General features: G+C 68.6%; 44 protein-coding genes, 7 tRNA genes and 1 pseudogene (2 of these 52 cut by a window edge). 26 read left to right on the top strand and 26 right to left on the bottom strand.

Annotated features, from left to right (window positions below):
- From Aco04nite_RS26725 to Aco04nite_RS26695, 7 genes are all read left to right on the top strand, one after another.
- A protein-coding gene (locus Aco04nite_RS26725; RefSeq protein WP_213000006.1) for a DUF3320 domain-containing protein crosses the window boundary here: on the top strand, window positions 1-1,744 show its 3' end. 3,758 nt of this gene lie to the left of the window's left edge; the window shows 1,744 of its 5,502 coding nt (coding positions 3,759-5,502); its start codon lies beyond the left edge, outside the window; it ends in the stop codon at window positions 1,742-1,744.
- A gap of 101 nt (window positions 1,745-1,845) precedes the next feature.
- On the top strand, window positions 1,846-2,562 hold the full coding sequence (locus Aco04nite_RS26720) for a hypothetical protein (RefSeq protein ID WP_213000005.1): 717 nt from the start codon (window positions 1,846-1,848) through the stop codon (window positions 2,560-2,562).
- A 581-nt stretch (window positions 2,563-3,143) separates the two neighbouring features.
- Entirely contained in the window at window positions 3,144-5,558 is a 2,415-nt protein-coding gene (locus Aco04nite_RS26715; protein ID WP_213000004.1) for an AAA family ATPase, read from the top strand.
- Between the two features lie 110 nt (window positions 5,559-5,668).
- Entirely contained in the window at window positions 5,669-5,923 is a 255-nt protein-coding gene (locus tag Aco04nite_RS26710) for a hypothetical protein (protein ID WP_244876312.1), read from the top strand.
- The gene (locus Aco04nite_RS26705; RefSeq protein ID WP_213000002.1) at window positions 5,917-6,432 is read left to right on the top strand and encodes a hypothetical protein; all 516 of its coding nucleotides are present in this window, start codon (window positions 5,917-5,919) and stop codon (window positions 6,430-6,432) included. The genes Aco04nite_RS26710 and Aco04nite_RS26705 overlap by 7 nt, the downstream gene beginning before the upstream one ends.
- 229 nt (window positions 6,433-6,661) lie before the next feature.
- Window positions 6,662-7,687, top strand: a complete 1,026-nt coding sequence (locus Aco04nite_RS26700) for a ComEC/Rec2 family competence protein (protein WP_213000001.1) — start codon at window positions 6,662-6,664, stop codon at window positions 7,685-7,687.
- A 30-nt stretch (window positions 7,688-7,717) separates the two neighbouring features.
- Entirely contained in the window at window positions 7,718-8,470 is a 753-nt protein-coding gene (locus tag Aco04nite_RS26695; RefSeq protein WP_213000000.1) for a hypothetical protein, read from the top strand.
- A gap of 429 nt (window positions 8,471-8,899) precedes the next feature.
- Here Aco04nite_RS26695 and Aco04nite_RS26690 read toward each other — a convergent pair whose 3' ends face one another.
- The gene (locus Aco04nite_RS26690) at window positions 8,900-9,982 is read right to left on the bottom strand and encodes a hypothetical protein (RefSeq protein ID WP_212999999.1); all 1,083 of its coding nucleotides are present in this window, start codon (window positions 9,980-9,982) and stop codon (window positions 8,900-8,902) included.
- 531 nt (window positions 9,983-10,513) lie between these two features.
- Window positions 10,514-11,200: a DUF8548 family protein gene (locus tag Aco04nite_RS26685; RefSeq protein ID WP_212999998.1), complete on the bottom strand. Its 687-nt coding sequence runs from the start codon at window positions 11,198-11,200 to the stop codon at window positions 10,514-10,516.
- A gap of 1,658 nt (window positions 11,201-12,858) precedes the next feature.
- Here Aco04nite_RS26685 and Aco04nite_RS26680 point away from each other — a divergent pair.
- On the top strand, window positions 12,859-13,641 hold the full coding sequence (locus Aco04nite_RS26680; RefSeq protein ID WP_212999997.1) for a hypothetical protein: 783 nt from the start codon (window positions 12,859-12,861) through the stop codon (window positions 13,639-13,641).
- Window positions 13,642-13,820: 179 nt separating this feature from the next.
- Here the strand turns inward: Aco04nite_RS26680 and Aco04nite_RS26675 are convergent, their stop codons facing one another.
- A complete protein-coding gene (locus Aco04nite_RS26675; RefSeq protein WP_212999996.1) occupies window positions 13,821-14,972 on the bottom strand; it encodes an acyl-CoA dehydrogenase family protein in 1,152 nt (383 codons plus the stop codon).
- Window positions 14,973-15,123: 151 nt separating this feature from the next.
- On the opposite strand from Aco04nite_RS26675, the gene Aco04nite_RS26670 reads away from it, so the two are divergent.
- The 3 genes from Aco04nite_RS26670 (at window position 15,124) to Aco04nite_RS26660 (ending at window position 22,391) form a co-directional block, all read left to right on the top strand.
- On the top strand, window positions 15,124-16,563 hold the full coding sequence (locus tag Aco04nite_RS26670) for a UDP-glucose dehydrogenase family protein (RefSeq protein WP_212999995.1): 1,440 nt from the start codon (window positions 15,124-15,126) through the stop codon (window positions 16,561-16,563).
- Between the two features lie 125 nt (window positions 16,564-16,688).
- A complete protein-coding gene (locus tag Aco04nite_RS26665) occupies window positions 16,689-21,779 on the top strand; it encodes an SCO7613 C-terminal domain-containing membrane protein (RefSeq protein WP_212999994.1) in 5,091 nt (1,696 codons plus the stop codon).
- Window positions 21,780-21,797: 18 nt separating this feature from the next.
- Entirely contained in the window at window positions 21,798-22,391 is a 594-nt protein-coding gene (locus Aco04nite_RS26660) for a GrpB family protein (RefSeq protein ID WP_212999993.1), read from the top strand.
- Window positions 22,392-22,807: 416 nt separating this feature from the next.
- Here the strand turns inward: Aco04nite_RS26660 and Aco04nite_RS26655 are convergent, their stop codons facing one another.
- The 14 genes from Aco04nite_RS26655 to mca form a co-directional block, all read right to left on the bottom strand.
- Window positions 22,808-23,206, bottom strand: a complete 399-nt coding sequence (locus Aco04nite_RS26655; RefSeq protein WP_212999992.1) for a nuclear transport factor 2 family protein — start codon at window positions 23,204-23,206, stop codon at window positions 22,808-22,810.
- A gap of 285 nt (window positions 23,207-23,491) precedes the next feature.
- Entirely contained in the window at window positions 23,492-23,989 is a 498-nt protein-coding gene (gene purE / locus Aco04nite_RS26650; RefSeq protein WP_212999991.1) for a 5-(carboxyamino)imidazole ribonucleotide mutase, read from the bottom strand.
- Window positions 23,989-25,155: a 5-(carboxyamino)imidazole ribonucleotide synthase gene (locus tag Aco04nite_RS26645; RefSeq protein ID WP_212999990.1), complete on the bottom strand. Its 1,167-nt coding sequence runs from the start codon at window positions 25,153-25,155 to the stop codon at window positions 23,989-23,991. Before Aco04nite_RS26645 ends, purE begins: the two co-directional genes overlap by 1 nt.
- Window positions 25,156-25,346: 191 nt before the next feature.
- Window positions 25,347-25,417 (bottom strand) — tRNA-Cys (locus tag Aco04nite_RS26640).
- Between the two features lie 131 nt (window positions 25,418-25,548).
- A tRNA-Val gene (locus tag Aco04nite_RS26635) sits at window positions 25,549-25,620 on the bottom strand.
- A gap of 13 nt (window positions 25,621-25,633) precedes the next feature.
- Window positions 25,634-25,706, bottom strand: a tRNA-Asn gene (locus Aco04nite_RS26630).
- A 12-nt stretch (window positions 25,707-25,718) separates the two neighbouring features.
- Window positions 25,719-25,792: transfer RNA gene (locus tag Aco04nite_RS26625), tRNA-Ile, on the bottom strand.
- Between the two features lie 16 nt (window positions 25,793-25,808).
- A tRNA-Ser gene (locus Aco04nite_RS26620) sits at window positions 25,809-25,903 on the bottom strand.
- A 121-nt stretch (window positions 25,904-26,024) separates the two neighbouring features.
- Window positions 26,025-26,097: transfer RNA gene (locus Aco04nite_RS26615), tRNA-Leu, on the bottom strand.
- 28 nt (window positions 26,098-26,125) lie between these two features.
- A tRNA-Ala gene (locus Aco04nite_RS26610) sits at window positions 26,126-26,197 on the bottom strand.
- A gap of 445 nt (window positions 26,198-26,642) precedes the next feature.
- Window positions 26,643-28,637: a thioredoxin domain-containing protein gene (locus Aco04nite_RS26605; protein ID WP_212999989.1), complete on the bottom strand. Its 1,995-nt coding sequence runs from the start codon at window positions 28,635-28,637 to the stop codon at window positions 26,643-26,645.
- A 106-nt stretch (window positions 28,638-28,743) separates the two neighbouring features.
- Complete coding sequence (locus tag Aco04nite_RS26600) at window positions 28,744-31,290, bottom strand: EAL domain-containing protein (protein WP_438874943.1); 2,547 nt, start codon at window positions 31,288-31,290, stop codon at window positions 28,744-28,746.
- A 775-nt stretch (window positions 31,291-32,065) separates the two neighbouring features.
- Window positions 32,066-32,419, bottom strand: coding sequence for a hypothetical protein (locus Aco04nite_RS26595; RefSeq protein ID WP_212999987.1), 354 nt, complete (start codon window positions 32,417-32,419; stop codon window positions 32,066-32,068).
- A 1,187-nt stretch (window positions 32,420-33,606) separates the two neighbouring features.
- Window positions 33,607-34,485, bottom strand: coding sequence for a mycothiol conjugate amidase Mca (gene mca / locus Aco04nite_RS26590; protein WP_212999986.1), 879 nt, complete (start codon window positions 34,483-34,485; stop codon window positions 33,607-33,609).
- 111 nt (window positions 34,486-34,596) lie between these two features.
- Between mca and Aco04nite_RS26585 the strand changes: the two genes are divergently transcribed.
- A complete protein-coding gene (locus Aco04nite_RS26585; RefSeq protein ID WP_203842724.1) occupies window positions 34,597-35,016 on the top strand; it encodes a DUF4307 domain-containing protein in 420 nt (139 codons plus the stop codon).
- Between the two features lie 240 nt (window positions 35,017-35,256).
- Entirely contained in the window at window positions 35,257-35,751 is a 495-nt protein-coding gene (gene greA, locus Aco04nite_RS26580; RefSeq protein WP_212999985.1) for a transcription elongation factor GreA, read from the top strand.
- Window positions 35,752-36,217: 466 nt separating this feature from the next.
- Here the strand turns inward: greA and Aco04nite_RS26575 are convergent, their stop codons facing one another.
- The 4 genes from Aco04nite_RS26575 to Aco04nite_RS26560 all read right to left on the bottom strand — a co-directional run bounded on the left by Aco04nite_RS26575 (window position 36,218) and on the right by Aco04nite_RS26560 (window position 40,543).
- Window positions 36,218-36,559, bottom strand: a complete 342-nt coding sequence (locus tag Aco04nite_RS26575; protein ID WP_212999984.1) for a DUF7660 family protein — start codon at window positions 36,557-36,559, stop codon at window positions 36,218-36,220.
- 173 nt (window positions 36,560-36,732) lie between these two features.
- Entirely contained in the window at window positions 36,733-37,956 is a 1,224-nt protein-coding gene (gene ilvA / locus Aco04nite_RS26570; protein ID WP_212999983.1) for a threonine ammonia-lyase, read from the bottom strand.
- A gap of 42 nt (window positions 37,957-37,998) precedes the next feature.
- Window positions 37,999-39,360 carry an amidase gene (locus Aco04nite_RS26565; protein WP_212999982.1) on the bottom strand — a complete coding sequence of 454 codons (1,362 nt, stop codon included), beginning with the start codon at window positions 39,358-39,360 and terminating at the stop codon, window positions 37,999-38,001.
- Window positions 39,361-39,391: 31 nt separating this feature from the next.
- Window positions 39,392-40,543, bottom strand: a complete 1,152-nt coding sequence (locus Aco04nite_RS26560; RefSeq protein WP_212999981.1) for a cystathionine gamma-synthase — start codon at window positions 40,541-40,543, stop codon at window positions 39,392-39,394.
- A gap of 24 nt (window positions 40,544-40,567) precedes the next feature.
- Between Aco04nite_RS26560 and Aco04nite_RS26555 the strand changes: the two genes are divergently transcribed.
- The 5 genes and pseudogenes from Aco04nite_RS26555 to Aco04nite_RS26535 all read left to right on the top strand — a co-directional run bounded on the left by Aco04nite_RS26555 (window position 40,568) and on the right by Aco04nite_RS26535 (window position 43,265).
- Entirely contained in the window at window positions 40,568-41,017 is a 450-nt protein-coding gene (locus Aco04nite_RS26555; RefSeq protein ID WP_212999980.1) for an HIT family protein, read from the top strand.
- Window positions 41,018-41,028: 11 nt separating this feature from the next.
- Window positions 41,029-41,682: a peptide-methionine (S)-S-oxide reductase MsrA gene (msrA, locus tag Aco04nite_RS26550; RefSeq protein ID WP_213000020.1), complete on the top strand. Its 654-nt coding sequence runs from the start codon at window positions 41,029-41,031 to the stop codon at window positions 41,680-41,682.
- A gap of 189 nt (window positions 41,683-41,871) precedes the next feature.
- Window positions 41,872-42,174 carry a hypothetical protein gene (locus Aco04nite_RS26545; protein WP_244876310.1) on the top strand — a complete coding sequence of 101 codons (303 nt, stop codon included), beginning with the start codon at window positions 41,872-41,874 and terminating at the stop codon, window positions 42,172-42,174.
- Window positions 42,175-42,184: 10 nt separating this feature from the next.
- Window positions 42,185-42,844 (top strand): annotated as a pseudogene (locus tag Aco04nite_RS49955) (nucleotidyl transferase AbiEii/AbiGii toxin family protein).
- Between the two features lie 97 nt (window positions 42,845-42,941).
- Complete coding sequence (locus tag Aco04nite_RS26535; protein WP_212999978.1) at window positions 42,942-43,265, top strand: hypothetical protein; 324 nt, start codon at window positions 42,942-42,944, stop codon at window positions 43,263-43,265.
- 161 nt (window positions 43,266-43,426) lie between these two features.
- On the opposite strand, the gene Aco04nite_RS26530 is transcribed toward Aco04nite_RS26535, so the two are convergent.
- On the bottom strand, window positions 43,427-43,609 hold the full coding sequence (locus tag Aco04nite_RS26530; RefSeq protein ID WP_212999977.1) for a hypothetical protein: 183 nt from the start codon (window positions 43,607-43,609) through the stop codon (window positions 43,427-43,429).
- 80 nt (window positions 43,610-43,689) lie between these two features.
- Here Aco04nite_RS26530 and Aco04nite_RS26525 point away from each other — a divergent pair, with 80 nt between their 5' ends.
- The 5 genes from Aco04nite_RS26525 (at window position 43,690) to Aco04nite_RS26505 (ending at window position 50,772) form a co-directional block, all read left to right on the top strand.
- On the top strand, window positions 43,690-45,111 hold the full coding sequence (locus Aco04nite_RS26525) for a CYTH and CHAD domain-containing protein (protein WP_212999976.1): 1,422 nt from the start codon (window positions 43,690-43,692) through the stop codon (window positions 45,109-45,111).
- 76 nt (window positions 45,112-45,187) lie between these two features.
- Window positions 45,188-46,141 carry a polyphosphate kinase 2 gene (gene ppk2, locus Aco04nite_RS26520; protein ID WP_212999975.1) on the top strand — a complete coding sequence of 318 codons (954 nt, stop codon included), beginning with the start codon at window positions 45,188-45,190 and terminating at the stop codon, window positions 46,139-46,141.
- Between the two features lie 289 nt (window positions 46,142-46,430).
- A complete protein-coding gene (locus tag Aco04nite_RS26515; RefSeq protein ID WP_212999974.1) occupies window positions 46,431-47,360 on the top strand; it encodes a ribonuclease Z in 930 nt (309 codons plus the stop codon).
- A complete protein-coding gene (locus Aco04nite_RS26510) occupies window positions 47,332-47,853 on the top strand; it encodes a GNAT family N-acetyltransferase (protein WP_212999973.1) in 522 nt (173 codons plus the stop codon). Before Aco04nite_RS26515 ends, Aco04nite_RS26510 begins: the two co-directional genes overlap by 29 nt.
- A 177-nt stretch (window positions 47,854-48,030) precedes the next feature.
- A complete protein-coding gene (locus tag Aco04nite_RS26505; protein ID WP_212999972.1) occupies window positions 48,031-50,772 on the top strand; it encodes an AfsR/SARP family transcriptional regulator in 2,742 nt (913 codons plus the stop codon).
- Window positions 50,773-51,031: 259 nt separating this feature from the next.
- Here the strand turns inward: Aco04nite_RS26505 and Aco04nite_RS26500 are convergent, their stop codons facing one another.
- From Aco04nite_RS26500 to Aco04nite_RS26490, 3 genes are all read right to left on the bottom strand, one after another.
- The gene (locus Aco04nite_RS26500; protein WP_203836233.1) at window positions 51,032-51,307 is read right to left on the bottom strand and encodes a hypothetical protein; all 276 of its coding nucleotides are present in this window, start codon (window positions 51,305-51,307) and stop codon (window positions 51,032-51,034) included.
- A gap of 156 nt (window positions 51,308-51,463) precedes the next feature.
- Complete coding sequence (locus Aco04nite_RS26495; RefSeq protein ID WP_212999971.1) at window positions 51,464-52,822, bottom strand: cystathionine beta-synthase; 1,359 nt, start codon at window positions 52,820-52,822, stop codon at window positions 51,464-51,466.
- Between the two features lie 49 nt (window positions 52,823-52,871).
- Window positions 52,872-53,228, bottom strand: a complete 357-nt coding sequence (locus Aco04nite_RS26490; RefSeq protein ID WP_203836235.1) for a YkvA family protein — start codon at window positions 53,226-53,228, stop codon at window positions 52,872-52,874.
- A gap of 160 nt (window positions 53,229-53,388) precedes the next feature.
- Between Aco04nite_RS26490 and Aco04nite_RS26485 the strand changes: the two genes are divergently transcribed.
- From Aco04nite_RS26485 to Aco04nite_RS26475, 3 genes are all read left to right on the top strand, one after another.
- Window positions 53,389-54,573, top strand: coding sequence for an SGNH/GDSL hydrolase family protein (locus Aco04nite_RS26485; protein ID WP_212999970.1), 1,185 nt, complete (start codon window positions 53,389-53,391; stop codon window positions 54,571-54,573).
- 359 nt (window positions 54,574-54,932) lie between these two features.
- Window positions 54,933-55,739, top strand: coding sequence for an SGNH/GDSL hydrolase family protein (locus tag Aco04nite_RS26480; protein ID WP_212999969.1), 807 nt, complete (start codon window positions 54,933-54,935; stop codon window positions 55,737-55,739).
- Window positions 55,740-55,843: 104 nt separating this feature from the next.
- Window positions 55,844-57,088 carry an acetyl-CoA C-acetyltransferase gene (locus Aco04nite_RS26475; protein WP_212999968.1) on the top strand — a complete coding sequence of 415 codons (1,245 nt, stop codon included), beginning with the start codon at window positions 55,844-55,846 and terminating at the stop codon, window positions 57,086-57,088.
- Window positions 57,089-57,231: 143 nt separating this feature from the next.
- On the opposite strand, the gene Aco04nite_RS26470 is transcribed toward Aco04nite_RS26475, so the two are convergent.
- On the bottom strand, window positions 57,232-57,671 hold the 3' portion of the coding sequence (locus Aco04nite_RS26470) for an HAD-IA family hydrolase (RefSeq protein ID WP_212999967.1). Its footprint extends 160 nt past the window's final position; only the last 440 of its 600 coding nucleotides appear in the window; its start codon lies beyond the right edge, outside the window — the gene reads right to left on this strand; it ends in the stop codon at window positions 57,232-57,234.

Here is a 57,671-nt window from a genome sequence, read left to right as displayed (position 1 = left end):
TGTTGCCGACGATGGCGACGAGTGGGACGAGGAGGCTGAGGACGGCGTCGACTTCGAGTCTGTCCTCGACCTCATGAAGGGCTCCGCCGAGTTCCGGGCGCTCACGCTGCGCTGGCACTACCGATCTCGGCACGAGGCGCTCATCGCCTTCTCGAACTCGTCGTTCTACAAGGGCAAGCTGATCACGTTCCCCGGCGCCGAGGATGTCGGGCCCGATGTCGGCGTGGACCTTTTCTATGCCGCGGGTGTCTACCGGCGAGGTTCGTCGCGCGACAACCCGGTCGAGGCGGCCAAGGTTGCCGAGCGGGTCATCCACCACTTCACCACCCGCCCACACCTCACCCTCGGCGTTGTCAGCTTCTCCGAGGCGCAGGCCGCAGCGATCGAACATGCAGTGGAACAGGCTCGCCAGGACCGGCCGGAACTGGACAGATTCTTCACCGACGACCGACTCGACGGCTTCTTCGTCAAGAACCTGGAGTCGGTGCAGGGCGACGAGCGCGACGTGATGATCTTCTCAATCGGGTACGGCCCCGACGAGGCCGGCAAGACCACCATGAACTTCGGCCCACTCAACCGGGCCGGCGGTTGGCGGCGCCTGAACGTGGCCGTCACCCGGGCGCGATACCGCAACGAAGTCGTCACCAGCGTGCGCGCGTCCGACATCGTCGCGTCTGCCAATAGCGAAGGGCTGCGGCATATGCGCCGCTACCTGGATTACGCCGAGCGCGGCATTGCGGCGCTCGCGCTGGACACCAGCACCGGCGGCGACGCCGAGTCACCGTTCGAGGAGTCGGTCATCTCCGCAATCCGTTCCTGGGGCTACGAGGTAACCCCGCAGGTCGGCACGGCCGGCTACCGGGTCGACATGGGCGTACGCCACCCGGATCGGCCCGGCGTCTACGTCCTCGGCGTCGAGTGCGACGGATTCCAGTACCACTCCTCGAAGGTTGCCCGGGACCGGGATCGACTGCGTGAGCAGGTGCTGCGTGGCCTCGGGTGGAACTTGCACCGGATCTGGGGCACTGCCTGGTATCGCAACCGGCTCGGCGAGGAGGAACGACTGCGCGCCACCATCGAAAGGGCTGTAGCCGCGCCGGTGCGGGGGCTGTTGACTCAGGCCGAGGACGTGATCGAGCGTCCGGCCGTCACCACCGAGGCAGCGGCTCTCGACCAGCGGCCGAGCTGGGTGACGCCGTACCGGACAGCGATCGTTGACCGCCTGCCGTATTGGGTCGATCCCGGTGAGCGCGGCACCGCCCACGTCATGAAGATCGGTGTTGCCGAGGTCGTAGCCGTCGAGGGCCCGGTACACCTCGCTGTCCTGCACCAGCGGCTGCGTGACAGCTGGGGCATCGGACGGATCGGGGCGCGGATCCGGGAGAACATCGATCTCGCGATCCTCCAGGCCGGCCTCGATCGTGAAGGCGACTTCGTACGCGTGCCCGGCGTCGCGGTCAGCGAGGTCCGCAGCCCTTCGGAGGACTGCACCCGGACCGTGGAGCAGGTCCATGACGAGGAGCTGGCGCTCGCCCTGTTCAACCTGGTCCGCGATACCGGTGGTGTGGGCCGCGACGAGTTGAGTGCCCACGTAGCAAAACTGTACGGCTGGACGCGGAGGGGTGCTGATATCTCGCGCCGGCTCGAGACGCTGATCGACAGACTAATGTCCAAGGGTGTATTGGAAGCCAATGGTCACAGCCTGTCGGTCAATCTTCTCGCCCTTTCCGAGTCCGGATTCTGAGTTCATGCCGGCGTATGCAACGCATTGCGCCACAGTGCTGACGTAGATTAGGGAACCTGGGGAGCCCAATGAGCAAGTGGTGGGAACTGTACCGGGGTTTGATGCCGGACGACGTGGACCTTGTGTCTTCGAGAGGCACTCCCGGATTGTTGCGCGGATTCTTCCTGAACGAGGACGGAATCCGGGGCCACGCTGAGTTCTCGAAGGTTGATCTCCGAAAACCTGCAATAGCCTTATCAGCTGTTGCCCTTGCAACAGGTCTAGTTGGCGGTATAGCAATCACAAAGAATGCCCCACGGATCAAGCGCTGGTGGGGCGACGAGGTAATCCCCGCCGCCCGAGCGGGCTGGAAATGGGTCGCTCGTCAGCAAGGCGAGGATGCAAACGCCGCAACGGGGACAACCTTCCTGACTCCGGCGGCGCGTGAAAGCTTATCCAGAGAAATCGACGTCGCACTGGACGAGAACAAGACCAGCATGAGCAGTGCGGAGGCTCAGCGGTATCTTCTCGAGATCCTCATGGCAGCGTCGATCATCGCCGACCGAGTCCGAGCCCTGTCCAACGCCCGCATCGAAGATGACGCCGGTCTTCCGGAGCTGAAGGTGGCGATGGAGAAGCTCACGACCCAAGACGTGACAGACACGATCAATCGCATGCTTGCGGCAGACACTTCGATGCTCGACGACGAGACATCCAAGATATTCGTGGACGTCTTCGGCGGCGGTCACATTGTTGACGGCAAGTACGTGCCGTTGACAAATGAGCGAATCAAAAAGGTGATGAGCCTTGATCCTCGGACGGATGACCCGCTTTCCTGATTGTCAGTATTGCCTGCGTCATTCATCCGATCGGGCGCGCGAACCACTATCTATGACTCCAATAGATGTACGCGGCCGAAAGGTGCAATAATGAGCGAAAGATTTCCGGACGTTGATTGGTTCTGTGACCGTTGCCATGATCACCTGAACGCCCAGGATGGATTCGACGACAACAAGTACACGTGGAAGTGCACGAGCTGCAGCCACAAGAACAGCATTTCAAGGGACAACATCTACGACTCTCGGGAAGATTTCCTCGGATCGGAATGAGCTACTGAAGTTCTTGGCCCGCAGCTTCGCGAAAAGCCGGCAGAAACGGCCAGATGCCTTCCGCTCAGGAACACGCTGTTGAGATATTTGCGCGTTCCTGTCGCGGAAGGCACTGTTCGTTAACACTGCTGAGAGCCGTAGCATCAGATGTTCAGCCGACTGTAATCATCTACGTCGACACCGTCCCTACTGGACTGTCTCGGATGCTTATTCTCCCGCCTAAGCTTGATAACCCGTCTTATCACCCTCACTGATGTACGCCATCGCGGCTGTCGCGTTTCCTTAGTGGACCGACGACATCAGGGGGTCTGATGAGCGACACCATGACGCTGTACCAGGAGCTTGCCGATCGGCTGCGCACCGCGAACGTAGCCGAGTCGGTGACCACTCTGGTCCTCGCCGCTTTCCAGGGCGACAACACTCTGGCTGCTGTGCTCCGCGGCGAGCTGCTGCCGACGCTGCCAGCCGCCGCGGCTGCCACCGACGATGGACCGCAGGTGTTCCTGGAGTCAGTGGAGGCCACCGGGTTCCGGGGAATCGGGCCGCGGACTGCGCTTCGACTGCAGCCGGGCCCCGGCCTGACCGTGGTCGCCGGGCGCAACGGCTCGGCCAAGTCGAGCCTCGCCGAATCGATCGAGTACGCCCTCACAGAGGACTCACCGCGATGGGCGCAGCGGCCCGCCACCTTCCGCGACGGCTGGCGCAACCTGCACCACGTCGGCGACCGGGAGATCGCGGTGAGGCTGCGCCTCGGCACCGGCCAGTCGGTAACCGTCCGCCGGTCATGGGCCGCCGGCGTGACTGACCTGGCTGCCGCGACGGTCAGCGTCGCACAGAGCGGCGTCACGCTGCCGACTGGCAACCTGCCGGCCTGGGCCGGCCCGGAAGATCGCCACAGGCCGTTCCTGTCCGCCCGGGACCTGGAACGGGTAGTCACCGCCAAACCCGCCGAGTTGTACGACGCGATCGCCCCGATCCTCGGCTTGGCCCCGCTAACTGCTGCCGACGCCCGCCTACAGGCGCGGCGCAAGGAACACGACGACCGGGTCACGGCGCTCAAGGCCGCGTTCAACGAGCTTCACTCGCGGCTGGGGACGCTGGACGACCCACGAGCTGAGGAGGCCACACGTCTGCTCGGTCGCCAAGCCGGGCGGGCGAAGCTGCCGGAGCTCGCCGAACTGGCCGGTGGCGCCGACGCAGGGGTGGACGCCGAGGCCGCGTCGGCCGCGCGACGGCTCGCGGAGCACGGGCTTCCGGATCTCGGCGGCACAGTCGATGAGTTGGCGGAGGCGGAGGCGGCACTACGCAAGCTCGCCGGAACCGAGGCTGCGATCGCCTACCGGATGGCTGACCTGCTCTGGGGCGCTCTCGAGGTGCACCGCGACCTCGGTGACCAGGCATGCCCGGTGTGCCAGGTGGGCGTTCTCGACACCGGGTGGCGAGAAGGTGCCGAGGAGGAACTCGCGCGGCTGCGCACGGCGACCGAGGCGGTGCGTACGGCAAAGGGGCGGCACGAGACGCAGCTGAAACGGGCGGAGGGCCAGCTCGAGGACGTACGCAAGATCATCGAACCTGCGCTGGGAGCACTATCGGCGCAGCTGCCGCAGCAGTGCGCCGCAGTCGAGGTCGCGTTGGCCTCGCTGACCCTCGACGAGGCCTCCTGGGACGCGTTCGTGACCGCCCACGCCGGGCTGCACGCCGCGGCAGCCGAATGGCTGGCCCGTAGGCACGACGCCTGGCAGGAGCCCGGCGCCGCTCTCCGCCGGTGGGTGGAGGACGCCACGGTCGTCCAGGCCAGGGCGGACGAGCTGGCGCTGCTGACCACAGCGCGCAGGGAGTTGGGCACGGTCATGGACCGGATGCGGGCCGACCGATTCCGGGTAGCCGCCGAGCAGTCCGAGCACATCTGGCAGCTCCTACGCCAGGAGAGCAACGTCGGAGTGGGCGAGATCAAGCTGGGCGGCACCAACACCCGGCGACGTGTCGAGATCCCGGTATCGGTCGACGGCTCGGACGAAACTTCGGCGCTGGCGGTGATGAGCCAGGGCGAGCTGCATGCGTTCGGGCTGGCCCTGTTCCTGCCACGGGCGTGCAGCGAGGCCAGCCCGTACCGGTTCGTGGTGATCGACGACCCGGTGCAGAGCATGGACCCGTCGAAGGTGGACGGCTTGGCCGAGGTGCTGCGTGAGGTGGCACTGACCCGGCAGGTCGTGGTGTTCACCCACGACGACCGCCTGCCGGAGGCGATCCGGCGGCTCGGCGTGGAAGCCGACATCCGCGAGGTGACGCGCCGCGAGGGCTCCATCGTCGAAGTGCGTAAGAACCTCTGGCCGGCCAGGCGTTACCTCGAGGATGCCCGGGCGGTCGCCGTCGCCGGCGACATCCCGGATCACTCGAAGCGTCTGATGGTGGCCGGGTTCTGCCGCTCCGCGATGGAGGCCACAGCGATGGACCGGTATCGCGCCGAGCAGTACGCGGCCGGCACCCCACAGCACGAGATCGACGCTGCACTGAACGCTGCGCACAGCGTGCAGGACAGGTTGACCCTCGGGGTCTTCGGAGATCCGGGGCGCCGTGGACAGCTCTACGGATACCTGAACCGTCTCGGTGTGCCGCGAGCCGTCGACACCGTGCAGGCCGTGGCCAAGGCGGTGCACGGGCAGTGCGACATGGCGACCGCCGACATGGTCGCCAGCACTGAGGCACTGGTGCGGAGGCTGCGATGAGCGAGTGCCTGGAAACCGCGGACCGGCTACTTACCAGCGTCATTCGCGGCGCCCGAGGCGCCTGGCCACGGGCGTGCGCCTGGCTACTCCGGTATGAGCTGGAAGCAGCCATGGATCGCTACTGGCAGCGGGTCTGCCCGGAGATCGGGCAGGCCCGGGCCCAGCGCCCGAAGCTGCTGCTGCTCACCCACTACGCCAGCCCGGAGATCGGGCACCGGACCGGTTACCTGTGGTGGGCCCTGTCCCGGGCCGGCCACCACCACTGCTACGAGCTCGGCGTGACCGCCGCGGAACTGACCCGGCTGCGTGCCGAACTGACCGACGTCGTCGCGCTCCTCGACTCCCGGGAGGTCTCGTCGTGCTGAAACGTGACTACGCCCTGCTGATGCTCGGGGTCGAGGCGCTGGCCGTAGTGGGTGTCGTCTACTACCTGGTGATGCTGGACTTCATGAGCCTCGCCTGGGCGGCATCCATCGCGGTCGCCCTCCCAGCCTGGGTGCTTGCGGTGAAGGCGCCGACGACATGCGGAGTGACCACTCAGGCCGGCGGCCAGTGCAGCCGTCCCGTCAACGGCCTGATCTTCGGCTGTGGGCGGTCCAGCCACACCTGGGCGAAGTTCTTCTCCCGCTTCGGATGGCGTCGCCAGTCGGATCCGAACGCGCCCGATGCTCGCTCCGGCCGTTCGGTGAACGGAGCTGATGGCGTTGAGGTCGTGACGGTGAAGATCGCCGAGGACTGGAAGAGCACGGCGGCGTTCTGGCTCGCCCTCACCGCGACGCTGTGCGCCGTCATCAGCGCCACCGTCGATGCCACCAACTTCGTCAAGGATCAGCAGCCGCCGAGGCCACCGGCCGCCGCGACGACAAGTAACTGAGGTGAGCGTTGCTGGCGCCGGGCACTTCGGCCCGCAGGGTGGCGTGTTGGCCATGGCGTCGGGCGCACGATCCGCTGTCCTGGCAGGTCAAGTCCCGGTTTCCGTACGAAGGAACGTGTTGGCCTGACGATCCACATAGGCGTACATTGCTTCGTCAGTTCGATCATATGTACGAGTAAGATCATCTACAGCGACAGGGACGACTGTGTACGAAGTTGATTTCCTCAAGGTGGAGAACGACAACCAGAACGGCGGCAAGAGCGGCGACGCCATCACCATCCGATTCACCGTAGAGTCCGAAAGACGGGAAGCGGTCGTCGTGATCGATGGCGGCCGGGGCTACACCAGCGAAGAGATCGCTGAGCACATCGAGCGGTACTACCAGACCAGGCATATCGACCTGATGATCTCCACTCATCCCGACGCGGACCACCTGGACGGGCTCGCCGGCGTGATCGAGGTCCTCGATGTCGATGAGCTGATGATCCACCAGCCTCGGCTGCATACCACCGACGTATCCGACTTCTCGAACCTGGAATCGCTGGACAAGCTGCTCAGTACCGCTCGCGCCAACGGGGTGATGCTGAGCGAACCGTTCACCGGGGTGACGCGGCTCGGCGGGCAGTTCACCATCCTGGGTCCGTCCCGCTCTTACTATGAGGAGTTGCTCGCGCAGCACCTGCGTGAAGAGCGGTCGAAGGCGCTGTACGCCGCGGGCACGCCGTTCCGGCAGCGGGGGATGAACCTACTCGAGCGCAAAGCGTATGGGCTGCCCGCGGAGACGCTCACCGACGAAGGCGAGACGAGCGCTCGTAACAACTCGTCGGTGATCAGCCTGCTGACCGTCGGTGGCGAGCGGATGCTGTTCACCGGAGACGCCGGTACCCCCGCCCTGGAAGCCGCCGCGTCATACTACGAGTCCACTATCGGGATGTTCCCGTCATACCCGCTGAGTTTCCTACAGGCCCCGCACCACGGCAGTCGCCGGAACCTGGGACCGACCATCCTGAACCGGATGATCGGATCACCGATCGCGCCATATCCCGGTTCTCGCGTGGCGTTCATCAGCTCCGCTCTCGCCGCACCGAAGCATCCGTCGCCGAAGGTCGTGAACGCTCTGACCCGCCGCGGCTGTTTCGTGGCTGCGACCGAGGGCCGCAACATCTGCCACACCGGGGACGGCGCGCCGTCCCGGCCCGGCTGGGCCACCCTCGCTCCCCTTCCCGCGCTGGTGGAGGACGACGATGACAACTGAACTGGCGCCGAATCACGAACAGGGCGGATCATGACTGGCCTGCTGCAACTGGTCACTGACCAGTACAGTCGCAAGGCCAGGTTCCTGCCCGCCGTGCTGGTCGTGGCCCCGGTCTGTGTGCTGGCGGGCCTGGCGATCCCGGTAGCGACTCAGATCGGAACCAAGGTGGCGGCCTTGGCTGCGGCCTGTCTGCCGTTCCTCGTCTCGCAGATCGTCCGAGACCGCGGGCTGCTGATCGAATCCCGCCTGTTCGTGGCGTGGGGCGGCCGACCGTCCGAGGTGCTGCTGAGGTGGCGCGACGCTCCGTCAAGAACTGCCGTCGAACGCCGGCACCGGCTGGTCGAGACCCACTTCGGCATTGCGCTGCCGGATGCAGCTGCGGAGGCCGCTGACCCGGCCGAGGCAGACGCCGTCTACGCGATCGCCACGGCAGCGCTTCGAGAGCGTACCCGCGATCGGGACCGCTTCCCGCTGGTGTTCGCTGAACTCGTCGCTTACGGATTCCGGCGCAACGGCTACGCTTGTCGCCTTCCCGCGATCGCGGTCTGCATGCTGACCGCAGCAGGGACCGTGGTGTTGGCCCGCTGGTCGGTGGTTCCGTTGGGCTGGAAGCAGCAGACCGGCCTGATCTTTTTCGATGCATTGTGGGCTGCCGTTTGGTGGTTGGGTTTCACGCCAGTTGCAGTGCAACGCGTGGCGCAAAAGTACGCCAACCAGCTCTTCGTCTCGCTGGAGAACCTCAACACGGGACCGGTCAGCAACTCACAGCCCACGGAGCCATAGCCGCCGGCCACCTCCAGCAAGTTGCGACATCGGGCACGAAGCGGCGCACTAAACGGGCAAATGGCAAACACGGGCCGTGAGAGCCTGATCCACCAGCAGGCGGGCCATCTGGCTGCGCTTGGCGTCGTCTGGTAGCGACGCGAAGCCAGCCAGCCAGCCGAGCTTCGGCGTCCAGCACATCCCATGCGTCCACGGAGAAACCACAGCGTCACGGGCGACTCGCCGGCGACCCGTTCGAAGTCGTCGAGGTCGCGAGCGACGATTGCCTGCAAGGCAGCCAGCGCGGCGTACCGGTTGCCGAGGCGCGGAGGCCGTGCGGTCGAATCACCCGATGCACCCGGGTGACGAGGTTGATGATCGTCTTGTCGCCGATCCACTCGTCATCAGCATTCCGAGTCGAATCTCGGGCGGCCGGAATCAGCGGCTGATCTATACGGTCCGAAGCGAATGAATCGGCGCATGAGACTCGAGGTGGGACCTGTCGTTTGCGAGTGCCCGGATCAGCCACTCCTCGACCGCGACCGGGCCGCGTCGTTGGTATACGCGATACATGCTGGCGTCGAGTCGCACAGCGAGCACGTCGACTTCAGCGGAACTCAGGATGGCCAGGCGCTGTCTGCATACGGCACGAAGGCGCTGCTGCTCCTCGGTCAACGTCGTAGGCAGATCCGGTAGACCGCCACCGTCGAGCAACTCCACGAGGGGCAGCGCCACCGGGTCCATCCCACCGTCCCGGTAGAGAGCCTGCAAAGGGTGCGAGAGGCAGCTCGCGAGCTGGTCAACACGGTCTGGGCCGAGCGCAATCAGCCGGTCCTGAGCCTTGATGAGCCTTGCTCGGAACTCCGCGGATGTTCTGAGCTGAGCAGCACCGGTCACCGTCCCGGATGAGTATTGGTCCCTGGTAGCCGGTGGTCCCAGACGATCAACCCTAGACGCATACAGCCGGCAGACGTTTCGAACCGCTCCAGCGTCGATCGATGGCGGTGCGGTGGCCTGCATGAGCAGTTTCCTCAGGTCCCATCCGCGCCGAAGCTGCGCGATCACCGCCTCACGCAGACGCGGCCAATCATCATGCTCGCTTTTGATGCGGTCACACAGTCTCTGCTCGCCGTGCACCTCCAAGGCTGCGTACAGCAGCAGGGCAGCTTCCTTGACCTCATTGACGTCATCTGCCGGGGCTGGACTGGCCTGATGGTCCGCATGCACTTCGCCGCTCACGAGATGGGCCGGAAGCATGAGCTGGTAGACCGAGCAGTCCGAACGGCCCCGCCCGCCGGGTTGGTAGGCCAGGAAACCCGCTTTTTCCAGGATCCTGACATGGGCGGTGAGTGACTTGCGGTCCTTCCACACGCAGGACTCCATCAGCTTCGTCCGGGACACGCGGGCGACTCCCGTCCTGCCGTCGGCGAAGGTCGCCAGTACCAGGGCGAGCATACGAGCCTTTTGATCGAGCTCGTTCTCGACGATCGGTCGACGGACTCCGCGCTCGAAACTGAATCGGTCCACTGCCACCCCGGCTACCTAGGTGGATGCCGATCCGGCCATGGCGGATGCGGTGATGGACGACATGCGGCCCGGCGGCGTGCTGTGCATGGTTTGCCCTTGGGGTAGGCGGACGCTGACGGAGAAGACCGTGCAGCGCCTACCGCATCACGCCACTGACCTGCCTTGTGGATTACGTCACCGCCGACCCCGTGAACGAGGTTGGATGGGTTGTCATGAACAAACATGAACGGGGGGATGAGCTGATCCCTCCTTTACCGGGATGAGCTGATCCCCCCAAGCCACTCGCTCGATCCCCCCAAAGGCCATCACGCATCCCCCCACGACCGCAACGCCGATCAAGAACCGGTTCGGGCGCTTGATGGCCACCGTTGTTCAGATCGCCGACGGCACCGTTCGCAACATGCCCGAGCGAAGGTTCGTGGACCAGGCGGTGTCGGCCTTCGATGCGGTGCTCCAGGACCGCTAGATGAAGATGGCGCTCCTCCGATCCGAGCACTTCGGCATAGGCGTGCCGAGCAGTGGCTCGATCGTGTGAGATCACCCCGCACCCGATACTGAAGCCCGTTCCGCAAGCCAGATGGCGTGATCGACCATCCACGGCGTGACCGGACGGCGGAGGCGTTCCGTGAGCTCCTCGGCCACCTCGGTCAGCAGGTGGCGCGCTTCGTCAGGGGCGATGTCGGAATGGAACCGGGCGAGCCACCTCAGCACCATGCGATCCGGTTTGATCAGGTCGTCGCTGCCGCACAACATCCACAGATAGCCGCGGCGGATGCCATGGTTTCCGTCGCCTGGCACCGCGGACAACGCGCGGTCAACCGTCGTCCAGGCTTCTACTGGGCCAGCCAGCAGCATCTCGGCTGCGGCAAGGTCGACGATCTCGTGTTCTACGAGTGTTTCGGCATACCGCAGCACAGCATCAGCCCGGAGGATACCGTTTCTCGGGGACGTGACTTGTGCGTTCGTGTCTTCCATAAGCGCCTTCGCGTCGCCATACCGCGCCAGCAAATACGGCAATGGAACCGGGTCGGCTTGCGGGAAGGCCCCCGTCGGCTGAGTGTCGCCGAACACCGCCGCGACGCGTCCGACCAGGGGAACCACCACGCTGTAGTAGCGAGTATTGAGAGACCAGACGGCGTCCAGGACGCAATATGTGAGGCTGGTCCACCTACTGTCACGCGCCTGCGGGTCAAGCGCCGCTACCGCATCACCGATCGCCAACATGGCGGACACCGTACCTACCAAGATTTCCGATGGAAATGGGTCTCGGCTACCCATATGGCTACATATAGCTCATCTACTGCGGGAAGGAGCCACTATGTACGCGAAATCTGAAGGACCACAGGAGGCGGTTCTCGGCCGACGAGTGGCCTAACGAGCCGAATCGTTTGGGATCTACGCAGACAGCCGTTTGGACGATCGACGACCTGATGCCGAACCTGCATATCATGCGGGAACGCACCACGTGTCGGGGGATATATGGCGTCTTCTATCAATGACTGGTACGACAACGCAGCCAGCAGACGCGACGGTGGGTTCAGTTACGATCCCGAAAACGACGATCCCATCGACCATACGCCGGACGCATGGCTCGACCGTCTTCCTCAACGCTCCACCCCTGCACTTCGCCGCCCCGTGCCATCGAGGCGGAAAGAGTCTCCGCCAACAAGCGGCAGGCCGTCGGCACGGCGAAGCACGGACGCCGCCACACCTGGTGAACTCACGCGGGTCGCGCGAGCCGTACATGCGCGCCGACCCGACATCAAGATTGACCGGTTGACCGAAGAACTGCGTGAGAGGTTCGGCTGGCCAACGCTGAATGTCGCTCGGGTGGCCGAGGCGCTCGGCAGGAAGCGCGGCACAAGCCTCGTCGATGATGCGCGGAAGATCATGACGTCGATACCAGGGATCGGCCCAAAGAAGCTCGCCGCACGGTTACGAGAACTCGGCTGGTCCGGCGCGACCGCATCCTCCATCCAAGCCATGCTGCAGAAGACGCCGCGGACATCACCGACATCCGAGCCGCGTCCTACCGCGCGCCGGAAGCCGGGTCCGAAGCGCGACGAGGGTTGGATTCGCGAAGTACATCCCGGAGTCCTCCGCGGGAGCGCACCGGCTCCTGCGGCGACCACACCCCGGACGCACAAGACGGGGCCACTGCCGAAGAAAGCACGAGTTGAGCCGCCACGGAAATCGACGGGTAGGGCTCAGCAGCAACCGAAATCACCGAGTAAGGCCCAGCAGCAAGCGAAACGTGCTCAGAGATCGCAACCGAATCCGCCGATGAACCGGTCTGGCCCTCAGAGATCTCTCGACGTCCGCGAACGCCCGGACGTCCCCACCTGCCACGGCTGCGGCCGGATGATTTCAAGTCTCGGCTACTGCGGCTGCTCCTGACGGCCGCGTGACTACCGGCCAGCAAGACGAGTCGGACGCTCGCATCTCATTCACAGCAACACGCGTTCTCAGCGCCCAGGATGTCCGAATCGGCCACGCCGGCACGCTCATCGCAGCCGCTCCCGGCCTTGGCTGGCTAGGTGGTGATCCGTCGAAGCCCAGCACTGTGACATGGACTCCGAACGCACTCCTGCCCACCAGGAGTACTCGGCTCGGGCGGCCAACCGGCTGATCATGGACGGCCTCACAGCCGATCAGCACGGCGCCGGCTCCGGAGCAGCGCGCTGGAACCGAAACTCGGGGTCGCCCGGTCGGGCTATTCATCAGACGATCGGCATGTCGATGCACTTTAGTGCACCGAATCGGCGATACGTTTCCTCCGTCCAGCACCACGGCATCGACTCGACCTGGCACGCGCCAGCGGATCGATGCCCCCGCCGAATCGAGTGACGGCGGCACAACACCACATTCCCGACGAGGAAGCCATGAACACCGACGAAGCCGAGCCTTCGCTGCCACGAACTGAGGCAGCCGACGGGGGTGCCCAGACACCCAAGAAATCCTGGCGCCATCCGGTCAATGGTGCGAGCAAAGCGCTTCGCGCCTTTACGGCGGGCCGGCGGATAGCCGCTCGCTACAACTCCGTGTGCGCTAGATGCGACAGGCCCATCGCGTCCGGGGAGGTGATCGGTCGTCTCCCACGTGAGGTCGCTCGGTACGGCGACCCCGGCTGGGTCTGCCTCTCGTGCCAAACCACAAGCCAGGCCTCGTTCGACATCACCATGCAGCACGTCATCGCGCGGGTCTACCTGCGCTGGGCGGCGGGCAAGCCAGTGGGGCTGAACAAGGGGGAAGTCGAGACTCTCTGCGATGCTGCATTCCATGCGGATGCCGAGTTGGAGCCCGCGACGAGGTGCAACGCCGACGACCGCGACTTCGATCCCGTTCGCCCGTCGGCACCCTGGCAGGGCTGGGATCAGTTCGACGCGTCGATCGAAGAAATCGTCGGGCACTTGGTCGATGCGGTGAACTATCAGTTCGCCTGCTCGCTCAGCACTTCCAACGTCTTCGTACTCTTGTCGCACCTCATTGAGCACACCTGCACGTGCGGGCAGCACATCCCGCCGGATCTCTTGTGCGTGTACGAGCTGATGGAGATCGTGAACGCGTGGGACAACCTCGACTGGCACCACCCAACTCGGCGTGGCGGCCAGGCGGCATTCGCTCGCCGGTTCCCGACGACCACTCTGCCAGCGCTTCCGAGTTGAAGCTGAAAGGCGATCCATCGAGCCAGGCCGCCGTGTCACAAGAGCCGTCACACAAGGCGTCACATACGGTGCGCCGTGCCGTGCCGTCGGGTGCCGCCGCACCGGCACCCGACGGATCATGACACTGCTTACTGACGCAGGCTATGATGCCTCTGGCCTGCGGAAACGCGGGCCGCAGGCTATTTGAGGAGCTGCCGTGCCATCACAATGCGCTGGACCTGATTGGTTCCCTCGTAGATCTGGGTGATTTTGGCGTCTCGCATCATGCGTTCGACCGGGTAGTCGCGGGTGTAGCCGTAGCCGCCCAGCAGCTGGACCGCGTCGGTGGTGATTTCCATCGCGGCGTCGGAGGCGAAGCATTTTGCTGCGGCGCCGAAGTAGGTGAGGTCGGCGTCGCCTCGTTCGCTCTTGCCGGCGGCGACGTAGGTGAGCTGGCGGGCGGCTTCGAGCTTCATGCCCATGTCGGCGAGCATGAACTGGATGCCCTGGAAGTCGGCGATGGCCTTGCCGAACTGTTTGCGTTCCTGGATGTAGCCCTTGGCGAAGTCGAGGGCGCCCTGGGCGATGCCGATGGCCTGGGCGGCGATGGTGACGCGGGTATGGTCGAGCGTCTTCATGGCCGTCGCGAAGCCCGTGCCTTCGTCGCCGATCATGCGGTCGGCGGGGATGCGTACGTTGTCGAAGTAGACCTCGCAGGTGGGGCTGCCCTTGATGCCCAGTTTCTTCTCGGGGGCGCCGAAGGTCACGCCCTCGTCCGATTTCTCGACGACGAAGGCCGTGATGCCGCGCGACCGGGCGGTCGGGTCGGTGACGGCGAAGACGGTGTAGTACTCCGAGACGCCCGCGTTGGTGATCCAGCGCTTGACGCCGTTGAGGACCCAGAAGTCGCCGTCGCGGACCGCGCGGGTGGTCATCGAGGCGGCGTCGCTGCCGGCTTCGGGCTCGGAGAGGCAGTAGGAGAACATCGCCTCGCCGGCCGCGACCGGAGTGAGGTAGCGCTGCTTCAGCGATTCGGAGCCGGCCAGGATCAGCGGCATCGTGCCGAGCTTGTTGACGGCCGGGATCAGGGAGGAGCTGGCGCAGGCGCGGGCAACTTCCTCGATAACGATCGCGGTGGCGAGGGCGTCCGCGCCGGCTCCGCCGTATTCGGCCGGGATGTGCGGGGCGTGGAAGTCGGAGGCGCGCAGGGCGTCGTACGAGGCCTTGGGGAATTCTGCGTTCTCGTCCGCTTCTGCCGCGTTGGGCGCCACGCGGGCGTCGCAGACCTCACGGACCGCGGCTCGGATGGTCTCGTGATCCTCCGGCAGCTGATACACGTCGAAATCAGACATGACTCGCCCTTCCCATGACGCGGCGCACCTTAACGCTGGCTATGTTACCGACGCGTAGGGTACTCGCACTATCCTTCGGCGCGGACGGCGATCGAAAAGCAGGGTCGACGCCGTGCGATGGTGAGTGCCCCGGCTGACTGGAGTTGACAGCGTGACCATCCCGTACCCGACGACGCCGTCAGTGCCCGTGTTCTCCGAGATCGAGGTGCCATCCGGCGCCGCGCGACCTCGGCTCGCGTTCCTGGGAACCGGATACCTCGGCGCCACGTATGCGATCTGTTTCGCGGAACTCGGGTATGAGGTGCTCGGCTTCGACATCGACGCCGCGAAGATCGGGAAGCTGTCCGCGGGACAGGTGCCGTTCCACGAGCCCGGGCTCGACACGCTGCTGCAGGCCAACCTGGCGTCGGGGCGGCTGCGCTTCACCACCTCCTACGAAGAGGTCGCTGAGCACGCGGACGTGCACTTCATCTGCGTCGGGACCCCGCAGCGTGGGGACGGCATGGGCGCCGACCTCGCGTACGTGGAAGCCTCTGTCACCAATCTTGCCCGCCACCTGAAGCGACGCGCCCTGATTGTCGGGAAGTCGACGGTCCCGGTCGGAACGGCCGAATGGGTGGAGCAGCTCGTTGCGAAGCACGTGCCTGCTGAGCTCGGCATCGAGGTCGCGTGGTCACCGGAATTCCTGCAGGAGGGCTTCGCAGTCGAGGACGTGCTGCGGCCCAACAGGATCGTCGTCGGCGTCAAGAGCGACTGGGCCAACGGCATGCTCTACGCGGCGCACAAGGGCGTCTTCGACCTGGCCGCGAGCGAGGAGCGCGAGGTCCCGCTGGTGGTGACGGACTTCGCGACCGCCGAGCTGGTCAAGGTCGCGGCGAACGCGTTCCTGGCCACGAAGATCAGCTTCATCAACGCGATGGCCGAGGTCTGCGAGGTCGCCGGCGGTGACGTCACCCAGCTCGCCAAGGCGATCGGCTACGACCCGCGGATCGGCAATAGGTTCCTGCAGGCCGGGGTCGGTTTCGGGGGCGGCTGCCTGCCGAAGGACATCCGGGCGTTCCAGGCGCGGGCCCAGGAGCTGGGCGCGGGCGAGGCGCTGCGGTTCCTGCACGAGGTCGACCTGATCAACCTGCGCCGCCGCAGCCGGGTGATCCACCTCGCGGCCGAGCTGCTCGACCGCCCTGCCGGGCCGGCCGGACCCGATCTTTCCGGGACCCGGATCGCGGTGCTGGGTGCGGCCTTCAAGCCCAATTCCGATGATGTACGCGACGCGCCCGCCCTCGCCGTCGCCGCCAGCCTCGCCAAGGCCGGTGCCGACGTACGCGTCTACGACCCCCAGGGCATGGAGAACGCGCGCGCGGTCCAGCCCGGGCTCGCGTACGAGAGCTCGATGAACGACGCGGTCGCCGGCGCCGAGCTGGTGTGCGTACTCACAGAGTGGGCGGAATTCCGCAATGCGGACCCGAACGCCCTCGGCGCCCTCGCCGGAGCCAAGCGGGTCATCGACGGCAAGAACTGCCTGGACGCGGTCCTGTGGGCGCGTGCGGGCTGGGAGTATCGCGGAATGGGCCGGCCCGCGCCAGCCCTCTAGAGACTGACCGTTTTCCGGCCCCGGCCGCGAACCTGTCGGGTTCGCGGCCGTTTCCATTGATCTCCCCCCTGTGGAGACTGTTCTAATGAGATGTCGGAAGGGCATCTCGGGGCGAGGGGAGTGCCGTGGCTCAGGCGCAGAAGCCGGACGAAGGCTACGACGAGGAGCTGGGCCGGATCGAGGCGTCCATCGCGGAGCTGAAGATCCAGGACATGGCGGCGGCCAAGGAACGCTCCAACATCGCGAGCAAAATCCAGGCTGCCCAGTTCCAGCGCGACATCCTTGCCCACGCCAACCAGCAGAAGAAGCGGGCCACCTCGACCCGTCGCTCGCGCCGCCGGGTGGCGGAGACCGAGGGTCCGCCTCCGCCCGCCGGCAAGCCCGGGGTCATGACCGACGGCGCCACCGTGCTGGTCGACGACCCGCCGCCCACCGAGGAGCCGCCGCCCCCGCCGCAGGCGAGGTCGCAGACAGCCCCGCCCCCTCCCCCGCCGCCGGGTGCGCCGCCCCGCCGGACGAGGCCGCCCAGGGTCGCTCCCCTGCAGCCCGAGCCGCTCCCGGGGCACGCACCGGAGACGTCGTCGCAGTGGGTGCAGAACATCCTGCTCGGGGTCAGCGCGCTGGTCCTGGGCGTCGCCGCGGTGGTCTTCGCCGGTGCCGCCACCAACGCCGTCGGCCGGGCGCTGATCCTCGCGCTGTTCACCGCCGTCGCCCTCGTCGCCGCCCCGGCCATCGCCCGGCGCGGACTGACCTCCACCGGCGAGACCCTGGCCGCGGTCGGCCTGGTCCTGCTCCCGATGACGCTGTTCGCGTTGCACGGCAACGCGATCTTCGGCGGCGACGCGGTGCCCGGGCCGGTCTTCCTAGGGGTCACCCTGCTCATCACGGCGGCAGCCAGCTTTGTGTACGCGGGTGCGACGAAACTCGCCGTGCCGCGCTACGCAACCGTTGTGGCCGTGCAGCCGGTTGCGCCGCTCCTCGCGTACCCGATCATTGAAAGCCCCGCAGGCTGGGCCGGCGCGCTCACCGTGACCGCGGTCATCGATCTTTTCCTGCTCACGACCGTCATCCGGCAGGGCCGGCTGCTGCCGCGCTGGCCGGTCGGGCGGCCGGCGGCGGCGGACCGGGCGGCTGAGGCCGACGCCCGCGCCCTCGGCGAGCAGGACTTCGACGACGCGCTGTTCGACACGCCGGCACGCCCGGAGACCCAGCCCGAAGAGCCCGACCTGATCATCAACGGGATGAGTGGCCGGCGGCGGCCGCGCTGGCTGCCCACCCGCATCTTCCCCGGCCCGCGCCCGGCCGGGGCGCCCGCGGCCGGATCGGTGCCGCTCGCCGCGCCCGCCTCGCCACCGACGGCGGGCTTCCTGCGGCAGGTCACCTATGTCCTGCTCCTGGTCGCCGCGGCCGCCGCCCTGCTCTACGGCACCGGTGGCCTGCTCGGCGCCGACACCGTGCCCGACGCGCTGCGCTCCGGCGTGATCCTGATCCTCGCCGCGGTGACCGCCGCCGCGGCCGCCCGCATGGTCGACCACGTCCTGGCCAGCAACATCGCGGGCGCCGTAGTGACCCTGGCGATCATCCTCGTCTGCGCCCGGATCGCCGACGTGGCGACCCCGGCCTGGACCATGGCCGCCGCTGCCGCCGCCGTCGCGCTCACCGGTGCGATCGTGGGCCTGCTCCCCGACGAGGTGCGTCGCGGCCCGCAGTTCGCGTCCGCCGCCGCGCTCACCGTCATCGGCCTGTTCATCGCCGTCGACGCATTGCGTGCCGCCTTCGCCCCGGTGCAGGCCGCGCGCCCGGTGTGGAACGCCGACACCGCCGCCTATGCCGACCGCATCGCCGCCGCCGCGGGTGACTACGGATGGATGCTCGCGTTCAGCGCGCTGCTGCTCACCCTGGCCGCCGCGCTCGCACTCCCGGCCGAATACCGGCGGGAAGGCGCGGTCATCGGGGTCGCGCTGACCGCGCTGTCCCTCCCGTCGTCGCTGGCTCTGCCCTGGTCCACCGCGCCGTGGCCACTGGTCATCGCCGCGATCGCGATCGGTGCGGTGGGTCTGGTCGCGCCGGCCCGCCGGGTCGCCATCACGCACATCGCGGTCGCGGGTGTGGTCGGGCTCTTCGGCGCGGGCGCCGCCCTCAGCGCGTCGTGGCTCACCGCGGCGGTCCTGACCGCTCTGGCCGGCGCGGGCGTGATGGTCGCGGTCGCTGCCCGCCAGATCCCGATCCGGCTGTACGCGTGGCTCGTCGGCGACTGGGCCTCCGGAGCCGCCGCCCTCGCGATCCCCGGTGCAGTGGTGACGGCCGTGCTCGCGACGAAGGACCCCGGTGGCGGTCCCCCGCCGACGGCAGCGGTCACCGTGCCGGCGCTGGCGCTCGGCTTCCTCGCCGTGGCCGGCACCCTCACCTACGCCGCCGTCTTCCAGGTGGCCCGCCGCGAGGTCAGCGTCCCGATGACCGCGGGCGCCGGCCTGGGCGCGCTCGCCATGGCCTCCGCCGCGCTGTTCGCCCCGGGCTCGACCGCGCCGGACATCTGGGTCGGTGCGCTGCTGCTGGCCGCCGCACTGCTGCTCTTCTTCGCCAAGTCACTCGACAACGGACGCCGCGCCGACCGCATGCTCGACGGCCCGGACATCGCAGCCGCCGCGGCCACCGTCGCCATCTGCGGGGCGCTGGCCCGGATCGCCGCGCTCGCCTTCCCCACGGCCCCGCTGGCCGTGGCCGCGGTGGTCGTGCTCATCGTCGGGTTCGGGGTGCGGGCGCTGCCCGAGGACTGGCGTCGCGGCCCGGTCTGGGGCCTCGCCCTGGCCGGTCTGGTCGTCACCGCCATCGCCGCGTGGCAGGCGCTCGGTCTCGGCCTGCGGATCATCTCCGCCCCCGGCCCGATCTGGGCGTCCGACGTCAGCAACATCCCCGGCAACGTCGCCGGCAACGCGTGGCAGGCCCCGATCGCCCTGATCATCGTCGCCATCGCGGCGGCACTCGCCCTGCCCCGACCGTGGAAGCACTACATCAGCGGCGGCGCGGCCGCCCTCGCCACGATCGGCGCACCCGCCGCGTTCGGCCTGCCCTGGTGGTCGCCGCTGCTCATCGGTGGCGCGGTCGCGCTCGCGTTCGGGATGGGCGCCATCGCCGCCACGGACCCGGTCGCCGCCCTGTCCCGGGCCGGGGTCGCCGCTGTGGTCTCCCTGCACGCGGCCGGCGCGGGTCTCGTGCGGCCCTGGTCGACGGCGCTGGCGCTGGGCTTCATCGTCCTCACCGGCGCGCTGGTCGCCTGGCTGTCCCGCGCCGACCTGACCCCGGAACGCCGCGAGGAGTGGATCGAGCGGGCCCGCACCGAGGACGGTGTGGCGATCTCCCTCGACGACACCGGCATGCCCCGGCACCGCGCCCAGATCGGCGGCGCGGCCACGATGGGTGCGCTGCTCGCCGCGCCCGGGGTGCTGGCCGCCGCGGCGGCGAACCAGGGCCAGACCGCGCAGGTCGTGCTCATCGCCGCGGTCGCCGGGTCCAGCCTCATGCTGGCCCTGCTCGCGCTCGTCGCCACCTGGGTGCCGCAATACCTCCCCTGGGCCACGGCCGGCCTGGTCGGCGGTGCCACGGTCACCGCCATCGCCTCGATCCCCAGTGACTACCCGACCGCCCTGTACGCCGCGGCAGCCGCCCTGATCGGCGTGATCGCGGAGCTCCTGCGCGGCTCCGTCCGCGCACCGGGGATCACCGTCGCCGCACCCCGCTCCGCGCCCGGCTTCACCACCCGTTACGGCCGCTCCCGCTGGTCCACGATCCGGCCGAGCGGCCTGCGCGAACGCTGGATGGTCGACCCTGCCACCGGCGCGGTCTGGGTGGCCGCCCTGCCGACGCTGCTCGCCCTGCTCTCCATCGCACCCGCGCTGCGCGCCGCCCTCTTCGACCCGTTCCAGCAGCTCAACGCGGTGTGGGACGGCCCCGTCGACGCGCTCACCAACCCGGCGTCCGGCAGCGTCGACGGCACCAGCGTGCTCGCCGCCGTGCTCCTGACGGTGGCCGCCGCGCTCGCCGCGCTGGGCTTCGGCGCCCGGCCGGCCGAAGCCGTGCCGGTGATCCTGCCGGGGCTCGCCATCACGCTGCTGATCGCGCCCGTCGCCCTGCACGCGGCCTGGCCGGCGGCGACCTCGGCGGCCCTGGTCGTGTTCACCATCTCCATGCTGGGCCTGGCACTGACCCCGCCCCCGGTCGCCACCCACGCCGCGATGCTCCGGACGACCCGCAACATCGTCTTCGTCATCGGCCTGCTCGCGGGCGGCGCCGGGCTCGCCGGCAGCCTCGCCACCGAACAGCTGACCCTGTTCACCCTCGGTGCCGCGGTCGGCGTCGGGCTCGTCGGCGCGATCGCCGGGCGCAGCCGCCAGGCCCGCATCCTGGGCTGGATCTTCACCGCGGTGATGGGCCAGTTCTTCGTGCTCACCGTCGCCCTCGTCGCCGGTGTGCGCCCCGAGTGGGCGGCCTTCGGCGTCCTCGCCGTCGGCGCGGCCCTGCTGATCCTCGAGTCCACGCTGCCCCGCCTCGGCCTGCCCGAATACCGCCTCGAAGCAGCCACGGTCGAGTGGAGCGGCTACGCCTCCGCCCTGATAGCGGGCGCCCTCGCCTACGACTCCCCCGCCCACCTCGCCGCCCTGCTGGCAGCCTGGGGCGCGGTCCTCGGCCTGGCAGCGACCCGCCCCGGCCGCTCCCCGGCCCAGCGCCGCAACCTGTTCTGGCTGGCCGTCGGCTTCGAGATCATCGGCATCTGGCTCTTCGTAGCCCTCGCCGACGTGGCCCTCCCCGAGGCCTACACCCTCCCGTTCGCGGCGCTCGCCCTGCTCGTCGGTGTGCTGGAGGCCCGCCGCCGACCCGACCTCAGCAGCTGGTCGGCGTACGGTCCGGCCCTGCTCGCGGCCTTCGTCCCGACCACCGGCCTGGTCATCGCCACCGACGCCGGCGACCTGCGCGAGCTCCTGCTCCTGCTAGGCGGCGTCGCCTGCCTGATCATCGGCTCCCGCCTCCAGCAGCAGGCCCCGGTGGTGATCGGCGCCGCTGTCACTGCCATCGCCACCATCCACTTCGCCACCACCCTGGTCGGCCCCTGGCTGGTCCTGGTCCCGGTCGGCGTCATCCTCCTCTTCCTGGGCGCCACCAACGAAAACCGCCGCCGCACCCAGGACCGCCTCCGCGGAGCCCTGGTCCGGATGCGCTGATGATCTAACTTGGAGGCAATGCGCATCCCACCGCTACCGGCGCCCGCCGCGCCGCTCACCCCCGGCCAGATGAAGCTGCGCACGGTCGGGGACCGCCCATCCGAGGTGACCAAACCAATCACGGTCAGCGCGTACGACCCGGAGTGGCCGCACATGTACGCCCGCGAGGAAACCCGCATCCGTGCCGCGCTGGGCGACCGGGTCATTGCGCTCGACCACGTCGGCTCCACAGCGGTGCCCGACCTGCCCGCCAAAGACCGCCTGGACATCGACCTGATCGTCGCCGACCCCGCCGACGAGAACGCCTACGTCCCCGACCTGACCGCGGCCGGCTACACCCTGCGCACCCGCGAGCCCCACTGGTACGAACACCGCTGCCTCTGGACCGACTCCCACGACGTCAACTTGCACGTCTTCGGACCCGACTGCGACGAATACCTGCGCCACCTCATCCTGCGCGACTGGCTCCGCACCCACCCGGCAGCCCGTGACCGCTACGCAGCCCAGAAGTACGAGGCCGCAGCCGCCCACCCGCTCTCGATGGCCAACTACGTCGGCAGCAAAGCCGCGGTGATCGTCGACATCCTCAAACGGGCAGGCCTCCGCGACTGATGGCCACGCCCGTAACCGTCATCCGCGACGGCGCCATCCGAGCCGCGGGCCACCGCGACGGCGCGGCGATCGCCTACGACTGGGGCTTTCCGTGGCACGGCGAGGAGAAGCTCCAGCGCAGTTTCATCCTGCTCGACACCGGATTCCAGATCAACCAGCCGGTCATCTTCCCGGGCCAGCAACGCGGCTGGTGGTACTGCGACCTCGACGAATACGGCGACGCGATCGCCGCGGGGGAAATCGACGCCGCTGCGGGAGTCGACGGGCTCCGGCGTACACAAATCTTCCTGGACGGCACCTCAACCGCCGCCACGACACCCGCCGCGACTCCTGGCCCGACTTCCCACCCCGCGCCATCGCCGGCCTGGCAGCTCTACCCTTCGACCCGCAGTGGGAGCTTCTGCACCTTTGATCAGCTACCCGAGGGTGTCGCCGGTGAGCAGCAGCGGCGTCAGCTCGGCGTTGTGCGAGGCGGCGAGATCCGGGCGGGCCATGTACTTCGCCGGCGTGCTCTGGAACAGCACGATCTTCCCGTCCTCCACCACGACCGTATGAACGGCGTTCAACGCCGGGTCCAGGTCGTACGAACCGGGCGGCACCACGCCCACGATCGCGTACAGCAAACGGTCATCCCGGATGCGCCGAACCTTGGCCACGTAGGAGCCTCCTGCCGGAACCTCCACCCCGCCGGTCTGGCCGCCGTCGAAACCGATCAGCAGCCCGCCGTCCGCGAACAGCACCGCGGCTGCTTCGGCATCTCCCGCATTCCAGGCATCCAACAGCCGCCCGTACACAGCCGTGATCTCAGCACTCATGCCAACCATCCAAACACCGCCACGAACCAACCGCGCAGCAGACCCGTCGGCGACGAAAACGGCACTGACCACCGTCGCCATCACCGTCGCTGAGCGCGGTCACCGCAGCCAGGTCACCCAGCGTGGACAACCTCCGTGACGCTACGAACAGCCCCGACCCCCACGACCACACACCGTGAGCGTCACACGCGCAAATCCAGGCAGCCTACGATCTCTGCACAGGGAGGCCACGACAACAGGGCAGGGCTACGACAACAGGGCAGGGCTACGACAACAGGGCAGGGGCTACGACATGAGCCGCTTGCGCAGCGCCTCGTCCTTCTCGGCAACAACCTGCTCGAGGTTCGCCTGGAACGCCTGCATCTTCTTGAGCAGCACCGGATCGGACGCGGCAAGAATCCGCACGGCCAGCAGCCCGGCATTGCGCGCCCCGCCGATGGACACAGTCGCCACCGGAACCCCAGCCGGCATCTGCACGATCGAGAGCAGCGAATCCATCCCGTCGAGATACTTCAACGGCACCGGCACACCGATGACCGGCAACGGCGTCAGCGCCGCGACCATGCCCGGCAGATGCGCCGCGCCACCCGCTCCGGTGATGATGACCTTGAGCCCACGATCAGTGGCCGACGTCGCGTAGTCGACCATCTTCTGCACCGTACGGTGAGCGGAGACGACGCCGACCTCGAACGGGACCTCGAACTCGGCAAGGGCGTGCGCCGCGGCCTCCATCGTGGACCAGTCGGAGTCGCTTCCCATGATCACGCCGACAACGGGACCCATCACGAACCTTCCTGAAGCCATCGGGCGGCGCGAACCGCTCTGGCGCGTACGGATGTCATGTCGTCACCGAGGACCGTGACGTGACCGATCTTGCGGCCGGGACGCACCTGCTTGCCGTAGAGATGAACCCGCGCGCCGGGGTCCTCGGCGAACAGGTGGTGCAACCGCTCGTCGATCGACATACCGCCGGGTTCGCCGCCGAGCACGTTGGCCATGACCACAGCCGGCGCGGTCAGCGACGTCTCGCCCATCGGATAGTCGAGCACGGCCCGCAGGTGCTGCTCGAACTGTGAGGTCCGCGCGCCTTCGATGGTCCAGTGCCCGGAGTTGTGCGGCCGCATCGCCAGCTCGTTGACGACGATCCCGTTGTCGGTCTCGAACAGCTCGACAGCGAGCAGCCCGACCACCCCGAGCTCGTTCGCCAGGTCGATGGCCAGCTGCTGCGCCTCGACGGCCAGCTCCTCGGCCAGCCCCGGCGCGGGCGCGAGCACCTCGACACAGATGCCGTCCTGCTGCACGGTCTCGACGACCGGATACGCGGCGACCTGCCCGAACGGCGACCGCGCGACCAGCGCGGCCAGCTCCCGCCGCAGCGGCACCTTCTCCTCGACGATCAACGGCGTTCCCGTGCTCACCAGGTCCGAGGCTGCCTCGAGACCGCCGAGCATCCACACGCCGCGCCCGTCATACCCACCCCGAACAGCCTTGGCGACAACCGGCCACCCCGTACCGCCGCGAGCTTGGGCAACCGTAGAAGCAAAGTCCGAAATGTCAGCGGCCGACGACACCGCCCGCCACAGCGGAACAGGCGCCCCCATGGCAGCCAGCCGCTCCCGCATCTGCTGCTTGTCCTGCGCGAACAGGATCGCCTCAGCGCCGGGATAGATCTTCACACCCTCGGCGGCCAGCGCGGCGATATGCGCGGTGGGCACATGCTCATGGTCGAAAGTGACCGCCTCGCACCCCTTCGCGAACTCCCGCAGCGCAGCAAGATCGGTATGGGTCCCGATCCGCACATCGGCGGCAACAAGGGCGGCACTGTCGTCAGGCTTCTCGGAAAGAACCCGCAACGACTGACCAAGGGCAATCGCGGCCTGGTGGGTCATCCGGGCCAACTGCCCGCCACCCACCATGCCGACAACAGGAAGACCAGTTCGATTATCCATCGCCCCACCAGCCTATCGACCGCCGGACGTGAGTGATTCCCGAGGTAGCGAGGTTCACAAGTACGCGCTACGACCCCGACAAAAGCACCACCCACGTCACCGCCTGTCCGGCCGGGCCGTAACCACTGGAGCCGCTGCCGCCCCTTCCGGCATACGTGCTCCACCACTGCCCACGGGACAGCACCCTCCAGAGACCGCAGCCGGACTCGAACCGGCGTGAACCGCTTTGCAGGCGGCCCCCTCACCACTCGGGCATACGATCAAGCTTCTCCCCTCAATGTGCGCGTCCCTGGTGCCGACCCAGGTATGCCCGAAGGCGGCGGTTTTACAGACCGCTGGACGTGCCGACGTCCACGACGCGCTTGCCCCACAACCGCTCCGCGAGGAGCAACGTGCCCGCACCAGGGATCGAACCTGGGACCTTCCCGGTGTGAACGGGACGCTCTCCCGCTGAGCCATACGGGCGGGAAAAAAAACGCTCCGGCGGAAGGACTCGAACCTTCACCTGTACGCATTAACAGTGCGCTGCCCTGCCATTGGGCGACGCCGGAATGACACTTACGTATCGCCGGCTGGATTCGAACCAGCGACCTCCGCCTTATCAGAGCGGCACTCCAACCATCTGAGCTACAGCGACATGACCAAAAAGAACGCGGAGAGCGGGAGATTCGAACTCCCGGTAGAAGCCATACGACCCCTACGGCGGATTAGCAATCCACTGCCTTAAACCAGACTCGGCCAGCTCCCCTTCGTGAACCCCGTGAACCCGTGGACCCCGTGGACCCGTGGACCGTCGGGGAGTCGAACCCCGCACAGAGACCTTGCGAAACTCTCCTGCGCACCAGCACCCAGCCCTGGAAAACAAAACGTGTCCCCGGCGCGATTCGAACGCGCACTGACGACGCCCTCGACGTCGCGCCTCTACCGTTGGGCTACGAAGACATCAAGCCGCGGACCCACCCGCAACCCGTGGACCTGGACGGATTCGAACCGTCGACCCCCGGCATGCCGCGCCGGTGCGCTACCACTGCGCCACAAGCCCAAAAAATATTGCTGTCCACTGTGCAGTTTCTCAATTCATGTGCCCCGGACCCTGCCGTGGACAACAAAAAACCGCCCGATCCCACGTGCGGGGAGGGCGGCGTTAGAACGCTAGCAACTGCTAGCCACGCCACCACCCAAGGGCATAATTGCTGCAGCTGCCGACATATGCGGCACTAGCTACAGCGCCGGCACCATTGGCCGCGCCGGAACAAATACTCGCCGCCGCGAGACAGACAACCCGCACGCCGCTGCAGGCACCAAGGCCCTGCAGTGCAATAGAAGCTCGCTGCGACATCTGTCTCTCCTCACCACTCGGCCCGGCTGTTGAGAACTACGTTAGACACCCATTCACCACGGGGCAACACATTAAAGGATCGTCACATTAAAAAGATCGTCCCGGCCGGAGTGGATCAGGGCCGGCCGGGACGATCACCTGCGTTTCGTCACCGCGCGGTCAGGCTCGCGGTGAGTTCGTCGACGGTGGTGGCCGGGCGGTCGCAGACGAAGCCCCGGCACACGTATGCCGCGCCGCTGCCGTTGATCAGGGGCCGGTCCGCCAGGAGGGGGATGCCGTCCTGGCCGGGGCGGCCGGTGACGATGACCGTTCCGGGCGGGGCGTGGCGGTGGGCGGCGGCGATCAGGGGGTCCTGGGGGTCTTCCGTGACGATGGCGATCTCGTAGGGGCCGGCGAGGACTGCCTCAGCGACCGTTGCCGAATAGCCGGCGAAGCGGCCGTGGCTGCCGATCAGGGGGCCGACCGTGGCCAGGGCTGCGTCGGCGGCTTCGCGGTAGCGGGTTTCGCCGGTCAGCGCCGAGTAGGCAACGAGGCCCGCGCAGATGGCTGACAGCCCGGAGGGAGTCGCGTTGTCCGTCGGATCAGCAGGCCGCGTGACCAGTCGTTCCGCGTCGTCGGCCGTGTCGTAGAAGCCGCCCTCGCCGGTGCCGAAATGGTCCAGCGCGACGTCGAGCAGCTGACCCGCGAGTGTGAGCCAGCGCCCCTCGCCCGTGAGCTGGTGCACAGCGCAGAAGGCCTCGGCCACCGCGCCGTAGTCCTCGAGCACACCGGCCGGCTCCCCCACCACGCCGTCCCGCGAAACCCGGCGCAGCCGCCCATCGACAATGTGCCGCTCCGCAAGCACCCTCGCCAACTCGACGGCCGCAGCACCCGACGGTGCGGAGTCGAGCAGGGTGGCGTGTTCGGCCAGCGCCGTGATGGCGAGTCCGTTCCAGGAGGCGACGACCTTGTCGTCTCTCTGCGGTTGTGGGCGCTGGGTGCGTACTGAATAAAGGCGGGACCTGATTTCCTGCCAGCGCGACACGAGGTCGGGTGTTGCTTCGTCGATGTCTCTGGCCAGCGCCAGAACGCTGGTGCCGTGTTCGAAGGTGCCGGCCGTCGTGACCGCGAAGAGGTCGGCCGCCCAGGTGCCGTCGTCTTCGCCGAGCGCCTGGATGAGCTGCGCCGGGGTCCAGGAGTAGGTAAGGCCCTCGGTGCCGTCGGTGTCGGCGTCGAGGGCGGAGGCCAGGCCGCCGGCGGGAGTGGCGAGGTCACGCAGCAGGAAGGTCGCGGTCTCGTCGGCCACGCGCCGGGCGAGAGCATCGCCGGTCAGGCGCCAGAGCTGGGTGTAGGCGCGCAGGAGCAGCGCGTTGTCGTAGAGCATCTTTTCGAAGTGCGGGACCGTCCACGTCTGGTCGACCGCATAGCGCGCGAAGCCCCCGGCGAGCTGGTCGTAGATGCCGCCGCGGGCCATCTGCTCGGTGGTGTGACGGACGATCTCGAGGTCTTCGGGCGAGCCAGTGCGCTGGTGGTGACGCAGCAGGAAGAGCAGATTCATGTGCGGCGGGAACTTGGGCGCGCCGCCGAAGCCGCCCCACTGCTCGTCGTGGTCCTTGGCGAGCTGGGTCGCCGCCGCGTCGAGAAGCTCGGCCGAGATCGGGGCGGTCGGCCCGCCGACGAGCTGGGCACCACCGATCGCCTTGACCACCTTGGCCCCCTGGTCAAGGATGGCCTCCCGCTGATCCCGCCACGCCTCGGCAACCGAGTCGAGCAGGCGGCTGAAGTTGGCACGCGGGAAGTAGGTGCCGCAGAAGAACGGGTCGCCGTCTGGCGTCGCGAAGACGGTCATCGGCCAGCCACCCTGCCCGGTCATCGCCTGGGTGGCGGTCATGTAGACGGCATCGACGTCGGGCCGCTCCTCCCGATCCACCTTGATCGCGACGAACTTCTCGTTGACCGAGGCGGCAACAGCCTCGTCCTCGAACGACTCGTGAGCCATCACGTGACACCAGTGACAGGCCGCATAGCCGACGGAGATCAGCACGGGCACGTCGCGCCGGCGTGCCTCCTCGAACGCCTCTTGCGACCACGGCCACCAGTCGACCGGGTTGCCGGCGTGCTGGAGCAGGTAGGGCGAGGTCGCATTCGCCAGCCGATTTGCCATGCCCCCACGCTAGCCCGGGGGTCCGACAACTTCCCACGGCGCCGGGTGGCCCGCCTGCCCGGAACCCGGGCGGCCCTCGCCGCGGGCGCCGGGGCCGGCCGGAAAGTCAGCTCGCGCCGTCGACCCGCAGCGGCACGATCCTGGGTGGGGCGGCCTCGGTCATCTGCCGCAGGGTGTGCACGATCTTGTCCGCGGGAAGCGGGCGGCTGAAGTGGTATCCCTGCGCCGAGGTGCAGCCCAGGGCCAGGAGGGCGGCTCGCTGCTCGGCGGTCTCGACGCCTTCAGCGACGACTCGCGCGCCGAGACGGGCGCCCAGCTCCACCGCACCCCGGACGATGGCCGCCGCGATCGGCGACTCGCCCATGTCCTGCACGAAGGAACGGTCCACCTTGAGCTCGTCGACCCGTACGCGCGTGACAAAGGCGAGCGACGAGAAGCCCGTACCGAAATCGTCGACCGAGAGCTGCACTCCCAGCTCTCGCAACGCCGCCAGGACCTCGTCGACCACGCCGGACTCGCTGACCGCGAGTGATTCGGTGATCTCCAGCACGAGCTGGTCCGGGATGATCCGGTGCCGGCGCAGCGCCTCGGAGACCTGGGCCGGGAAGGTCGGGTCGAGCAGGCTGCGGGAGGAGACGTTGACCGAGATGGGTACGTCCAGCCCCGCCGCAGCCCAGTCCGCGGCGGCCGACAGTGCGCGGTCGAGCACGTAACGCGTGAACGGTGCGAGCAGGCCGCCGTTCTCCGCCGTGCGTACGAAGGAATCGGGGGTGAGCAATCCACGCCGCGGGTGGTTCCACCGGATCAGCGCCTCGACGCCGTTGGGTGCCCCGGTCTCGAGGTCGACCTCGGGCTGGAGCATGAGTACGAGCTGGTCGTCAGCGGTGAGCGCGTCCAGCAGCTCGGCCGGCAGCGAGAGATGATCGGTGCTGGTGGCGTCGCGGGTGCTGTCGTACGCGGCGACCGCGACGTTCAGCTCCTTGGCCTGGTCGAGCGCGACACTCGCCCGCCGGATGAGCTCACCCAGCTCGGCACAGCCTGCGTTCTCCACGACGACACCGACGGCCACTTCGGTGACCAGCCGCACACCGTCGATGTCGATCGGCTTGCTGACCGCCTCGATGATCTCGCGGGCCCGCCGCACCGCCTGCGGCAACGGATTGGGCACGTCCCGCTGCGGCAGCGAGGAGTCGGTGAGGGTCGCGAGCGACGGCAGCAGGACGGCGAACTCGTCGTCGCCCAGCCGGGCGATCAGCTCACCCTCCCGGGCAAGATCGGCAAGGCGCTCCGCGACGGTACGCAGGACGGCGTCACCCGCTCTGTACCCGAGAGTGCCGTTGACCTCGCGGAAGTTGTTGAGATCGAGCAGCAGAACGGCGACCGGCCGGTCCCGGTCCAGCGACTTGACGAGGTCATCGCCGTCCGCCAGCAGCGCGGTCCGATTGGCCAGCCCGGTCAGCGGATCGTGCACCCCCTCGTACGCGACGCGCGCGTCGAGCAGCGCCAGCCGTTCGTGGGCCGCCGCGTCGTGCAGGGCACCGGCCAGGGCGTCCGCGTACGCGGAGACGGCCAGCTCGTCCTGCGTGGCGGGCATGGTCGGCTCGGTGAGCCAGACGGTGAGGTCGCCCACGTGCGTACCTCCCACGGTCATGGCCCGGGTGATCGCCGGTCCCGGCATCGCCCCGGGCATCGGATCCTGCGGAGCGTCCTGCACGTATCGCCGATCTTCACGGGCGTCGGGGCCGAGCGACAGGGTGACTTGCATCTCCACCCGGCGGGCACCGAACACGTCGAGCGCCCCGCGCAGCCCCGCGGCGGCGACGGCATCCTCGGTGGCCAGGCCCAGCGTGCGGGTGGCACGGGCGAACGCCTCCCAGACCCGCCGCTCCTCATCGGCCCGCAGGTGCTGGCGATACGCCCGCTGCAGCAACCACAGCACCGCGGGCATGGCGATCAACCACAACGGACCGTTGACCAGCGCGAACAGGGCGGAGAGTCCGACCAGGACATTGCCGGCGAACATCGGCAGCTTGGCATTCAGCGCCCGAGCTGTGATCTGCGTCGCGCTGTCCTGGGAACCCGCGTCCCGGTTTACCGTAAGCGTGATCACGGCAAGACCGACCGTGATTGTCAGATAGACAACCGCACCGGCGATGAGACCGATCTGCGTGCGGATACTGCCGATGGGCGCAGCGGGTCCCGTGATCGCATACGCAACCGCGGTCGCCCCGGCCGCACCGAGACTGAGTGACGCGGCCAGGTGCGCGATGGCCCTCGCCACGCGCTGACCGTTCAACCACGTGATGAACAGCCACGCGCCACCGACCCCGGCAAGGGTCAGCGCGGGCAGCCATCCGGGCGGCACGAGCGCGAAGCCGAGAATGAAGGCGACCTCACCCCAGGACACGCTGACGGTGCCGCGCCCGACGCGGAACCGCAACCGGGCCAGCTGACCAGCGGCGACGAGCAGCAGAGCAATGCCACCCGCGGCCACCGGCGTGAGCGTGAAGGCCTCCGGCCGCTGCCCCGGCAGCAACACCCCGACCAGCGAAAACACAAGTGCTAGACCAAGAACGGACCCATGCAGCATCCGTACGCCCGAAGCGCGCCGAACAGGCGCAACAGCAGCGCCCCCAGTTTCCCGGGAAGCCACGGCCGACACAGCGTAAGGCGAAGTCATGCCACCTCCTCGCCCGAACGACGTGGACCGGAAGCGGACCTGCTCCCGGAGTTCGTGGCGATCGGGGGCGCCGCGGTTACCCACCGCGGCGAACACACCCGCATACCGCACCAGCGTGACTGCGCCGGCGCCGCTCCGCTTCCGAACCCACCCGCCGCGACCGGGGTAACGGTCGCGAACCGGGCGCCGGCAGCGCGCGCGGTGATCGAGGCAGCGACCCGAGCGGTGGTTCGCACCCTCGACCGCGCCTCACGCTTGATGTCAAAACGGCCCGCCCGGGAGCCATCGTCCGTTCTTGCGCCATTCGCACACGTCGACACGTCCGTGCAGACGGCGGTCGCGCTCGCGACGGCCCGGCCGCTCACCGGCGACACCGCCGAACGGGCCGCGGAGGCTCGTCCATCCCGCCGCCGTGCCACCTCGGGTGTCGCATTTCTGATTGCGCGGACAGCCCCGCGCACTGTCCGCGAGCGATCTTGTCCGAGGTCACACCGCAAGCCGCTGACCAGCAGCACTGGCGGATGCACGTGCATCTGCAGTGGAGAATGCGGGGGGCGGGAGATGGTCACCGACGGCCCCCTTTCCGCGCAGGGTGGAGGGACGTCAAAGCCCCCCGGCGGAAGGCTAAGCCAAACCGGCGGAACGCAACAGGGGTTGACGGTGGGGCACTACCGATGTTCGGAACGCGACGCGCCGCGCCCGCGGCCGAATCCAGAAACTTGACAAAGTGGAATCACGCCACTCGACATCAAGCCCGCTCGCCGCGCCCGCCGTCCTTCGCCACGCCGTCCGTGGATTCCACGCCCGCGACCTCGGCCGCAGCCTCGGCACCGTCCACACCGGAACGATCACCGTCAGCATCATCCCGCGCTGGCCGACCCTCACCGCGAGCAAGATCCGCCTCGAGCCGCGCCACCTCAGCGTCCCGCGCAATCGCACGGTTGTCCGGGAAACTGTCGGGAAGCCGACGCAGCCGCTTGTTCATATTGCGGATGAGCAGCACCGTCGCAATGGACATCAACACAATGATGAAGAGCCCCATCGGCCCGGCAAGCCCACCGGACCGGGTATCCCCGAAGTTGTTCACAGCATCGAAATCCACCCCCCAAAGGTACGCCCACCAGCCCCGAACCCAACCACTGGATCCCGCAATCCCACCCAACCCCCACCACCCACCCAAACCGCCCAACTCCAGCTCCTCTGCGCGAGACCCCCCAGACCGCGAGTCGGGATGCGGGCCAACGACAAAGCCAGCCGATGACGCCGCCCGATGAGGGAGGCGACCTTGGCCCGGCGAGACCGCACCGGGCCAAGCGGTCCGGGCCGGTGCGGCTGAGCCAGGCAGCCGGGCCGGAAGCGCAGGGCCTGGAAGACGAACTGCGAGCGCGGAGCCTGGAAGGCATGGCCGGGAGCGCGTGCCCCAGGAACCTGGATCCGGGAGCGTGGGCGCCCGGGACCTTGGGGCCGGGAGCCTGGGCCCGGAAGCGTGGGGCCGAGAGCGTGGGCGCCCAGGACCTTGGGGGCGGGAGCCTGGGGCCGGGAGCCGGGAGCCCGGGAGCCCGGAAGCGTGGGGCCGAGAGCCTGGGGGCCTGGAAGGCCCCCGGGCGGCGATGAACGAGATCAGGAGCGCCCCGCCAAGAAGCGCAAAGCCAAGTAGGGCCTGACCGAGCCGGGAAGCGCGGACCGAAGGCCTACGCGAACGTGTTTTCCTCTCGAACCATAGGTAACCGGACATCCACCTCGGCCAGAGGGATCCCAAGCCAAGCAAGGCAGACGAGTCGAGCCACGCCGATGGGACCCCAGCCGGGCCAGCCGGAAGGCACGGCCGAGCCGACAGGGACCGTCCCAGCCGGGCAGCCTGAGCCAGGCAGTCGCAGACCGAGCCGAGACCCGGTCAGCCCGCAGGCAAGCCGAGCCAAGCCAACCCGACCCGACCCGACCCGACCCGAACCAGACCAAGCCAAGCCGAACCAGACCAAGTCAAGCCAGCCGGACCGAACCAGACCGAGCCAAGCCGGACCAGACCGAGCCAAGGCGGCCCGGCATAGCCAGCAGGGGCCAGAAACGCGTGACGGCAAGGTTCCATGGGTCGCGCAGAGCGGCGGGACGAACCAGCGACCAACCCCAGAACCACAAGATCAAGGAGCGACAGGCGAGCCCCAGGCCAACAACCCGCAGGTCACCGTCACGGCGCGATCGTCAAGGACGAACCCACGCGAGTAGGCCCCCCAGCGCCCCACCCCAGCCGGGACGTCCAGCACTGCGACGAACCCCCCACTCAGACGGCGGTCAGTGGGTGTCCACCGATTCGCGGATGCCGGCGAAGAGGTCGGACTCCGGGGTGGGGCTGTCGACGAGGGAGCGGGCGAGCTCGAAGTCCTCCGTGGGCCAGACCTTCTGCTGCATTTCCATGGGGACGTGGAACCAGAAGCCGTCCGGGTCGACCTGGGTGGCGTGGGCTCGGAGGGCGTTGTCGCGGATTTCGAAGTACTCGCCGCATTCGATGCGGGTGGTGATTTTGTCGCCGCGGTCGGTGCGTTCCTCGTTCTGGAGCCACTCGGTGTAGGGGGACTCGAGGCCGGCGGCGAGCATGCCCTCGTGGAGGGCGAGCATGCGGGCGCGGGTCCAGCCGGAGTTGTAGTAGAGCTTGGAGGGCTGCCAGGGCTCGCCGAGCTCGGGGTATTTGTCCGGGTCGCCGGCTGCGTCGAAGGCCACCACGGAGATGTTGTGGCACATGATGTGGTCGGGGTGGGGGTAGCCGCCGTTCTCGTCATAGGTGGTCATGACGTGCGGGCGGAACTCGCGGATCAGCTTGATCAGCGGTTTGGCGCCCTCTTCCGGGTCGACCAGGCCGAAGCAGCCCTCGGGCAGCGGCGGGAGGGGGTCGCCCTCGGGCAGGCCGGAGTCGACGAAGCCGAGCCAGGCCTGGCGGACGCCGAGGATCGCGCGGGCCTCGTCCATCTCGCGTTTACGGATGTTGGCGATGTCGGCCAGGACCTCGGGCCGATCCATCTGGGGGTTCAGCACGCTGCCGCGCTCCCCGCCCGTGCACGTCGCGACCAGCACGTCGACGCCCTCGGCGACGTAGCGCGCCATGGTGGCGGCGCCCTTGCTGGACTCGTCGTCCGGGTGTGCGTGCACGGTCATCAGACGCAACTGCTCAGCCACTGAATTCTCCCTCGACCGGACCTCGTTCGTAGGACCCGGTTTCGGCTGCGAAGATGGACAACGTCATTCTGTCGGATGGCACTGACACTTTTCGCAGGAGAGGTCCCCCTGGTGAGCGAGACGCGCGCCACAAACCCGATATTCCCGCCGGGCCGCTACGGCCGGCGCCGGGATGGGCGCCGCAGGCTGGCCGGGCCGATCATCTTCGCAGTGGTCATCGCGGTAGCGGCGGCGGCACTCACCGTGCGCCTCTACGGTCAGTACGGCGATCCGAACTACGACGCCCAGATCGTCCGCTGGACAAACATCACACCCACGCAGGTGACACTCGATTTCACCGTCCGGGTCCCCGCCGGTGGCGCGGCGAAGTGCGGGCTGCGCGCCCGCGACTATGACGGCGCCGAGGTCGGCAGCCGCACGGTGACGGTCCGGGCGACCGGCCAGGAGACCACCATCGAGGCGTCCGAAATCGTGCAGACCAGGGCCGAAGCCTTCGTGGGTGACGTGCTCAAGTGCCAGGCCGCTGACTGATTTTCACCGTACGCCCGGAGCCCGCGAACGCCACCGCCGGTGACAACGGGCTTCCTCGCCATTCGCAAAACGTAACCATGCGAGTGACCCGGACGAAGGAAACTGTCAGACCCACCGGGTACCAAGGAAGCGCACGTCCGTTTCCACCTGTCCCGCATCGAGCGAATCGACCGAGTGTGCACCGCTGGTAAGCTTGGTGATTCGCTCCGTACGCTCATCCCGTTTCAAGGAGAAGAGTCTGTGACCAGTTCAGAGGCGTCGAAGACCTGGCTCTCCCAGGACGCTTACGACCGGCTGCAGGCCGAGCTCGACGAGTTGATCGCAGCCCGGCCGGAGATCGCCGCAGAGATCAACGCCCGCCGCGAGGAGGGCGACCTCCGCGAGAACGGCGGCTACCACGCCGCCCGCGAGGAGCAGGGCAAGCAGGAAGGCCGGATCCTCTACTTGAAGGAGTTCCTGCGCAACGCCGAGGTCGGCGACACCCCCACCGCCGACAAGGTCACCCCCGGCATGGTGGTCACCATCTACTTCGACGACGACAAGAGCGACACCGAGAAGTTCCTCCTCGGCTCCCGCGAGATCGCGTCGACCACCGACCTCACCGTCTACAGCCCCGAGTCCGCTCTCGGCAAGGCGATCCTCGGCGCCGCCACCGGCCAGACCGTCACCTATACGGCTCCGAGCGGCGCCGACATCAAGGTCACCGTCGTGGAGTTCTCGCCGTTCGGCGGCTGAGCTTCGGCAAATGACGCATTCGGGTCCCAATCCCCCACCCCCGGCTATCCGGGCCGGTGTGGTGTGGGGCGGGCCGGTTAGATCAGGGAACGGCGGCGGGAGCCTGGCTGCGGCTGGGTGGGCTTTGGGCCAACCCGGCGAACAGCGGACAAGAAGCCTGGCCACAGCTGGGTGGGCTTTGGGCCAACCCGGCGAACAGCGGGCAAGGAGCTTGGCTGCGGCTGGGTGAGGCTGAGAACAGCTGCAAGATGAATGTCGCAAGCCCGTGCGAACAGGGCTCAGCCATGACCAAAGCCGGAGGGCCTCGCTGGCGCGGGGCCCTCCGTGCGGTGGGTAAGAGTTCGCGGCTGGCCGCAGTGCCGGGGGCTGTAGGGATGGCGCTCATCGCCGGTGGTGCCGTTCAGTCCGCCGTCGAGGACGTCGGCTGCTGCGGCCACTTCCCAGGTCGGCGGTGATGACCTGACCGCTACTCGTAGACGAGTGCCGCACGGAATATCGCAGCGATCATCGACCAATCAGGAGCGCCAGGAACCGGCACTTCGAGGATATTCGCAAAGAAGCCGTCCATCGATGCCGTCCAGCGGCCTGCCGCGTCCACAAAGGCCGCTGTGGACGGGTTCTCCGTCGAGATTGTGCCCTCGCGAAGACTTGCCGCGAGGGCTTCCAGATAGCGAGCAAGATCCTCACGGGTCTCGACAGCGCTCAGCTCAGGATCCTGCCAGTCCAGGATGCCGCGCCCTACTGGACCCCGCCGGCCGGGCCTCTGCCAGTGCGGAAGCCGGTGAATCTCATCCAGGCGGAGATTCATCGGCGGCTCGCGGCGCTGCCTCGGGCACCCTGCAGGCCAAGGTCAGCGAACACGCGACGCTCTACGTCCGCTCGAAGCCGGTCGAGCTCCCTGAAGATCACCCACGCACGCTCGCGGCTTTCGACGGCGCGGGAATCAGTGCATGCGCGGTACGGATCGGGGTGGAAGTGCGCTCAGGGCGTACCTGAAAGGGGGGTGACCAGGTAGCCGGAGTCCCGGAGGGAGCCGATCAGGGTGTTGGTGTGGTCCGGGCCTCGGGTTTCGACGGAGAGCTGGACCTCGACCTCGCCGAAGTTGAGGTGCGGGTTGTGCCTGGTGTGGACGATGTCGACGATGTTGACGCGGTGGCGGGCGATCTCCGAGAGCAGGCCGGCGAGCTGGCCCGGTTTGTCGCCGGTGCTGACCGAGAGGCGGACGAAGCGGCCCGCCGAGGCCAGGCCGTGCTCGATGACGCGCATCAGGAGCAGGGGGTCGATGTTGCCGCCCGAGAGGATCGCCACCACCGGGGGCTTGAGGTCGATCTTGCCGGTGAGCAGGGCCGCGACCGCTGCGCCGCCGGCTGGTTCGACGACCATCTTGTGTCGTTCGAGCAGGACCAGCAGGGCTGCCGAGAGGTCCTCGTCGGTGACGGTGACGATCTCGTCGACGAGTTCGTTGACGTGGGCGAAGGTCAGGTCGCCGGGGCGCATCACGGCGATACCGTCCGCGATGGTGGCCGATTCCGTGAGCGTGACGGGGGCGCCCGCCGACAGTGACGGTGGGTAGGCAGCACATCCGGCGGCCTGGACGCCGATGATGCGTACGTCCGGTTTGAGGGCCTTGGCCGCGACCGCTACGCCGGAGATCAGGCCGCCGCCGCCGACCGCGGTGATGATGGTGCCGACGTCGGGGCGCTGTTCGAGGATCTCAAGGCCGACGGTGCCCTGACCGGCGATGACGTCGTGGTGGTCGAACGGGTGGATGAGGATCGCGCCGGTGCGGTCGGCGAATTCGCGGGCGGCGGCGAGCGAGTCGTCGACGGACGTCCCCGCGTACTCGATGGCGGCGCCGTAGCCCTTCGTCGCCGTGACCTTGGGCAGCGGCGCGCCCTCCGGCATGAAGACCGTGGCCTGCGCGCCGAGCAGGCCCGCCGCGAGCGCGACACCCTGGGCATGGTTGCCGGCGCTCGCCGCGACCACCCCGCGGGCCCGCTCGGCGTCGGTGAGCCGGGAGATCCTCGTGTACGCGCCGCGCACCTTGTACGACCCGGCACGCTGCTGGTTCTCGCACTTGAGGTACGCGGGCATGCCGAGAACGGTGCTGACCGGCACCGAGTGCTCGAGCGGGGTGGTCTTCACGACGTCGCCAAGCACCTTGCGGGCCGCCTCGACGTCGGCGAGCGAAAGCAGGTCACTCATGAGGGAGATCGTCGCACCCGTTCGGTGATCTTGAAAAGTGGATCAGACGAATGCCTGCCGGGTCCACGGCCGGGCGACCTCCAGCTGCCCCGCGATCGAGAGCAGGAGCAGCTCGGAATCCGGCGGGCCGACCAGCTGCACGCCGACCGGCAGACCGTCCGGGCGCAGACCCATCGGCACGACGATCGCGGGCAGACCTGCGACGTTCCAGGGCGCGGCGTACGGAGCGTAGGTGACGTTGGTCCGCATGTTGGCGAGCCAACTGCCGCCCGCGTGCCCGCCGGCCGGTGGCGGTGTGGCTGCCAGGGCCGGGGTGAGCAGCACGTCGATGCCGTTCTCCTCGAAGAACGCGATGCTCTTGGCACGCCACGCGTCACGCGGGCCCTGCTTCGCCCAGCCCCGGTTCCAGGCGAGCTTGCCCAGCCGGATGTGCCGCCGGGTGCGGGGCTGCAACTTCGACAGATCAAGGCCCTCAGACTCACGGTACGCGCAAGCGAACCAGGTCATCAGCCCCGACAACCCCAGCGACGGGGTGTAGTCGGGCTCTGCTTTCAGCGTGTCGTGCCCCGCCTCCACCAGCAGCTTCGCGGCCGTCGACACTGCTTCACGGTTCGGCTCGTCCGGGCGTACACCCTGGACCGGAGAGCGCAGGCCGACGCCGACCCGCAGCTTCTCCGGCGGGGTTAGTTTTGCCGGGGAGCGACCGGCGAGGACGCTGAAGCCGAGCGCCGCGTCGGCGACGGTGGTCGCCAGGATGCCGTGCTCCACCAGCCCGAGCCAGTCCTCGCGACCCAGGTCGACCGGGACGACGCCACGGCCCGGCTTGAGCCCGATCAGGCCGCAGTTGGCCGCCGGGATGCGCACCGAGCCGAGGCCGTCGTTGCCGTGCGCGATCGGCACCAGACCGGCGGCGACCGCGGCGGCCGCACCACCGGACGAGCCGCCCGGGGTGCGGTCCAGCGACCAGGGGTTACGGGTGGCCTCATCGGGGTCGTCGGTGGTCGCCCACAGCCCCATCTCGGGCATGCGGGTGACGCCGACCACGACGGCGCCCGCGCCCCGGAGCCGGCGGACGACCTCGTGGTCGTCCTCGGCGATCCCGGTGCGCGCGGCAGCCGAACCGTGCCAGGTCGGCAGGCCGGCGACCGGCGTGTTCTCCTTCACCGCGACCGGCACCCCGGCCAGCGGCAGGTTCGCCAGATCCTCCTGCTCGTCGACCTTCTCGGCCTCGACGATCGCCTCCGTCGCGCGCACGACCCGGAACGCCGACAGCGCCGGGTCCGAGATCGCGATCTGCTCCAGGTGGTCGGCGACCACCTGGGTGGCCGTCGTGTCACCGCGACGGACAGCACGGGAGATCTGCTTCGCCGTGGCACCCACCCACGTGGTCGCCAGGTTTTCCATGGCCCGTCTCCGCCTGTGGTCTCTAGTAGATCTAACCGAGCGCCTGCTCGAGGTCGGTGAGCAGATCGTCAGCGGTTTCGATGCCGACAGACAGTCGCACGAGATCGGCGGGGACTTCAAGCGGTGAGCCCGCCGCGCTGAGGTGTGTCATCTGCCCGGGGTGCTCGATGAGCGATTCGACGCCGCCCAGCGACTCCGCCAGGACGAAGAGCTTTGTCCGGTTGCAGATATCGATGGCCTGCTCAGGGCCGCCCTTCGCCCGGAACGAGATCATGCCGCCGAAGCGCGACATCTGCTTCGCCGCCACCTCGTGTCCGGGATGCGACTCAAGCCCGGGATACAGGACCTCGGCCACCTTCGCATGGCTCTGCAGGAAACCGACGATCCGCTCGGCGTTGTCACAGTGCCGATCCATCCGTACGCCGAGAGTCTTGATCCCCCGCAACGTCAGCCACGCGTCGAACGGCCCGTTGATGGCGCCCATCGCGTTCTGGTGGAAGGCGAGCTGCTCCCCGAGCCCGTCCTCGGCGGTGACGAGCGCGCCGCCGACCACGTCGGAATGCCCGCCGAGGTATTTCGTCGTCGAGTGGATCACCACGTCCGCGCCGAGCCCGAGCGGCTGCTGCAGGTACGGCGAGGCGAACGTGTTGTCGACGGCGAGCACCGCGTCGTACTCGTGGGCAAGCCCGGCCAGCGCCGCGATGTCCGCGATGTTGAGCAGCGGATTCGTCGGCGTCTCGGCCCAGATCATCCGGGTCTTGCCGGGCCGGAACGCCGCCCGGACCGCGTCGAGGTCACCCAGCGGCACGGCGGTCCAGTCCAGCCCCCAGTTCTCGGCGACCTTGCTGAACAGCCGGAACGTGCCGCCGTAGGCGTCGTCCGGGATCACGACGTGGTCACCGGGCCGGCACAGCGTCCGCAGCAGCGCGTCCTCGGCGGCGAGCCCGCTCGCGAACGCGAGGCCCCGGCGGCCACCCTCGATCGCGGCCAGGCACTCCTGCAGCGCGTCACGGGTCGGGTTCCCCGATCGGCTGTACTCGTATCCCAGCCGCGGCGAGCCGACAGCGTCCTGGGCGAACGTGCTCGTCTGGTAGATAGGCGGCACGACGGATCCGGTCCGCGGGTCCGGTTCCTGCCCCGCGTGGATGGCCAGAGTGTCGAAGCCGTACTCATTACCCGTCATGAGGGGCAAGGCTAGTCTGCGCGGATGGCCGCTTGCCTCTTCTGTGGGATCGTGGCGGGCACCGTTCCCGCCTTCAAGGTCGTGGACACCCCGGACGGGGTCGGCTTTCTCGACGTACGCCCGGTGTTCAAGGGTCACGTCCTCCTCGTCCCCCGCCCCCACGTGTCGCAACTCACCGACCTGCCCGCGGATCTCCTGCCCGGCTTCTTCACCCTCGTGCAGCGCGTCGCCGGGGCGGTGCCCCAGGCCCTGGGCGCACAGGGCACGTTCGTGGCGAACAACAACGTCGTGTCGCAGTCGCAGCCACACCTGCACGTCCACGTCGTCCCCCGGACAAAGGGTGACGGACTACGTGGTTTCTTCTGGCCGCGCACCAAATACGCCTCCGACGAGGAGGCCCATTCCTATGCGGCTCGCATCGGCTCGGCGCTTGGTAAGGATCCCGAGGGGGTTGTTGTTACACCGAGCGGATGAAGGGAGTCACCGTGTTCCTGCGGTACAAGAAGCTCGAGCTGCCCACCCCCGACAAGGCCCTCCCGGGACGCTTGATCGAGATCCCGGTGGCCGACACGCACACGGTGCTCGGAACCCCCCTGAAGGGCCCCTGGCCGGCCGGCCTCGAGACGGCTGTGTTCGGCATGGGCTGCTTCTGGGGCGCCGAGCGCATCTTCTGGGAGATCCCCGGCGTCTACTCGACCTCGGCCGGGTATGCGGGCGGCTTCACCGAGAACCCGACCTACGAGGAGACCTGCTCCGGCTCCACCGGCCACACCGAGGTCGTCCAGGTCGTCTACGACCCCGCCAAGGTCACCTACGAAACCCTCCTCAAGGCCTTCTGGGAGAACCACAACCCCACCCAGGGCATGCGCCAGGGCAACGACAAGGGCACGCAGTACCGCTCGGCGATCTACACCACGACGCCTGCACAGGCCAAGACCGCCCAGGACAGCCTGGAGGCCTTCCAGCCGATCGTGAAGACCGCCGGCCACGGCGCGATCACGACGGAGATCAAGCCGCTCGGCGCGTACTACTACGCCGAGAACTACCACCAGCAGTACCTCGACAAGAACCCCGGCGGCTACTGCAACCACGGCCCCAACGGCATGACCTGCCCCATCGGCGTCGCCAAGACCGCCTGACAATCGGGCACAGGACGGCACAGCAGGCCACTGAGCTGCGGCTCGGTGGCCTTGCCGCGATGACCGGTTTGCTCCAGGAAAAGGATCAAGGCTGGTCGGACCGAGATCCTCAAAGCTCTCGGCACTCCAATGCCGTAGCTTGAATGCATCGAGGCCGGAGGGAACAGGGTGCGCCGTTACGCGAAGCCAGTGGTGATCGCTGCGAGCCTGCCGGCACTGCGAGGCCCCTTCGGCGGCATCGTGGTGTTGCCGGCGCATCTCGATTGGTCCGGGTCTGCGAGCTATGACCTGGACGACGATGCGCGGCTCATCGATTATTACCGGACGGTGCTCATCGAGGCCACCAAGCCGGATGACCTGCATGAATACCTCGATCGGGGGACATTGGTCCGGCTATGGCCGATGTTGTGGCTCCCGGCAGACCTGCGCGGCACCTGGGAACGGCGTTTCCCCGAGCTGAGGCCGACGGGAACGAGTTCGGCAGCCGCGTAGGGTCCAGGGCATGGATCCCAGGCATCGGCGCTTGGCCGCGATCGCTCTCGAGGCCGCGGGCGGGGAGCATGGGCTCGCGCTCGCCGGCGGTTATGCAGTTCGGATGCACGGCATGGGTGACCGCCCGAGTGGTGACGTCGACCTGTTCACGGATTGGTAACGGCGGGCGAACTTCCCGGCAATGGCCGACCTGGTCATCCAAGCTCTGATCGCGAACGGCTTTACGGTGACTGTCGGCGCACAAGCGTAAACCTTCGCCCGTCTTCTCGTGACGCGGGACGACGAGCCTGAAGCAGCCCCGCAAAAGATGGAGTTGGCCGCTGACTGGCGTGCGCATGCCCCCGTTTCGCTGGATATCGGGCCGGTGTTGCACCCCGATGATGCTGTCGGCAACAAGATGGCGGCCCTCTATGGCCGTGCCCTTCCCCGCGATTTTCTCGACATCGAAGCGGTCCTGCTGAGCGGGAAGCACACCAGAGACGACTTGTTGCGGCTGGCTGAGGCAGCCGACTCCGGGTTTGACCGGCAGATGTTCGCCGCGGCGCTCGGCGCCCTGCAGCAGATCAGCGATGCCGCGTTCGCCGCTTACGGGGTGGAGCAAGTCGCCGTCGGCGTGATGCGGGAACGGTTTGCTGAATGGCGGGGCGAGTTGCTCGCAGCGGGCGGGTAATCCTTGTGGGTGGAAAAGATCGACACCTGACGAAGCGCGATCACACACTGGGAGACAGGGCGTTTCGGGAGGTTGGATCGGTCGGAGGTGGGGATTGATGCCCAGGTTTCACAGTGCGGAGGAGCATGCTGCTTGGATTTTGGCGGAGGCGCTGATTGAGCAGGCCAGGTCGATGATGCGACAGGCTGAGGGTGCTCTGGAGAAGTGGCGGGTGGGGAAGGCGCTTACCTTGCAGCAGTGTGCGCTGAGGGGGATCAGTCAGACCGATGCTGAGATTCGGTGGGCCGAGACGGTGAATGCTCGGAATGCTTTGAGTGACAACAGTTTTCATGTGTCGCTGGCGACCATGTATTACGGGGCGGCTGCGGCTGAATACTCGCGGGCCCATTATTTGCATACGCGTTATGGCACGCGGATCTAGCGTAGAGAAAAGCGCCGCTTCGACCGGGGCGGCGGTCTTGGCGGCGCTTCTCGTCGGCTGCGAAGTCCGGCGCCCGCACGGGGGACGGGAACCGGGGCTTCGGGTGCCTGTTGTCCAGTGTGCAAGATCAGGCTGAGAAAACGCTGAAGCACAGCACGGGATCAGCTGGGAGTCGGCGGCGGGTCCGTGGCGGCCGGGTCTGCGGGGGCAGAGCTGGCCGGCGGGCGGGCCGCGGAGTCGTCCTGGACGGGGCCCGGGGCGGAGAGGGTGAGGCCGAGGACGGCGCCGGCGCTGAGCAGGCCGAGCCCGGCGAGGGACACCTTGCGGCGTTCGGGTTCGTTCACGCGATCCAATATGACGGGCGGGGCTGTGCGTTGGCTGAGACGCTGGAGTAAATCCCGTCGAGATCGGTAAGACTGTCCCTATGCAGACGGCGACGGAGACCGAACGTAAGTATGACGTTCCCGCCGGTTTCACTTTGCCCGATCTCACGGGCGCGGTGGCCGGTCTCGGCGAGGCGGAGGTCCACGAGCTGGACGCCACCTACTTCGACACCGAGGATCTCCGGCTCGCCCGTAACAAGCACACGCTGCGCAGACGGACCGGTGGCAACGATGCGGGGTGGCATCTGAAGACGCCGGGGACCGGGTCGAGTCGTCGCGAGCATCAGGTGCCGCTGGACGACGAGGACGTCGTGCCCGCCGAGCTGACCGGGATTGTGCGCGCGATTGTGCGTACCCGGGAATTGAAGCCTGTGGCCCGGCTTCGCACGCACCGGATCGAGACGCCGTTGCGCGACGGCGAGGGCCGCACGCTGGCTCTGGTCGCGCAGGACGAGGTCGGTGCCGAGACCGACGCGGGTGAGCAGCGCTGGCAGGAGCTCGAGGTCGAGCTGGTCGACGGGAGCCCCGAGCTGCTCGATGCCGTCGAGGAGTTGCTGCGGGCCGCGGGGGCGACTCCGGCTGCCGGGCCGTCGAAGCTCGCCCGGGCGCTCGACGACCGGCTCAGGAAGCTCAACCGCAAACCCAAGAAGCTCAACCCCGTCCTCAGGTACGCGAGGGAGCAGCGCGACACCATCGCTGAGCAGGACGCCGCGGTGCGCGCGGTGGACCCCGAGGCCGTGCACAAGATGCGGGTCGCCACGCGGCGGCTGCGGAGCACCCTGAAGACGTTCAAGGGATCATTTGAGCAGGAGCGGGCGGCGTCGCTGAAGGACGAGCTGAAGTGGCTCGCCGACAGCCTCGGGGCCGTCCGGGACGCTCAGGTGCTCTCGCAGAAGCTGGGCAGTGCCGCGGAGCCGTTCCCGACGGTCGCCCAGGAGCTGCGGGACAGGTTCGCCATCGCCGTCGAGCAGGGCAAGCAGCAGCTCCACACCGATCTCGACTCGGACCGCTACCTGGCGCTGCTGGACGCGATCGACGACCTGGTCGACGACGCGGTGGCGAAGGGAACCGAGGACGCGGGGGCCCTGGGGCGGGCCGGTAAGGCGCTGCGCAAGGCCGATCAGCTGCTCGACGAGGCCCAGGCGGACGACGGCGAGCTGCACGAGGCCCGCAAGAAGTACAAGCAGGCCCGGTACGCCGTGGAGGTCTTCGCCGGTGACGCGGGGAAGCCCGGCAAGCGGCTGGTGAAAGGTCTGACCGAGCTGCAGGACGTGCTCGGCGCGCACCAGGACTCGGTGGTCGCCCGGGAGGTGCTGCAGGACGCGGCGTGGGAGCGGCCTAACGCGTTCGACTACGGCATCCTCTTCGCCCGTCAGGAGCAGGTCGGCGAGGAGACCCGGCGCGGGTTGCCCGAGGTGACCGAGAAGTCCAGGAAGGGGAGCCTTCGCTCCTGGCTCAGTTGATCGTTAACCCTGCGTCCATGTTTCAGTCACCTCTAGCGAGTTGGGGTGTCGCGGCGACTGGGTAAGAACCTTGTTCATGCAGGCCGAGGAGCACCAGTTCGACGATGAGTTGACCACCCCGCCCTACTCGGGGCCGATCGCCGAGCTCGGCGGCTACCGGGTCTCCGACAACGATGACGACGACCCGGTGCTGATCAATGCGGACGGCAGCGCCGTGGACACCTGGCGCGAGGACTACCCGTACGACGAGCGCATGCCACGGATGCAGTACGACCATGACAAGCGGCTACTGCAGATCGAGCTGCTCAAGCTGCAGAACTGGTGCAAGACCACCGGCGAGCGGATGGTGATCCTCTTCGAGGGCCGCGACGCCGCGGGCAAGGGCGGCACCATCAAGCGCTTCATGGAGCACCTCAATCCGAGGGGCTCGTCCGTGGTGGCGCTGGAGAAGCCGAACGAGCGCGAGAGCACCGAGTGGTACTTCCAGCGCTACATCCAGCACCTGCCCGCCGCCGGCGAGATCGTGCTCTTCGACCGGTCCTGGTACAACCGGGCCGGCGTCGAGCGGGTGATGGGGTTCTGCACCCGCGCCGAGTATCTCGAGTTCATGCGGCAGGCCCCCGACCTGGAACGAATGCTGGTGCGTTCCGGCGTACACCTGGTCAAGTTCTGGTTCTCGGTCTCCCAGGGTGAGCAGCGCACCCGGTTCGCGATCCGGCAGGTCGACCCGGTCCGGCAGTGGAAGCTCTCGAAGATGGATCTCGAGTCGCTGGACAAGTGGGGCGACTACACCGAGGCCAAGGAGGCGATGTTCTTCTACACGGACACCGCCGACGCGCCGTGGACCGTCGTGAAGAGCAACGACAAGAAGCGGGCCCGGATCGAGGCCATGCGCTACGTGCTCGACCGCTTCGACTACACCGGCAAGGACACGGACATCGTCCGCACCCCCGACCCGCAGATCGTGGGCCCCGCATCGCTGGCCGTGGAGGGCACCGAGATGTCCCCGCGCGTATTCCCTCGGTTGTAGTGACCTTAAAAGCGTTGTCGCCGAGCCCCTCGCGTGGTTAACGTAGCCGTACACGTGAAGGGAGGTGGTCCGAAGTTGCATAGCATCGGGACTCGTGAGGTGGCTGTCCGCTAGCCGCTGTCCTCGACAGCTTCGAAAGTTCGTGTAGTACGTCGAGACCGTGTGGCAGCGGTTCGGCGAGCACCAGGCAGCCACCCGACCCCCGGGGATCCGGCCTTGTCCGACCGGACCACCCGCTCGTGAGAGCGTGTGGAAGTCCCCGGGGGTCGCCTTAATTTCGGGACAGAAAATGCGCGAGCTGACCATTCTGGGCACGGCCAGTCAGGTGCCCACCCGGCACCGCAACCACAACGGCTATCAGCTGCGCTGGGACGACGAGGTGATCCTCTTCGACCCGGGTGAGGGCACCCAGCGCCAGATGCTGATGGCCGGGCTCGCCGTTACCCCGCTCACCCGCATCTGCATCACGCATTTCCACGGCGACCATTCACTCGGGCTGCCCGGCATCATCCAGCGCATCTCCCTGGACAAGGTGCCGCACCCCGTCCGCGTGCATTTCCCGGCCGGCGGGCGTCAATACCTCGACCGGTTGTGGCACGCCACCAGCTTCTACGACGTCGCCGATCTGCGGCCCGAGCCAGTCGGGCCGGGTTTCCGGGTCGAGACCTCCGCGGGCGCGCTCACGGCGCTGCCACTGCGGCATTCCATCGAGACGTACGGCTACCGACTGGTCGAGCCCGACGGACGGCGCATGGTGGCGGCGCTGCTCTCGGCGTACGGAATCAGCGGTCCCGCCGTGGGTGAGCTGCAGCGGACCGGGCGATCCGGCCGGGTCTCCCTCGACGACGTGAGCGTGCCCCGCCCGGGCCAGAAGTTCGCGTTCATCATGGACACCGGGCTGTGCGACAGCGTTTTCGCGCTGGCCGAGGGCGCCGACCTGCTCGTGATCGAGTCGACGTTCCTGGCGCAGGACGCCGCGATGGCCGCTGAGGTCGGCCATCTGACGGCAGGCCAGGCCGCGTCGGTGGCCCGGCAGTCGGGGGCGCGCACGCTGGTGCTGACCCACTTCTCCCAACGGTACGCAGACAGCACGCGTTTCCTCGACGAAGCGCGCGCGGAGTTCGACGGCGACATCGTGCTCGCGGAAGACTTGATGCGGGTGAAAGTCCCCCCGCGTCTAAGTTTGTCCCATGAGCCTGCTTCTGCGTCCCGTAACTGACGACGATCTGCTGGGCATCGGCGACCTGCACTACCGGTCACGGGCCTCGGCCTACGCGGACATCCTCACTCCCGAAGCGCTGACCTTCGGCTCGCCGGCCGCGCTCGGTGAATGGTGGAGCGAGCGGTGGAAATGGGAGGCCGACAACCACCGGATGACCGTCGCGATCGCCGACGGGCGGCTCGCCGGTTTCACCTATCTCGGTCCCAGCGAGCAGGACGGGACCGGTGAACTGGGCGCTATCCACGCCGACCCCGACTTCGTGGGGAAAGGGGTCGGGCGGGCGTTGATGGTGGACGCGCTGGGTGCGCTCACGGCGTACGGATATCGGGCTGTGCTCTGGGTCCTGGAAGGCAACGCACGGGCCCGCGCCTTTTACGAAAAGGGTGGGTGGGCAGCGGACGGCACCACCCGCGTGGAGCCGATCGGCGCCGAGCCGGTGCTGCAGATGCGTTATTCGCGAGGTGTGGGGCCCGGGGCCGGACCGGCCTGAGGGGGGCCTACGGACCGGTCCGGCCTGGGGCGGGGACCGGCCGGTACCCCCCGATTGTCGCGTCGCCTCGAGGGGCGAGCAACGCACACGCACCGGCCGATCACCCGGCGAGGAAGCTAATCCGGTGGCGCCATAGATTTTTCATAGGGCGCCACGGAGAGATAGGTTTCGCTGATCATGATCAGAGACGGGGGCCGGCGCGGACGAGGGTTCTGGGTGCTCGGACCCGTCGAGGCGCGGGGGCCGGAGTCGGCCATCGCGTTCGGTGGTGAACGGGCCCGGAGCCTGCTGGCCTGCCTGCTGCTGAACGCCGGGCGGGTGGTCTCGGTCGAGCAGCTCATCGACGCCGTGTGGGACGACCAGCCGCCGGCCGGCGCGCGGATCCAGGTGCAGAACAGGGTCTCGACGCTGCGCAACAGGCTGCGCGAGGGCGGGCTCGGCGACGAGGTGATCCTGCGCCGCTCCCCCGGATATCTGCTGCGGCTCGACGCCATCCCGTTCGACCTGGCCGCGTTCGACGCGGGTGTGGCGCGTGCCGAGGAGCTGGGCGCCGCCGGGCGGATCGCCGACGCGAGCGCCGAGCTGGCCGCCGCCCTGGAGTTGTGGCACGGGCCGGCGCTGAGCGGGCTCGACACGGCGTACCTGCGGGCCGCCGCACAGAACCTCGAAGAACGACACCTGCGGGCGTTGGAGACCCGGTTCGGCTGGGAGCTCGATCTCGGCCGGCCCACGGAGGTCGTGGACGAGCTCACGGTGCTGGTCGACCAGCACCCGTTCCGGGAACGGTTCGTCGAGTTGCTCATGCTCGCGCTGACCGGGGCGGGGCGGCGGTCGGAGGCTGTCGACGCGTACCAGAATCTGCGCAAGCGACTCGCCGCCGAGCTAGGCCTCGATCCCGGGGTGGCCGTGCAGCGGGTTTTCCGGGCCGTCCTCAACGGGCCGGTCACCGTGTCGGGAAACCGCCGGCCCGCGCCCGCCCAGCTGCCCGCCGACCTGCCCTTCGCCGGCCGCACCCGGCAGCTCGACGAGCTGGACGCCCTGCTGGGTGCCCGGTCCTGTGTGGTCATCACGGGCACCGCGGGGGTGGGCAAGTCCGCGCTCGCCGTGCACTGGGCCCGCCGGGTCGCGAGCCGCTTCCCCGACGGCCAGCTCTACGTAGGACTCCGGGGCTTCTCCACGCGCGGTCAGCCGCTGCCCGCCGAGGAGGCGCTTCTCGGATTTCTCGACGCGCTCGAGGTCCCGCCCGAGGACATCCCCGCCACGCACCAGGCCCGGATCGGGCTCTATCGCAGCCTGCTGGCCGGGCGGCGGATGTTGATCCTGCTCGACGACGCCCACGACGCCGACCAGGTGCGCGACCTGCTGCCCGGCGCACCCGGCAGCCTCGCCGTGGTGACCAGCCGCGACCCGCTCGCCGGGCTGGTGGTGAGCGAGGGCGCCGCGCAGCTGGCGTTGCGGCTGCTCGACCCGGCCGAGGCCCGTGTCCTGCTCGCCCAGCGGATCGGTGCGGACCGGCTCGACGAGGAACCGTCGGCGGTCAGCGCACTTATCGAGGAGTGCAGCCGGCTGCCGCTCGCCCTCGCCGTCGCGGCGGCCCGCGCGGCGAGCAGCACCTCGCTGGCTTCGTACGTGGATCGGCTGCGCGCGGCCCGGGGGACGCTGGACGCGTTCACCATGAGCGATCGGGCCACGGATGTGCGGGGCGTGTTCGCGTTGTCGTACCGCACGCTCAGCCCGGATGCGGCGCGGCTGTTCCGGCTGTTGCACCTGCGGATCGGCGGCGCGATCTCCACGGCGGCGGTGGCCGCACTTCACGCTGGGCAGCTGGACGAATTGGTGGACGCGCAGCTGGTTTCCCGCGTCGGGGACGAGCACTACACGACACACGATCTGCTGCATGCGTACGCCGGGGAACTGGCCCGCGAGATCGACACCGAGCCCGACCGGACCGCGGCCTGGCACCGCCTGCTCGACCACTACCTGCACAGCGCGGCCGCTGCCGACCGGATGATCTACCCGGCCCGGCCCCCGATCGAGCTGGGCACGCCCGCCGACGCATCCCGCCCGGAGCAGTTCGCCACGGACACGGCCGCGATGGCGTGGTTCGCCACGGAATACCAGGCCGCCATCGAGGCTGTCCGGCTCGCGGCGGAGACCGGCGAGCACCGGCGCTCCTCGGACCTGGCCTGGACGTTGAGCACCTATCTGAGCCGCAGCGGTCATTGGAACGAGTGGTACGCCGTCCACCGCACCGGGCTCGCCGCGGCCCAGCAGGCAGGCGACCTGCCCGCACAGGCACGCAGTTTGCGCGACATGGCCAACGCGTGTGTCCGGCTGCGGCGCTACGACGACGCGCGGGAGAGCCTGCTACCGGCGCTGGCGATCTACGAACAGCTCGGCGACCTCGACGCGCAGGGGCGCTGCTTCGGTCAGCTCGCCTGGATCGAGGAGCGCGAGGGTCGGTACGACGTCGCCCTGGAGCTCGCCCAGCGCAAGCTCGAACTCGTGACGCGGGCGGGGCTCACGGGTCAGCTCGCCGGGGCGTACAACAACCTGGGCTGGGCTCAGGCGCTCGCCGGTGACTTCGAGGCGGCGATCGCCAACTGCGTCCGCGGGGTCGAGCTTTTCGCCGCGCAGGACGACAAGTTCGGGGAGACGTACGCCCGGGACAGTCTCGCGTACGCCCTGCAGCATTCGGGTCGTCACGCCGCCGCGATCGCCGAGCACCGCCGGGTGCACGAGATGAGCGTTGAGCTGGGCGATCGGTACCAGCAGGGGACCACGTTGCACCGGCTCGGGGACACGTATGCGGCGGCGGGCCAGACCGACGCGGCGCGGGACAGCTGGCGGCAGGCGCTGACCATCCTCGACGAGGTGGACCTCAAGGACGCCTCGGTTGTCCGGGAGAAACTGAAGTAGTAGGGCGGAAGTGCGTGACCGAGTGAATGCGGGGGAACCTGTGGTCACGCACTCCCGCCTACCGCGCCCGCCCGAACCGGTTGCTGCGCCTGGCCGGAGGCGCCGACCGGCGGAGGCGTGCCGGTCGGTCGGTTCTGGGCGGGTCCGGGGTGCGGGACACCGGCGCGCTGGCGGGGCTACGCACGGCATCACCGCGGGTAGGCGTCGATCCGGAGGCTCTTGCCGGGGGACGGTCGAGCCACGTGGACGACGCCCGTCGTCAGGTCCGGCGTCTGCGTTTGTCGTCCTGCATGTTGGGCAGGTCGCGCATGCTGTTGAGGTCATGGCGGACCGTCCAGGCCTCGCGCCACGGGCGCCGGGAGGCCAGGTCGGCACGCTCGGCTATCCGGCGTGGCGCGCAGGGCCAGCGCCATCCACACCAGACACAGTTGCCGTCATGCCCGGCCTCCGAGTGCCGCCCGAGCATCCGCTGGGCGTCCTGCCAGAGCAGGCGGTCCACAACACCGGCCGGCGCGGACTGGTCGACGATGACCATTTCTCCTCAAACCTCCCCGATGCGTCGCTGGCGTTCCTACCAATACAACGCCCGGCAACCCCGCACCGATCGGACTGAGTGTGCGACCTCGGCAACTATCAGTGACGACCGATGGCTGCCACGGTGATCGGCAACGATCTGCCGATCACCGTGCCTTCAGCTGAGGTGGGCCAGGAGATCCTGGCGGGTGAGGACGCCGGCGGGCTTGCCGTCGACCAGGACCATCGCCGCGTCCGACTTCTCCAGCAGGGCCACCGCCTCGCCGACCGGCTGACCGCCGCCGATCATCGGGAGCGGCTCGCCCATGTGGCGCTCGATCGTGTCGTGCAGATGGGCCTGACCCGTGAACAGGGCGTCCAGCAGCGCCTTCTCCGCGATGGAGCCGGCCACCTCACCCGTCACGACCGGGGGCTCCGCCTTGAGGACGGGGAGCTGGCTGACGCCGTACTCGCGCATGTAGTCGATCGCGTCGCGCACCGTCTCGGTCGGGTGGACGTGCACGAGAGGGGGCATCGAGCCGCTCTTCGAGGCCAGGGCCGCCGACACCGTGGGCGTGCCGTCGGTGGCCGACAGGAAGCCGTACCGTGCCATCCAGCTGTCGTTGAAGATCTTGGAAAGATAGCCGCGGCCACCGTCCGGGAGCAGCACCACGATCACGTCGTCGGGGCCGGCCTTGCGGGCGACCTCGAGCGCCGCGACCACGGCCATGCCGCAGCTGCCGCCGACCAGCAGGCCCTCCTCGCGGGCCAGGCGGCGGGTCATCTCGAACGAGTCCGAGTCGGACACCTCGATGACGCCGTCGCTGATGTCCCGGTCATAGGTGGTCGGCCAGAAGTCCTCACCGACACCCTCGACGAGGTACGGCCGGCCGGTGCCCCCGGAGTAGACGGAACCCTCCGGGTCCGCGCCGATGACCTTGACCGTGCCCTGCTCCTTGAGGTATTTCCCGACACCGCTGATCGTGCCGCCCGTGCCCATGCCCGCGACGAAGTGGGTGATCCGGCCCTCGGTCTGCTTCCAGATCTCGGGGCCGGTCTCCTCGTAGTGCGAGCGCGGGTTCGCCGGGTTGCTGTACTGGTCGGGCTTCCAGGCGCCCGGAATCTCGCGGGTCAGCCGGTCGGAGACGTTGTAGTACGACCGCGGGTCCTCAGGGGCAACTGCGGTCGGACAGACAACAACCTCCGCACCGTACGCCCGGAGCACGTTCTGCTTGTCCTCGCTGACCTTGTCGGGACAGACGAAGACGCAGCGATAGCCGCGCAGCTGAGCCACCAGGGCGAGCCCCACACCGGTGTTGCCGCTGGTGGGCTCGACGATCGTCCCACCCGGCTTGAGCAGGCCCGCCTTCTCGGCGTCCTCCACCATCCGCAGGGCGATCCGGTCCTTCACCGACCCGCCCGGATTGAAATACTCCACCTTGGCCAGAACCGTCGCCGCGATGCCCTCGGTGACGCTACGCAGCCGGACGAGGGGGGTGTCCCCGATGATCTCGACGACGTTGTCGTAATACCGCACGTCAGTGTGCCCTTCTCCGTGCCGACCTATGGTCAGGTCAGCCTACGGGTCAGGGACGCACTGTCCCGGGTAGGACCGCATCTCGATGCTTCTCCCACTCCAGGAAGCGCTCGGTCTCACTGAGCACACTGCCCGCGAGCCACGTGATCATGACGGCGTCGTCGGCGAGCCCGACGACGAACAGGAAGGCCTCGGGCACAAAATCCAGGGGCGAGATGACGTACGCCGTGGCAGCGGCCATCATCGCCACCCGCATCCCGCCGTCGTACTCCCGGCGGGCCGTAGCCTTGATCATCCGCGGCACCGCAGCCAGCCGGGTGCTCAGCGAGGGACCACCCCTCGCGCCCGACATCAACTGCTTGGCGAGCGCGGTGAACGCAGCGGTCCGACGCAACGTTCTAGCCATGTTGTCCCCTTTCGCTGCTTCCAGCATGACGGGCGCGCGCTACATCCGCGCGTTCGGCTGCGGGTCATATTTCTGTCGCACTGTCGCGTTACGTTTGAAGACTCCAGGTACCCCCTGGAGCCGGGTCGCAAGCGGCGAGGGAGGGTGAGAGTTGCAGAAGATGCGCACTTTGACAGCGGAGGATCGGCGGAGGATCAGACTCGCCGGTCAGGTCGCGGGCGGGGTCACCGGCGCCGCAGCCGGAATCACCCTGCTCTCGGCGGGCGTGCTGCTACGACAGGCGGCAGGCGCACGACGCATCATTCCCATGGCCGAAGCGCCCCCACCCCGCGGCGACGGACTCTACGGGCCGAAATTTCCCGGCAGGGCGCTGAGCATGGTCATCCTCGGCGACTCGTCCGCGGCAGGCTACGGCGTGCACCGCCCCCGCGAGACCCCCGGCGCCCTGCTGGCCACCGGTGTCTCCCGGCGCCTGCGCCGCCCGGTCCGCCTGCACCGGCTCGCCGTGGTCGGCGCCGTCTCCGCGGCCCTCACCCACCAGGTCGACGCCGCCCTCGAATACGAGCCCGAAGTCGCGGTCATCATCATCGGCGGCAACGACGTCACCCACGTGTCGGCACGCGCCGCCGCCGTCCGCCACCTGGGCGACGCGGTCCGCCGCCTGCGCGCCACCGGCTGCAAGGTCGTCGTCGGCACGTGCCCCGACATGGGAGCCGTCCAGCCGATCAAGCCTCCGCTGCGCTGGCTGGCCCGCTCCTGGAGCCGTCAGCTCGCGGCCGACCAGACCGTCGCCGTGGTCGAGGCCGGCGGTTGGGCGGTCTCCCTGGTCGACCTGCTCGCCCCCGCCTTCGTCGCCGACCCGGTCCGCATGTTCGGCTCCGACCACTTCCACCCCTCCGTCGAGGGCTACGCCCGTGCGGCAGCCGTCATCATGCCCACGCTGATGGCAGTTCTCGGTGAGGACGACCGCACTCCGGCCCCCGGCACCGAAACCGTCCGTTCCCTGCCCGAAGCCGCCCAGGAAGCCGTCCGCACCGCCGGCACCGAGGTCAGCGCCGTGCAGGTCAACGGTCGCGAGCACGGCCCGGCCGGGCGCTGGGCCCAGCTGCGCCGCCACCCCTGGTTCGGCGAACCCCGCCTCTGGTTCGGCCACCGGACACCCTTCACCGACTCTTCATCGACCGGATCCCCCACACCCGGCCCGGCCCCCGCATCATCGGAACCAACCCCCGACACCCGGGCACATCTCGCCAGCCGCCGGGGTACTCGTGTTACCCGTGGGTCGGGCCGGTCCGCCTCCGGGGCCGTAGGCTGGACACCGGAGGATCATCAGACAACCGATTGACCCACCCGGTCTCTCGGCTCCGACAACGGCCGGACCCATCACCCGGCCATTTTGCACAACGCCGGTGTATTTTGACCGGCCAGGCCGGAGCTCTCTGACCGGCCGCGGGACACGGCCGGGGCCTTTTGCCCGGCCAGCGGGACACTGCCGGGGCATTTTCCCCGGCCAGCGGGACACTGCCGGGGCCTTTGCCCGGCCAGGCCGGGGCCTTTCGCCCGGTCGGACCGGGGCCTTTCGCCCGGTCAGCTGGACACGGCCGGGGAGTTGGACCGGTCTTCGGGAACGTGGCCGGGGCGTGCGACCGGTCCTTGGATTCGGCGTGGTTGTCGGCCAGGCCGGCACCGACGGCAGGAGGCGACATGACGGGTCTGACGGGACGAGTTGGCAGAACCGCGGCCACGACCCTGTTCGCCTCGGCGGTGGGCGGTGCCGCCCTGCTGGTGGGCGAGGTGATCGCCGCCCGGAGCCGCCGCTACGCCAAGCCGACCATGGGCCTTGCCCTGCGTACCTCGATGGGTCCCTCCGGCGCCCCCACCCTGCGCCTGGTCCTGCTCGGCGACTCGGCAGCGATCGGCGTCGGCGTGGAATGGCTCTCCGAAACGGTCGGCGGCCAGCTCGCCCGCCTCCTCGCCGAAGGAACCCCGGAAACCGGCCCCCGGCACGTCCTGCTCTCCAGCGTCGGCGTAGCCGGCTCCCGCTCCAGCGACCTGGCAACCCAGGTCGCCCGCGCCCTCCTCGGCGACCGCCCCGACGTCGCCGTGGTCCTGATCGGCGCCAACGACGCCACGGGCCTGCGCAGCCCCGAAGACTCCGCGGACCACCTCGGCATCGCCGTCCGCCGCCTCCGCGACGCGGGCGTCCAGGTGGTCGTCGGCACCTGCCCCGACCTGGGCGCATCCCGCTCGATGGCCCAGCCCCTGCGCCAGGTGACGGGCTGGCTCGGCCGCCGCATGTCGAAGGCCCAGATCATCGCCGTGGAGGGCGCCGGCGGCACGGTGGTCGACCTCGCCGAGGAAACCGGAGCGGTCTTCCGCGCCGACGCGGGCACCCTCTGCTATGACGGCTTCCACCCCTCAGCGGACGGCTACCGGGTCTGGGCCCACGCCCTCTACCCGGCGGTCTTCGACGCGGCCCAGGCCGCCGGCCGCCGCTCCATCCAGGAGTAACCCCTCCGTGCGGGCGGCGCGTGGAGGGTCAGCGAAAAATCCGACATTTGGGTGTGACGAAGTGGTGCTTCCCCGCTAAGTTACCGGCGCGTTAACGTGGGCTCATGCCGGAAGCTGTCATTGTTGCCACTGCCCGCTCCCCGATCGGGCGTGCCCACAAGGGCTCGCTGCGGGAGCTTCGTCCCGATGATCTCGCAGCCACGATTGTCGATGCCGCGCTCAACAAGGTGCCGCAGCTCGACCGGACCCTGATCGAGGATCTCTATCTCGGGTGCGGGCTTCCCGGTGGGGAGCAGGGCTTCAACATGGGCCGCGTGGTGGCGGTGAAGCTCGGGCTCGACGGGCTGCCCGGCGCGACCGTGACGCGTTACTGCTCGTCCTCGCTGCAGACGACCCGGATGGCGTTCCACGCGATCAAGGCCGGCGAGGGCGACATCTTCGTCTCGGCCGGGGTCGAGACCGTTTCCCGGTTTGCCCGGGGCAGCTCCGACGGGCTGCCGTCGGCCGCGCAGGAGCTGGTCGGGGGCAGCTGGGGCAACCCGGAGTTCGCCGCAGCCAACGCGCGCACCGCCGAGTATGCGCAGGGCGGCAGGACCTGGCACGACCCGCGGCAGGACGGGGCGCTGCCCGACGTCTACGTCGCGATGGGGCAGACCGCGGAGAACCTGGCGCAGATCAAGAATGTCAGCCGCGAGGACATGGACGAGTTCGGGGTTCGCAGCCAGAACCTCGCCGAGAAGGCGATCGCTGACGGCTTCTGGCAGCGGGAGATCACGCCGGTGACCCTGCCGGACGGCACTGTGGTCTCCGCCGACGACGGTCCCCGGGCCGGCGTGACCATCGAGGCGGTTTCCGGTCTCAAGCCCGTGTTCCGCCCCGACGGCCGGGTCACCGCGGGCAACTGCTGCCCGCTCAACGACGGCGCCGCCGCAGTGGTGATCATGAGTGACACCAAGGCTCGCGAGCTGGGGATCACGCCGCTGGCCCGGATCGTCTCGACCGGCGTCACCGCGCTCTCGCCCGAGATCATGGGCCTCGGGCCGGTGGAGGCCTCCCGCCAGGCGCTCGCCCGCGCCGGCATGACCATCGACGACGTCGACCTGGTGGAGATCAACGAGGCGTTCGCCGCCCAGGTGATCCCCTCCTACCGCGAGCTCGGCATCCCGATCGACAAGCTGAACGTCAACGGCGGCGCGATCGCCGTGGGCCACCCCTTCGGCATGACCGGCGCCCGCATCACCGGCACCCTGCTCAACGCCCTGGACTGGCGCGACAAGTCCATCGGTCTCGAGACCATGTGCGTCGGCGGCGGCCAGGGCATGGCCATGGTCCTCGAGCGCCTCAGCTAGCCGGAATCTTCCGCCGGGCCTGGCTGCCGAGGAGGGCGCCGGGCCCGGCGGTTCACAATGCCGCGAGGCCCGGCGGGATCCCGCCGCGCAAATCCCGGCGGGATCACGTCGAACGAAGCCCGGCGGTCACGTGGCGGGCCGTTCTATGCGGCGGCGAGGAATTCCTTGATCCGGGCGATGGTCAGCTCGTTGTCCTCGAAGAGAACGGCCTGCAGGCCAGATGCGCGGGCGGCCTCGATGTTGGGTGCGTGATCGTCCACGAAGAGGCAGTCGGCCGGGGCCGTCGCCAGCCGCTCGCATGCCGCGGTGAAGGCAGCCGGGTCGGGCTTCTCGACGCCGATCTCGTGCGAGTAGAGAATTTCCTCGACGAGCGAGCTGAAGCCGTACGCTGCGTCCTCCCGCTCTCTCGCACCCACGAAGCTGTTGCTGAGAATCCCCAGCCGGCACCGCCCCCGCAGCCCCCGCACATATGCGATGAGCTCCTCGTTGCCGGTGCCGAGGTACTGCTCCCACAGGTCCGCCATGAACGGGCCGGGGTCGATCCCGAGCTCCGCACCGATCCGGCGGGAGACGTCCGCCTCGG

This window comes from Winogradskya consettensis, assembly GCF_018332715.1.
In the GTDB taxonomy this organism is placed as follows: Bacteria; Actinomycetota; Actinomycetes; order Mycobacteriales; family Micromonosporaceae; genus Actinoplanes; species Actinoplanes consettensis.
The sequence above is the reverse complement of the archived record's forward strand: the minus strand, read 5'-3'. Positions and strand labels throughout refer to the sequence as shown.

Bases quoted from the DNA above. Each gene is read 5' to 3' on its own strand.
- Aco04nite_RS26565 (WP_212999982.1), bottom strand. From the start codon at position 39,360: ATGGAAAACCTGGCGACCACGTGGGTGGGTGCCACGGCGAAGCAGATC.
- Aco04nite_RS26480 (WP_212999969.1), top strand. From the start codon at position 54,933: ATGACGGGTCTGACGGGACGAGTTGGCAGAACCGCGGCCACGACCCTG.
- Aco04nite_RS26715 (WP_213000004.1), top strand. From the start codon at position 3,144: ATGAGCGACACCATGACGCTGTACCAGGAGCTTGCCGATCGGCTGCGC.
- Aco04nite_RS26560 (WP_212999981.1), bottom strand. From the start codon at position 40,543: ATGACGGGTAATGAGTACGGCTTCGACACTCTGGCCATCCACGCGGGG.
- Aco04nite_RS26505 (WP_212999972.1), top strand. From the start codon at position 48,031: ATGATCAGAGACGGGGGCCGGCGCGGACGAGGGTTCTGGGTGCTCGGA.
- Aco04nite_RS26475 (WP_212999968.1), top strand. From the start codon at position 55,844: ATGCCGGAAGCTGTCATTGTTGCCACTGCCCGCTCCCCGATCGGGCGT.
- Aco04nite_RS26680 (WP_212999997.1), top strand. From the start codon at position 12,859: ATGAACACCGACGAAGCCGAGCCTTCGCTGCCACGAACTGAGGCAGCC.
- Aco04nite_RS26490 (WP_203836235.1), bottom strand. From the start codon at position 53,228: ATGGCTAGAACGTTGCGTCGGACCGCTGCGTTCACCGCGCTCGCCAAG.
- Aco04nite_RS26510 (WP_212999973.1), top strand. From the start codon at position 47,332: ATGAGCCTGCTTCTGCGTCCCGTAACTGACGACGATCTGCTGGGCATC.
- Aco04nite_RS26555 (WP_212999980.1), top strand. From the start codon at position 40,568: ATGGCCGCTTGCCTCTTCTGTGGGATCGTGGCGGGCACCGTTCCCGCC.
- Aco04nite_RS26710 (WP_244876312.1), top strand. From the start codon at position 5,669: ATGGATCGCTACTGGCAGCGGGTCTGCCCGGAGATCGGGCAGGCCCGG.
- ppk2 (WP_212999975.1), top strand. From the start codon at position 45,188: ATGCAGGCCGAGGAGCACCAGTTCGACGATGAGTTGACCACCCCGCCC.
- Aco04nite_RS26660 (WP_212999993.1), top strand. From the start codon at position 21,798: ATGCGCATCCCACCGCTACCGGCGCCCGCCGCGCCGCTCACCCCCGGC.
- Aco04nite_RS26575 (WP_212999984.1), bottom strand. From the start codon at position 36,559: ATGAATCTCCGCCTGGATGAGATTCACCGGCTTCCGCACTGGCAGAGG.
- Aco04nite_RS26525 (WP_212999976.1), top strand. From the start codon at position 43,690: ATGCAGACGGCGACGGAGACCGAACGTAAGTATGACGTTCCCGCCGGT.
- purE (WP_212999991.1), bottom strand. From the start codon at position 23,989: ATGGGTCCCGTTGTCGGCGTGATCATGGGAAGCGACTCCGACTGGTCC.
- Aco04nite_RS26655 (WP_212999992.1), bottom strand. From the start codon at position 23,206: ATGAGTGCTGAGATCACGGCTGTGTACGGGCGGCTGTTGGATGCCTGG.
- ilvA (WP_212999983.1), bottom strand. From the start codon at position 37,956: ATGAGTGACCTGCTTTCGCTCGCCGACGTCGAGGCGGCCCGCAAGGTG.
- Aco04nite_RS26675 (WP_212999996.1), bottom strand. From the start codon at position 14,972: ATGTCTGATTTCGACGTGTATCAGCTGCCGGAGGATCACGAGACCATC.
- Aco04nite_RS26605 (WP_212999989.1), bottom strand. From the start codon at position 28,637: ATGGCAAATCGGCTGGCGAATGCGACCTCGCCCTACCTGCTCCAGCAC.
- Aco04nite_RS26685 (WP_212999998.1), bottom strand. From the start codon at position 11,200: ATGTTGGCGATCGGTGATGCGGTAGCGGCGCTTGACCCGCAGGCGCGT.
- Aco04nite_RS26500 (WP_203836233.1), bottom strand. From the start codon at position 51,307: ATGGTCATCGTCGACCAGTCCGCGCCGGCCGGTGTTGTGGACCGCCTG.
- Aco04nite_RS26485 (WP_212999970.1), top strand. From the start codon at position 53,389: ATGCGCACTTTGACAGCGGAGGATCGGCGGAGGATCAGACTCGCCGGT.
- Aco04nite_RS26720 (WP_213000005.1), top strand. From the start codon at position 1,846: ATGCCGGACGACGTGGACCTTGTGTCTTCGAGAGGCACTCCCGGATTG.
- Aco04nite_RS26515 (WP_212999974.1), top strand. From the start codon at position 46,431: ATGCGCGAGCTGACCATTCTGGGCACGGCCAGTCAGGTGCCCACCCGG.
- Aco04nite_RS26695 (WP_213000000.1), top strand. From the start codon at position 7,718: ATGACTGGCCTGCTGCAACTGGTCACTGACCAGTACAGTCGCAAGGCC.
- Aco04nite_RS26645 (WP_212999990.1), bottom strand. From the start codon at position 25,155: ATGGATAATCGAACTGGTCTTCCTGTTGTCGGCATGGTGGGTGGCGGG.
- Aco04nite_RS26535 (WP_212999978.1), top strand. From the start codon at position 42,942: ATGCCCAGGTTTCACAGTGCGGAGGAGCATGCTGCTTGGATTTTGGCG.